The sequence below is a fragment of the Bathymodiolus japonicus methanotrophic gill symbiont genome, assembly GCF_019721995.1.
Taxonomy (GTDB): domain Bacteria; phylum Pseudomonadota; class Gammaproteobacteria; order Methylococcales; family Methylomonadaceae; genus Methyloprofundus.
The window spans coordinates 1-55,997 of the sequence record NZ_BLYC01000021.1; the positions used below are offsets into that span (position 1 = coordinate 1).

Consider the following 55,997-nt stretch of genomic DNA (forward strand, 5'->3'; position numbering starts at 1 on the left):
CTGTTTATCCTGCTCCAGGCGCGCGTTATTCCCTCAAATGATGTGCATTACAAAGCGATGATTACAATCATATTGATAGTAGGGCTTCCAATGATCATGACATAAATATCCCTTATGGAAATGGGGTAAAATAGCGCATGTCATTCATTGCCTCTGTGCGCACGTTTGGCATGAAAGAAGTGTGTCCACTTGAACATTGGTGAGGGACCCCATGTAGCCATGGCGCTACCATATAATATTATGCCTGTTTCATCTCCGTCATGAGATGCAGCTGGCTGATTCCGCTAAGTGTTCTTACTGATAGTTTCAAACCCCAAAGCAACTTCTCATCAGGCCGGTCATTGAATTATAGATAGCAGCCTCACTAATCGCCATACCTAATGATCAGCGAACTACTCCTGTATTCGTTGTAGGGCAATAACTGATTATTGCGAAAGATAAACACATGGGCTTTTATCCCATTACCATATTGCCAGCCTTAGTAACCTCATCTGGAAAAAAGGAGCGATCAGACCGGACCTTTTTCCTTTATCAACCGTTTGCGCCTGGTATTCTGTCACTACCCTTGGAGATTTGAATATCGAATACCTGGCCGTGTTTTCAAGCCATCTGCCGTGTATCGCCCTTTTTGGCAAGGTACGGCGATCAATGGTAATGATTCTCGATTTCAATCCGGGTCATCCGCTGAAAATCATGGAAACGGAGCTTAGCGAAGTGGTGATTTTTAGTCCCTGATAGGCGACAGGGCAATTCGCTGATTCGACGTGTGCTAGCAGCACGCGAGAGGAGCAAGAATTGCATTCCGAATAGCCGTCCCGCCAGTGAGGTATAATGACGAAGCGGCTTTTGTGCGTAGTCGTTGCGGACGCAGGGCGTTCAGGGCATCTCCCATCCGCTGCGTAGGTGAACGAATTATGGCGACAGGAGTCCCGGAATTTCGTGAGGTAGCATGGCGCGCCTGTATTTTTTTGAAGTGTTCCCGTGCCGACCTGCGATGTTTGTCCGCCAGAAGGCTTATCTGAATTTTTTTCGATTCCCTTTTTACGGGTTGGGATCACTTGCAGCTGGTGGTTTACTGCTATTTTTGTGGCTGATCTCAGTGTCACTCGTTGAGTAAATACCGTGACTAATAATAGAAATCACTTCCGTGCTGATTTGTAGCGCAGGCGATATATCACGCTCAGTTTCAAGTAACTGTTGGCATGACGATTGCGGAATCACATCGATGAAGTCTATTTCAAAGGGTAACCTGTGATGCTTTTAGGACAGGCTATTATCTCATGGTTTTCAAATCCCGATTTTCCTTGTTTTAGCGCTTTGTAAGCGCGAGTAAAAAGTCTCCGAGTCGTAGATGTTTAAGGGGACATTTTGTGATGACTATAGCGAAGAAGCAATAAAGCTGGATTATCGACCTTTGGGCAGTTTACTAAAATCACAAAACCAGACTAAAACCCTGTCAAGAACTTTTTAATTATTCAGGCGCGCCATGCTACCTCACAACATTCTGGGACTCCTGTCACCACATTCATTCGCCTACGCAGCGAATGGGAGATGCCCTGGTCGCCCTGACGTCCGTCTCAACTACGTCAACTACGCACAAAACCCTGCTCAGTTAAGTCTACCTCAAATGGCTGGACGGCTATTCGGAATGCAATTCTTGCCTCCCTCGCGCGCTACTAGCGCACTTCGGATCAGCGAATTGCCCTGTCGCCTACAGAGACTAAAAATCATCACTCCGCTTAGGCTCCGTTTCCCTGATTTTAAGCGTACGCTGAGTAGTTACAATACTTTTGTAGAACTTAGATCGTGCTCGGTCTGATTCATCAAAGGCCAACACACCTCAGTAATGCCATAACGTTTTAAAACTAAGACACACTCACCCGTAGCAAACAGTCCCAGGGTATACTTGCTTTACGAAATACCCAGGATAATGCGGCTACTTTGCCAATCTCCCGCTGAAAATCAGGGAAACGGAGCCTAAGCGAAGTGATGATTTTTAGTCCGCGATAGCCGTAGGGCCGTTATTTTGTCGGAGTCTGAGCGTTAGCGAAGGTGGAGACAAAATAAAAGGCCATCCGACACGGCGTCAAGTCATTTGGAGCCTATGTTCCGACCCCTTGTTGGGTCGGGACGAGGTGACGAGGACGAATCGGGGCCGCCGGAGGCATAAGTGGTCGCGTTAAGTTTTTGCTGCTTGCTTGGGCTGGGATGCCCAAAACAAGCTTTCGCAAAAATAGCGACTCCCCAAAAGACGTTGCTCGCTCAAACTTAGCCCAGCAAACAGAGTTCATTCAGGCAATAAAAATGTCGTCGTATGGAATCCCTGGATCAAAGGCGCTGCTGCAATTAAGGACCTGGATAATGATGATTACAAACGGTTTATATGTCTGGAATTGCAAATGCAGCGAGCATAGTGTGGAAGTTCAGCCCAATAGTGAATCCAGAATGACGGCTAATTATAGTCTAGGGTGATATGCGTAACCGGTAGGTAAGCGGTTAAACTTCAAATCTATCCATGTTCCTAAAAACCAATGAGGGGCGAAACGCCAAATATGTTCTGGAAGCAGTGGTTAAAATGTGCTGAATCAGTAAAACCAGCTTCCATTGCTGCCGCTGTCAGCCCCGGACGGGATGATAGTCTCCAGAAGGCGCAGGGAAATTTGCCAATCCGAAGTGCGCGATAGTGCGCGAGGGAGGCTAAAATTTTATCCCGAATAGCCGTAGAGCCATTTGTGGTAGCCATGACTGAGCTGCTTTGTGCTCAAGTCTGTGGCGGACGCAGGGCGTTCAGGGGATCTCCCATCCGCTGCGTAGGTGAACGAATTATGGCGACAGGAGTCCCGGAATTTCGTGAGGTAGCATGGCGAGCCTGGCCTGTCCGTTATTTTGGTTCGTGCTCTTTAAATTCTTTGTATGAATCCCAGGCTAAATACCCCATAACAGAGGCAAGAATAAGAACGCCTAAAATCATAATAATTTCATTCAACATCTTTCAACTCCTTACTGAAGAAGTGAGATATTCTCGCCGTGTAAACATGCGTGAAATTGAAAAAAACGATTTTAACCTGAATATTTCACGTTATGTTAGTACGGCAAAGCCAGAGCCTATCATCGACCTAAAAGAAGTTCACAATGATTTAACATCCTTAGAAGAGAAGGTTTTGACAGCAACCAAAACGCATAATACATTTCTCGAGGAACTAGGATTGCCATCTTTACCATAGATAAATACATAGTCTACAAGGTGCTAGATGGCCTTTTCTGGTTCTGTCGCAAAAGATACGTATTTGTGTAAACCTGGTTATGAACCTGTTTTTATTCTTCGCCCAGGGGGTAAGTAACTTTTTTTATCGTATCTGTAATCTTCTATCTTGGGCGCGCCTGATGTTTTTACAATTGAATCCGAGTACTCTAAAAAGGATAACTCAGAGTACACATGGCGAGCCAGCTCTTCGCTAAGGCTGTTTATATCGCTTTTAAGGCGTTTTAACAGCTAACCCCTGCTTATGCACACCAATTAAGGGTTTTGTGGGTCTTTAAGGGGCTTACATGCCCACCAATAAGCGATTGACTAATTGTGGGTATGTGGTTTGTTATAGCTGTTACAGAAAGCAAAGATTAAACGGTAAACCATTTCAAAATAAAGGGTTGGCTTATTGCAACAAGCAACAAGCAACAAGCAACAAGCAACAGTATTATGGGGACTCTTTGCCCTAGGGAGGGAGTAACTTTTTAAACTTCATTGGCAAGTTATCTACAAGTTCATGGACTGGGTTATTTGTCTTGGTGCGTGTAATGCCTGTAAGCCAATCTCTAACGGGATTAATAACATTACTTTCAATGATAGATTCTAACTGTTCATCAACAATCGTCCTGCTAAGCTTGTAGTTCCTGCAAATAACTCAGGCGCGGCATGCTACCTCACGAAATTCCGGGACTCCTGTCGCCATAATTCGTTCACCTACGCAGCGGATGGGAGATGCCCTGAACGCCCTGCGTCCGCAACGACTACGCACAAAAGCCGCTTCGTCATTACTACCTCACTGGCTGGACGGCTATTCGGAATGCAATTCTTGCTCCTCTCGCGTGCTGCTAGCACACGTCCGCTGCCAGCCATGGAGAGCGAAAGCGAGGGCTGGTAGTCCCCAGAAGGCGTAGGGCCGTTGTTTTGTCGGAATCGTAGCGCTAGCGTAGGTGTAGACAAAATAAAAGGCATTCCGAAACGCCGTCGCTGAAAATCAGGGAAACGTAGCCTAAGCGAAGTGATGATTTTTAGTCCCTGATAGGCGACAGGGCAATTCGCTGATTCGACGTGTGCTAGCAGCACGCGAGAAGAGCAAGAATTGCATTCCGAATAGCCGTCCAAGCCAGTGAGGTAGTAATGACGAAGCGGTTTTTGTGCGTAGTCGTTGCGGACGCAGGGCGTTCAGGGCATCTCCCATCCGCTGCGTAGGTGAACGAATTATGGCGACAGGAGTCCCGGAATTTCGTGAGGTAGCATGCCGCGCCTGTTCGTTCTGAATATTTTAACAATCATTTTTCTTAAAAAATAAAAACAACAACAAAGAAAATCTTAAATGTTGTTATTTGTTTATAGATGTTTATAGATGTTTAAGATACTGAAAGCCTTAAAAATAAGGAGGTGTAGACTAATATGGTGGAAGTTTACGGGGGGAAAGGTGGAAGTTTACGGGGGGAAAGGTGGAAGTTTACGGGGGGAAAGGTGGAAGTTTACGGGGGGAAAGGTGGAAGTTTACGGGGAAGGTGGAAGTTTACGGGGAAGTTTTGATTTTCTAGGAATTAAAAACTACCCTTACCTGGATGTTTCCAAATGAAATTTAGTTTAGTTGCCCGTAAACTTCCACCTTTATGATAATGATAATAAAAATAAAGTGGAAAAATATTTTTACAGCTTCCACCTTATAAATTTATAATACTTATAATTGTTCTTTTATATTGTGAGTCTGTGAATTAATGAAAAAGGAATTAAAAAAACAAGTTGGCGTAATCCGTGTATCTAACCCTGTTGGCTTACTTCCACGTAAAACTTGGAATGTTCTTCTAGTTAATGCATATGATGAACTTTTAAGCAAAGAAGAGCATACGATTTCTATTCAAACATTATCAGAGACAGTTGGTTTCAATAGTAAAGATGTTGCAACGTTAAAAAAATCCCTGCAAAAATTACAGACAACTATTGTTGAGTGGGATGTTGGAGGGCAATCTGAATCTAAAGGAGTATCTTTTAAAGAGTTTTCTAGTGTCCAAATGCTAGGCGGGTTTAAGGTTAAAAGTGGCACAATTACTTATAGGTATGATAAATGCTTAAAGGAAGTTTTATACAATCCAATAATGTATCAGAAAATTGGAATTGCACAGCAGAAAGTATTTAACACTTCGTACGGTCTTTACCTTTGGGAAAATTGTTTGAGGTATATTAATGTTGGGTCAACAGGGTTTTCAACGACAGAAGAGTGGAGAAAACTATTAGGTGCAACTGTAAAATCATACGCTGTTTATAAGGATTTTAAAAAGCATGTTCTCACCCCTGCCATTAATGAAATAAATAAATTAACTAATATTTTTATTACTTTAAAGACACGTAGAACAGGAAGAAAAATAACACATATTGGATTTGATGTTGAAGAAAACAAACAAGAGTTGTTACCTATTTCTGATGGTTTACTTGATATAAAAAATAGTGCTGAATATAAAAAACTTAAAAGTTATAAAATTGCAGATGTGAAAGCAATAACATTAATACAGGGGCATGGTTATAAATATATATCAGAAAAAATAGGCATTTTACTGGAACAAAAAAACATTAAAAATCCATCAGGGTTTTTAATAGAAGCAATTGAAAAAGATTGGAAAAGTTCTAGTTTAGAACAAAAAAGATTAGAAAAAAAGAAAAATGAGAATAATAGAAAGGAAGAAGCCAAGAAATTATTAATCGAAAAAGAAAAAAAAATAAAAGCTAAGGAAAAGAAAAAAGAAATTGAAAATTACATAGCTAGTTTATCAAAAGAAAAACTAGAAGAAGTTGATTTTGATTTCATAAAAAAATATAAATCAAACCCTATGATTAAAAGGTTTTTATCTGACGGTAAAATAGATTTTAGTAGTTGTAGTTATGTATTAAGGGCAACCTACAACACTTTTGTGTATGATAATTATATGAAATAATTTATAAAAATAGCGACTCCCCGATCCCTGATTTTCAGCGGTCGGTGACGGCTTTATCGTAGACATAGAGATGTTTCTGAGAGCTGTTATTTCCCTTGTTTTGCTTTTCAATATGATCTCGTAACACAGGTATTTCATGATGCCTCTGAGTTCCGTTTGTCACCAGACAAAGAAATCTGAGCAACCCACTTCTGAGATTCAACGCGTAAATCCCCCCGGCCGCATAAACTTTCCCCTTGCTGTTTTTTTCAGTATGGCAGGCATGATCAATAAAATGTCCATCCGCTGCTTCTATGGTGTATTCGTCAAGTTCCGGGAATGCTTTAAGATAATCAATGCCTTGTGATAGCAGTGTTTCAGAGTGAAGATGATAGCTCTGCTGTTCAAATGCCTCAAGCATACTTGTTCGTCTATGCGACTTCAGTGATTTAAAATACGTTGAGTGGGGAAGCAGCTGGCCATAAATCTGTTCATTGGTTTGGAGGAAATCGCGACCACTATCGACTACACTGATACAGCGTAATAACCCAAGGCGAATAAAGTCGATATCCTTCAACTCTGGGCATGAACGAGCCCACAAAGGATGACGCTCTGCTAACAGGGCACGTTCCATACTTTCATTGCAGTGTTGGTGAATATGTTCGTAAGCGTCAATTAAACCACACATTCTAAACCCCTTTAAAAAAGGGCAAGATAATACCTCCAATTAACTCCAGAGGTATTTATGAGTCCATCTCAAAATATGGCAGCTATGCAAGAGCACATACCGCAATGGCGAGCCAGCCGTTTAACGCAGTCCGAGTATTGCAAAGCGCATGATATCAAGCCGCATATCTTTAGTTATTACAAAAAGAAATTCAGTTCGTCCCGTTCATCAGATCAACAAACCAGCCAATTGGTTCCGGTAAAATTTGTTGCCGATGATATGTTAGGTGGCTCAAGGCTATCTTCTGGTCCATCGCTTATCAAAGTCATTCATACCAATGGCTTTAGCCTGGAAATACAGGCTGATACGGAACTCGGCACTTTAAAGCCCTTACTGGAATTAGTGCGGTCTATCTCATGATAAATGAGCTTGTGGTTAATCAGGTATATCTGGCGACAGGTGTTACAGATATGCGTAAGTCCATTAACGGTTTGTCTCTGATTGTCTCAGAGCAGTTGGGTCATAATCCCTTAGCCGGGAGTGCTTTTGTCTTTTGTAATCGCTCTCGCGATAAACTGAAAATACTCTATTGGGAATGTAACGGATTCTGGCTCTATTATCGCCGCCTAGATAAGGGAAAGTTTCAGTGGCCAAACGAGTCGAACGAACAGACTCTAACATTAAACTTACGGGAATTACACTGGTTACTGGATGGTTTGTCATACCAGCAAGTGCAGGCACACATCGCGGTTTCCGGTTTAAAAAATAATTGATAATCTAACTCGCATTATTGTGAAAAAAACTTACTAAAACAGTAAGATATACAATCTTGTTTAGTTCTTACATGGTATAATATATACCATGAAATTACTTCCTGAGACTCTGCCGGATGAGACGAATGCACTGCAAAAAATGGTGCTGGATTATCAGTCGACAGTGGATCAGTTACAGGAAAAACTGCAATGGTATGAGGAACAGTTTCGTCTGCTTCAACACCAGCGCTTTGGTGCATCCAGTGAAAAGTGCCCTGATCAAATGGAGTTATTTAATGAAGCGGAATCAATTCTTGATGCCTTAGAGAAAGAAGAGTCTGATCTTGAAGAAACGGTTAGCTATCAACGTAAAAGGCCAGGTCGCAAACCACTATCCAGACATATCCCGCGAGAAGTCGTTCGCTATGAATTACCTGAAGCAGAACGTGTTTGTGACTGTGGTCATGCATTACATGAGGCTGGCGAAGACAAGTCAGAGCAGTTAGAAATCATTCCGGCTCAAATCAAAGTGATTGAACATGTCCAGGTAAAATATGCCTGTCGCGCTTGTGAAAACGGCATTATCAGTGTACCTAAACCGGCACAGCCCATTCCACGCAGTTTTGCTTCACCCAGTTTATTAGCCTACATCATTGTGGCTAAGTTTATGGATAGCTTGCCACTCTATCGCCAGGAAACAATTTTCAAACGCTTAAGTATCGACCTTTCGCGTGCTACCTTGTCAAATTGGGTATTGAAGTCCGCTGAATTGCTTGCTCCCTTTTATGATCGACTGCATCAACTATTGATCCTGCAGAAAATTATCCAGGCCGATGAAACACCGCTGAATGTTATTCAGGATGGGCGAGAGACGAAATCAAAATCCTATATGTGGCTCTACCAGAGTGGTGGACATGAGTCCGGGCAGCCGATTGTTTTGTATGATTATCAGGCAACTCGAGCGGGAGCGCATGCGGCTAGCTTTTTACTGGGATTTTCTGGTCACTTACAAGTGGACGGCTATGCCGGTTATCACGCCCTTGCATCAGATAACTGTACCCTCGTCGGATGTATGGCGCATGCACGTCGCAAATTCGATGAAGCTCTCAACGCACTGCCCAAAACGAGCCGTAAAGATAAAATGGGCATGGCGCAAACTGCATTACGCAAGTTTACTCGTCTCTATGGGCTTGAAAAACAATTTAAAGACCTGACGATAGATCAGCGTTATTTGTTGCGTCAGGAAAAAAGCAAACCTTTGCTGGAAGACTTAAAGCAGTGGTGCGATGACAATGTTACCAGAACCGCAAAAGACAGCTCAATAGGTAAAGCCATACGCTATACCATTAACCAGTGGGATAGTCTGGTTCGTTATATTGAGGATGGAAATTTACAGCTTGATAATAATGCCGCTGAACGCCATATAAAACCGTTTGTGATTGGGCGTAAAAACTGGCTGTTTAATCAGACCCCACGTGGTGCTAATGCCAGTGCACTGCTATACAGCCTTGTGCAAACGGCGGTGGCCAACAATCTGGAGCCGTTTGATTACCTAAAGTATTTACTCACTGAGCTACCCAGGCTTGGTAGGCATTATGAACCAGATGCACTGGATCAATTTCTACCTTGGAACTTAATCGAAAAAATTAAGCCTTTAAAGTAAATTGTGTAGCCTGTCTAGTGGGAAGAATGACGCTTACGAAACTTATCCCTTATCCAAGCGGCGATAATAGAGCCAGAAATCCGTTCTTCCCCAATTAGAGTATTTTCAGTTTATCGCCGAGAGCGATTACAAAAGACAAAAGCACTCCCGGTAAAGGAACATGCCCAACTGCTCCTGACACAACAAGCAAGTCCGGTTAATGGCTTACGTCATGATCTGTAACCCTGTCGCCAGATAGACTCTGATTAACCGCAAGCTTCATTTATCATGGAATAGACGCAACCTACAATTCAGTAAGGACTTTTAAGTCACAGCGAGTGTCCGTTATCGCTCTGGTATTATCCAGACTAAATGCCATTGGTAATGGATGACTTTGATAAGCGGGGCCAGAATGATAGCCTGGAGCCACCTATACATTCTCATCGGAAATAAGTTTACACCGGAACCAACTTGGCTGTTTGTTGAGCTGACGAACAGGACGAACTGACTTTCTTTTTTAATAACTAAAGATATGCGGCTTGATATCATGCGCTTTGCAATACTCGGACTGAGTTAAACGGCTGGCTCGCCATTGCGGTATGTGCTCTTGCATAGGCTGCCATATTTTGAGACGACTCATAATACCTCTGGAGTTATTGAGGTATTATCTTGGCCCCTCCGCTTGAAAAATCAGAGGAAAAACTGCCTAAGCGAAGTGATGAATTTTTAGTCAGCGTATAGCCGTAGGCCGTTCTTTTGTCATAAGGTCCTGAGCGTTAGCAAGGTGAGACAAAATAAAAGGCATATCCGACCGGCGTCAAGTCATTTGGGAGCCTATGTTCCGACCCCTTGTTGGGTCTGAAAACAGAGGTGACGAGGACTAATCGTGGGCCGCCGGATGCATAAGTGGTCGTGTTAAAGTTTTGCCTGCTTGCTTGGTCTGGGAGATGCCCATAACAAGCTTTCGCACAAAATAGCGACTCCCCGTTGTCAAGCTATTACTTTCCTGAATACCATATGGTACTTGGCTTTAACACTAGATTATCGTAATCTTAATGGTGGGCTGAGAATATTCTTCTCCTGCATGGTGTTTTACCATTTATTTCCATAAAAACAGGTTACAGTTGATTTTTACACAAATATTTATTTTTTTTGCGACAGAACCCATAAACCCCCATTCTCCGCGTTATCTGCTCTCATAACTCTCATATTTCAATAAAAGGTGGATCACATGCTCAGCTTCAAAGGTACTCACTTTCCAAAAGATGTCATTCTTTATGCTGTTTTCTTTTATGTCAGGTATGGTGTTTCGTATCGCGACCTTGAAGAAATTATGGAAGAAAGAGGTGTTGAAGTGGATCATGCTACGCTCAACCGTTGGGTTATCCGTTATTCTCCTGCCATTGCTGTAAAAGCTAAATCTCAGAAACGAGAAACCAATAAATCGTGGCGAATGGATGAAACGTATATCAAAGTGAAGGGTCAGTGAACCTATTTATACCGTGCTGTTGATAGTCACGGTGATACGCTTGATTTCATGCTTTCTGAACGCCGTGATGAAGAGGCTGCAACCGCTTTTTTCAAACAAACGATTAATAATAATGGCTTTCCTGATAAGGTCGTTATGGATAAAAGTGGCGCTAACTATGCAGGATTAGCCAATATTAACCTCTTGTTAATCCTAGCAGGGTTTACCACCATGATCGACATATTACAGGTTAAATATTTGAATAACATCATCGAACAGGATCACCGCTTTATCAAAAAAATAACAAAACCGATGATGGGCTTTAAAGCGTTTCACTCCGCTCAAGCAACCATTGATGGAATTGAAACAGCACATATGATCCGAAAGGGACAATTGTCTGAGGAAAATATGCCTGCTTATAAGCAGTTTATGGCTTTAGCAGGATAGTTATGCCTGAAGACCAGGAGGGCTGCGCTTTTGATAATTATTGCGACAGAACCTATTATAGTTTAGAATCACTAAAAATATCGAATAGCAAGTACATCAAGCACTATACTCTTTAAGATGTGGCTTTTACTTCCTGGAGTGTGATCATTTGTAACGCCAAAATGTACTATCCACGATTCATTTTCATCATACTCCGAAGAACTCCAGTAGGAGTCTTCGCTGAACGTGCCATGTCCTTTAGCGACTAAATTCCGAAAAATTAAATCTAATTCTCCTAGTGATGGCACAAACCAGTCGCTGTATCCTCCTAAACTATAATTAGATGTATTTTTAGCTGCAGGGGAGCATTCCGATTTTAACATAGCTTCGGTGTTTGATTCGCCTGTATAGATCGACTTGTTATAAACGCCATTAACATTAATGCCATTGACAGTATCTCCAGAACATCCCCATTTAGCAGCTCCCGAAGCACCGTGTGTAGCGACCTCTAATCCATGCAATCCTCCTGCACTAACGTAAAAAACAAGACCTCCAGCTGGCCCGTGGTCACCCAATTTATAGATATCATCTGTAATTCTCGATAATTCAAGAAGAGCTTCGCTGTTAGCTTTTGTGCTAGCAGCATTTTTAGCGATGTCTAGCCTGTTTCTTTCAACTTGAACAGTTAAAGATGGCGTATCCGCTAATACACCGCAAGGTAATGATATTCCGATACCGAATAAAAACGTCCTTATAACTAATGTGTATTGTTTTATTTGTTTGAATTTATGCATAGTTATCTCCAGACTATTTACTTATTGTTTGTAATTTTTATTTTATCGCAAAAGTCCCTAGAAGAGTATGAGCGCTCCCTAAAAAGATCGAACTGCACGTACGTAATTGACTCGAACTTTAGGTGACTGAATCACAATCGGTATATCCTTATCATCCTTGTCTAGATAATCGCAAAAACAATGGCTCCAAGCGGCACTATTACTGTCTCCCTCAGATGAACTCCAGTAGTAGTGGTCAAGAGAAGCAAGAAAATTACCAGTGCCTCCACGGTATAAATATGCAAACATTAATTCTAACTCATATTTTGATGGTAAATACCAATCTCTAAATCCATTGAGTTCATAATTAGATGCTACTTTAGCCGCAGTATTCCCACCGCATGTTTGTTTTAAAATAGTTTTGGTATTTTCTTTTCCTGTATAAAGACCTGCTTTTTTAGTGCTATCGATTCCAGCACATCCCCATTTGCTCATATTCTGATCATTTGGTGCGGCTTCTAAGCCATGAAAACCGCTATTGGTAACATAAAAAACAAAACCTCCAGCAGGACCTGTGTCTCCCGGATCATAACGCTTAATAAGTTTAATATATTTTGCGATAAAATCTATGCCAGTGTAATTAAAAGCGATATCTGATTTATTTTTTTTAACTTGATTTTCTAAAGATGTATTGGATGCTAACACACTAAAAGACAGTAGCATTCCAATACTGAATGCAAATATACTTGTAACTAGCGTGTATTGTTTTATTTGTTTGAATATGCTCATAATTTTGGATATCTTCATTTTCCAGTGTATGGTTTCGTAAAAAGGTTCTTCTGAAGAACCTGTGAAAGGAGCAGGGGAGTCGCTATTTTTGCGAAAGCTTGTTTTGGGCATCCCAGCCCAAGCAAGCGGCAAAAACTTAACGCGACGGTTCTGTCGCAAAAAAAATAAATATTTGTGTAAAAATCAACTGTAACCTGTTTTTATGGAAATAAATGGTAAAACACCATGCAGGAGAAGAATATTCTCAGCCCACCATTAAGATTACGATAATCTAGTGTTAAAGCCAAGTACCATATGGTATTCAGGAAAGTAATAGCTTGAAAAATAGAGCCATTTTTAGTTGAGCATGCGAACCTTTTTTTGCCGAAATTAAATCTTATGGTCGTAGGTAATAGGGTGATTTTGTTTTTCTGCGACAGAAACTTAAAACGCGCGAACAGCACGTACTAAATGAGATTGATTTTTATATTGTATAAAGGGCGATGTAATAGGATGGTTATAAGAGGGAGTAGAAGCCCACGCTCTATTATTAGTTGCCTCTGTCGAACTCCAGTAGCTGAAAGTAGGGCTACTACTAAGGCCATTAGAAAAATGAGTATCCTTTAAAGTTTTGGACATTAACATTAACGTATCTCTTGATGGTAAGAACCAATCGCTGAAACCATTATATTCATAATTAGACGCAAGGCTAGCGGCGGTTCTTCCATGGGAGGAACGGCACTCTGGTTTATTACTTAAAATAGATTTGGTGTTTAATTCGCCTGAATAGACCGATATTCCATGAGCTCCATTAACACGTTCTGAAAAACAACCCCACTCTGCCGAACCCGCATCTGATGGAGCGGCTTCTAAGCCATGTAACCCACTTACGTTAACATAAAAGACAAAGCCTCCAGCTGGACCGGGATCACCCACCTCATAGTAGCCATTACGTAAAGAGCGGTGTAAATTTGTAACAGTGTTTGCGTTATTTTTTTTGTTAGCGCTGTTCTTAGCAATGTTCCGTTTGTTTCGGTCGATCCGGTCTTCTAAAGGGTAGATCGCTAATGCTTTGGAAGACAGCAATATTCCAATACCGAATATAAATATATTTGTAATTAACGTGTATTGTTTTGTTTTTTTGAATATCATAATAATCTCCTATTTTGTAACTACTCAGCGTAATTTAGACTCATAACAGATTGATTTAAAATAATAATTAATGTATCTCTATGGATTTTAGTCCAATTTTCACCCCTTTTTAAAGGTGAAAATGACTAAAATCAGGTTAAATTAAAATATATCCATTTGATTTAAAAGTTAAAAAACACGCTGAGTAGTTACCCTATTTTTTCAAATATTATCTCACATTTTCAACACCTATTTCTTCCATAATTTCTTCAAGATCGCGATACGAAACGCCATACCTGACATACAGCCCTGACGCATGAAATAAAACCCGCATAAAAAGCCATTTTATATTTGCTATATAATGCTTTCCTATCCTAAATACGGTTGCTGTCGCAAGAACTTATTATGATGGTAAAGATTGGTCATAACCGACCTTTATGCAGCTAATGAATAAAACTGTCCTGCAGGAGACAAACGATTCTGTCGCAAAAAATAGAATCACCCTATTACCTACAATCATAAGATTTAATTTCAGCCAAAGAAGATTCACATATTCAACTAAAAATGGTTCTATTTTTTTAAGTTATTACTTTCCTGAATACCATATGATACTTGGCTTTAACACTAGATTGTCGTGATTTTAATAATGAGATTAGAAGGTTTTTCTCCTGCATGATGTTTTATCCAGTTATCGTATAAAAATAGGTCACAGTTGATTTTTACACAAACATTTGTTTTTTTGCGACAGAACCCGATAAAACAGTGTCCTTTTTTATTGATCAATCGTTGTGCCTGATACTCAGTCACAACCCGTGAAATATCAATATCGAAGACCTGACGTGTTTCAAAGCCATCTTCCGTGTATTGCCCTTTAGGTAAGGTACGACGATCTATACTAATGACCTCGATTTCATCAGGGTCTTCTATTTTTTGTAGCGTTGTACCTACATGCGACTTTTGTCCACCTGAGGGTTTGTCAGATTTTTTACGACTGCCCTTTTTACGGTTGGGGTCGCTTGCTGGTGGTTTGCTGCTATTTTTACTGTTTAGCGTGACTCGATTTAATAATACTGTCACTAATAATAGAATCATTTCTAGTGCTGATTTTAGAGCAGGCGATATATCACGCTCAGCTTCAAGTAACTGCCTGGCATGTTTGACTGCAGAATCAACATCAACGTTATCTATTTTCGGTAGTGGGTTAAATCTGTTATTTCACTTAAATAATTAGGAGAAGTAAAAGGTTTACATCATAATTCCTCGAATGAAATGTTATCAAGAAGTAAGTTGCCACAATTGTCGCTGTAGCACTATCATGAAATCAGGAAAGAATGCTCAAAATATACAGCGGTATCGCTGCAAAAATAGTGCCTGCCCAACTCAAACATTTATGCTGGACTATCGCTATAATGCATGTGTGCCTGGAGTCCAAGAAAAAGTCGTCGAAATGGCTATTAATAGCAGTGGTATTAGAGACACCGCACGGGTTCTGAAAATCAATAAAAATACAGTCATCAGCATCCTGAAAAGCAAAGAAGATAGCCTTGTACAGGTAAATCCTGTTTTTCTATCTCAAAAATCAGAAACACCTTTAGACGTCCGGCTGGAGCTTGTTTGCGAAGAAGTTGAGATTGATGAACAATGGTCATTTGTAGGTAAAAAGTCGAATCAGCGATGGTTATGGCATGCTGTTGATCATGCGACTAATACAGTCATTGCTTATGTATTTGGCAAGCGTAAAGATGATGTTTTCAAAGAGCTAAAAGCCTTACTGACTCCTTTTGAAATAAGCAGATATTATACAGATGACTGGGGGGCTTATGAGCGAAACTTAGACGCTGAAAATCATGGAAACGTAGCTTAGCGAAGTGGTGATTTTTAGTCCCTGATAGGCGACAGGGCAATTCGCTGATTCGACGTGTGCTAGCAGCACGCGAGAGGAGCAAGAATTGCATTCCGAATAGCCGTCCAGCCAGTGAGGTAGTAATGACGAAGCGGCTTTTGTGCGTAGTCGTTGCGGACGCAGGGCGTTCAGGGCATCTCCCATCCGCTGCGTAGGTGAACGAATTATGGCGACAGGAGTCCCGGAATTTCGTGAGGTAGCATGGCGCGCCTGTGTAAATGAACATGAAATAGGCAAACAAAACACTCAAAAAATTGAACGAAAAAACCTAAATTTTAGAACATGGATTAAACGCTTAACGCGTCGAACAATCTGTTTTTCCAAAATAGAACAAATGCATGATATTGTCATTGGACTATTAATTAATAAAGTCGAATTTGGACGAGATATTCATGCCTAATAACAGATTTAACCCACCACCCTATTTTCAACGGAAAACCTGTATCGCTATAAGAACAGGTATATTATCTCATGGGTTTTTAATCCCGAATTTTCCTCGTCGTAAGCTGTTTTGAAGCGATTAAAAAAGTTGATCGGGATCGCCAGTATTTAAAAGAAACCTAGTAGCGGACTATAAAGATAGAGGCCATAAATAGCCTATTTAATGGCTACTCTGCAGGTGACTAAAAATCACAATTCAAGACTAAAATCCTGTCAAGAACTTTTTTAATTATTTACGCTGAGTAGTTACTTACATTGTAACTATTTTCAACTAAACAACCACCCGCTAAAAGCGGGTGGGTTAGAGAGACTGGCGACTGAAAGTCGGGATACAGGGCAAATAGCCCTGTTATTTCAGCTCTCCATACTCTGTTTTAAAATTGTCATTCGGGTTGGCGTCAAAATGGTGATCAAGATAATTCTTTATCATTTCCTCAGTCATTTGCCCTACCGTGACACAAAAGTAACCCCTAGCCCAAAAGTGCTTCCCCTAGTACCTATTGATTTCAAATGCTTCGCAAGTTTTCCTTACCAACTCTCTTACACCCAAGCTGATATGTAAGCGTCAATTCTCTCCACCTAGACAAGCTACCCTAATTACTTTAGAGGCTTAATTTTTTCAATCAAGTTCCAGGGCAAAAACTGATCCAGTGCTTCTGGTTCATAATGCCTACCCAGCTTGGGTAGTTCAGTTAATAGGTATTTCAGGTAATCAAAAGGTTCCAGGTTATTAGCAACGGCTGTTTGCACAAGACTGTAAAGTAGTGCGCTGGCATTTGCACCGCGTGGTGTCTGGTTAAACAGCCAGTTTTTACGTCCAATCACAAACGGTTTGATATGCCGTTCAGCTGCATTATTATCAATTTGTATATTACCGTCATCAATATAGCGGATCAAGCTACCCCACTGGTTAATAGTGTAACGAATGGCTTTACCTATTGCGCTGTCCTTTGCTGTCTTGGTAAGGTTGTTATCGCACCACTGCTTTAACTCTTCCAGTAAAGGTTTGCTTTTTTCCTGACGCTGTAAATAACGTTGCTCTATCGTCAGGTCTTTGATCTGTTTTTCAAGTGCATACAGTCGGGCAAACTTACGTAATGCGGTTTGAGCCAGCCCCATTTTATTCTTGCGACTCTCTTTAGGGAGGGCTTTTAGCGCTTCATCGAATTTACGCCGCGCATGTGCCATACACCCCACGAGGATACAATCATCTGATGCCAGTGCATGATAGCCTGCATAGCCATCTACCTGCAAGTGACCTGAAAAGGCCCGCAAGAAGCTTTCAGCATGCGCTCCTGCCCGCGTTGGCTGATAATCATACAAAACGATCGGGTGCTCGGATTCATGCTCACCACTCTGATAGAGCCACATATAGGATTTCGATTTCGTCTCTCGACCATCCCGAATCACATTTAAGGTTGTTTCATCGGCCTGGAGGATCTTCTGTAGAATCAGCAGAGCATGCAGTCGATCATAAAAGGGCTGGAGCAATTCAGCGGACTTTAATACCCAGTTAGATAGCGTGGCACGAGAAAGGTCAACACTTAAGCGCTTGAAAATGGTTTCCTGCCGGTAAAGTGGCAGGCTATCCATGAACTTGGCGACAATAATGTAAGCTAATAAACTTGCCGAGGCAAAACTACGAGGAATGGGCTGTGCGGGTTTTGGTGCACTGATAATGCCATTTTCACAGGTGCGGCAGCCATACTTGATCTGTATATGTTCAATGACTTTGATCTGGGCAGGAATGATTTCTAACTGCTCTGACTTGTCTTCGCCAGCCTCATGCAATGCATGACCGCAGGCACAAAAACGCTCTGCTTCAGGTAATTCATAACGGATAACTTCGCGCGGGATATCTCTGGATAATGGCTTGCGGCCTGGCTTTTTACGCTGATAGCTTAGGGTTTCTTCAGGGTCGGAATCATCCTGCTTTAAGCTATCAAGAATGGACTCCGCTTCATTAAACAACTCCATTTGACCCGGGCATTTCTCACTGGAGGTGCCAAAACGCTTATGTTGCAACAGACGAAACTGCTCCTCATACCATGTCAGTTTTTCCTGTAATTGATCCACTGTCGACTGATAGTCCAGCACCATTTTGTGCAGTACATTCGTCTCGTCTGGCAGTGTTTCAGGAAGTGATTTCATGGTGTTTATTATACCACCAAACAGGGTTAAATAATCATTTAACTGGCTGTTTTATTAGATATTTTCCACGTAAAATAACGGCAACAAATCAATTATTTATTAAGCCAGAAATAGCGGTATGAGCTTGCGCTTGCCGATAGGATAAACCTTCCAGTAACCAGTGTAATTCACGTAAGGTTAATGATAACGGATGTTCGTTTAACTCGGTTGGCCACTGAAACTTCCCCTTATCCAGGCGCCGATAATAAAGCCAGAACCCATTACACTCCCAATAGAGTATTTTCAGTTTATCGCGAGAGCGGTTACAAAAGACAAAAATACTTCCGGCAAAGGGATCATGGCCAAACTGTTCCGAAACAATCAGTGACAGACCATTGATAGATTTACGCATATCAGTAACGCCGGTCGCCAAAAAAACTTGATTAACAACAAGCCCGTTTATCATGAGATAGACCTAACCAGTTTCAGTAGCGGCTTTAATGATGCAAGTTCTGTACTGGCACAAATTTCCAGACTGAAGCCATTAGAATGAGTCACTTTGATAACTGATGAATCAGCAGGTACGCCTGATCCGTTCAACATGTCCTCTGCAACCAGTGTTACCGGAACCAATTGCTTGGCTTGTAACACTGGTGGAGCGAGCGAACTGAATTGCTTTTTGTAATAACTGAAGATATGCAGCTTGATATCATGGGCTTTGCAATACCCGACCTGAGTTAAACGACTGGCTTGCCATTGCGGTATATGATTTTGCATAGCCGCTTTATTTTGAGATGGACTCATAAATTACTCCTGAGTTAATTGGAGGTATTAGTCTGCCATTTTTTATATTGGTTTAGAATGTGTACTTTAATTGACGCTTACATTTCGGCTTCATCACAGCAGACCTGTTCTAGTCTGACTTCCAATGGTTTCCCTTGATCAAAGGTCTGAAAAATGAGTGTATCTCTTGAACAAGCTGTTTTGCTCCCTTAGCTCTTAGTTTAAAGCTAAACGATTACCACCGTGATTTCTTCATTGCAATTAGTTAAATACTAGCCTGTGATCTACCCGACGCTCGATCCACATACGTATTGTATGCCTTTTATTCTTTGGTACTACTCAGCGTGTTACTTAAAAAAATGGTTCTTTTTTTTAATTCACATGCTTTATACATTTTCACAACATGAGGTGTTGGTGACTACAAATCTGTGAGTCATTTGCAACGTATCGTGTTCAAATCACATCTTTTATAGCTACATACCTGAGTGTTACATCTGGTTGGAATTAGTACAGTGTATGGGCAGTGATTTCTTGATCAGTTTATTAGTCATGAGGATTTCTGAAATATATGCGGGAATAGTAAATGTAAGCGTCAATTAAAGTACACATTCTAAACCAATATAAAAAATGGCAGACTAATACCTCCAATTAACTCAGGAGTAATTTATGAGTCCATCTCAAAATAAAGCGGCTATGCAAAATCATATACCGCAATGGCAAGCCAGTCGTTTAACTCAGGTCGGGTATTGCAAAGCCCATGATATCAAGCTGCATATCTTCAGTTATTACAAAAAGCAATTCAGTTCGCTCGCTCCACCAGTGTTACAAGCCAAGCAATTGGTTCCGGTAACACTGGTTGCAGAGGACATGTTGAACGGATCAGGCGTACCTGCTGATTCATCAGTTATCAAAGTGACTCATTCTAATGGCTTCAGTCTGGAAATTTGTGCCAGTACAGAACTTGCATCATTAAAGCCGCTACTGAAACTGGTTAGGTCTATCTCATGATAAACGGGCTTGTTGTTAATCAAGTTTTTTTGGCGACCGGCGTTACTGATATGCGTAAATCTATCAATGGTCTGTCACTGATTGTTTCGGAACAGTTTGGCCATGATCCCTTTGCCGGAAGTATTTTTGTCTTTTGTAACCGCTCTCGCGATAAACTGAAAATACTCTATTGGGAGTGTAATGGGTTCTGGCTTTATTATCGGCGCCTGGATAAGGGGAAGTTTCAGTGGCCAACCGAGTTAAACGAACATCCGTTATCATTAACCTTACGTGAATTACACTGGTTACTGGAAGGTTTATCCTATCGGCAAGCGCAAGCTCATACCGCTATTTCTGGCTTAATAAATAATTGATTTGTTGCCGTTATTTTACGTGGAAAATATCTAATAAAACAGCCAGTTAAATGATTATTTAACCCTGTTTGGTGGTATAATAAACACCATGAAATCACTTCCTGAAACACTGCCAGACGAGACGAATGTACTGCACAAAATGGTGCTGGACTATCAGTCGACAGTGGATCAATTACAGGAAAAACTGACATGGTATGAGGAGCAGTTTCGTCTGTTGCAACATAAGCGTTTTGGCACCTCCAGTGAGAAATGCCCGGGTCAAATGGAGTTGTTTAATGAAGCGGAGTCCATTCTTGATAGCTTAAAGCAGGATGATTCCGACCCTGAAGAAACCCTAAGCTATCAGCGTAAAAAGCCAGGCCGCAAGCCATTATCCAGAGATATCCCGCGCGAAGTTATCCGTTATGAATTACCTGAAGCAGAGCGTTTTTGTGCCTGCGGTCATGCATTGCATGAGGCTGGCGAAGACAAGTCAGAGCAGTTAGAAATCATTCCTGCCCAGATCAAAGTCATTGAACATATACAGATCAAGTATGGCTGCCGCACCTGTGAAAATGGCATTATCAGTGCACCAAAACCCGCACAGCCCATTCCTCGTAGTTTTGCCTCGGCAAGTTTATTAGCTTACATTATTGTCGCCAAGTTCATGGATAGCCTGCCACTTTACCGGCAGGAAACCATTTTCAAGCGCTTAAGTGTTGACCTTTCTCGTGCCACGCTATCTAACTGGGTATTAAAGTCCGCTGAATTGCTCCAGCCCTTTTATGATCGACTGCATGCTCTGCTGATTCTACAGAAGATCCTCCAGGCCGATGAAACAACCTTAAATGTGATTCGGGATGGTCGAGAGACGAAATCGAAATCCTATATGTGGCTCTATCAGAGTGGTGAGCATGAATCCGAGCACCCGATCGTTTTGTATGATTATCAGCCAACGCGGGCAGGAGCGCATGCTGAAAGCTTCTTGCGGGCCTTTTCAGGTCACTTGCAGGTAGATGGCTATGCAGGCTATCATGCACTGGCATCAGATGATTGTATCCTCGTGGGGTGTATGGCACATGCGCGGCGTAAATTCGATGAAGCGCTAAAAGCCCTCCCTAAAGAGAGTCGCAAGAATAAAATGGGGCTGGCTCAAACCGCATTACGTAAGTTTGCCCGACTGTATGCACTTGAAAAACAGATCAAAGACCTGACGATAGAGCAACGTTATTTACAGCGTCAGGAAAAAAGCAAACCTTTACTGGAAGAGTTAAAGCAGTGGTGCGATAACAACCTTACCAAGACAGCAAAGGACAGCGCAATAGGTAAAGCCATTCGTTACACTATTAACCAGTGGGGTAGCTTGATCCGCTATATTGATGACGGTAATATACAAATTGATAATAATGCAGCTGAACGGCATATCAAACCGTTTGTGATTGGACGTAAAAACTGGCTGTTTAACCAGACACCACGCGGTGCAAATGCCAGCGCACTACTTTACAGTCTTGTGCAAACAGCCGTTGCTAATAACCTGGAACCTTTTGATTACCTGAAATACCTATTAACTGAACTACCCAAGCTGGGTAGGCATTATGAACCAGAAGCACTGGATCAGTTTTTGCCCTGGAACTTGATTGAAAAAATTAAGCCTCTAAAGTAATTAGGGTAGCTTGTCTAGGTGGAGAGAATTGACGCTTACTATTTATTAATCTAAGTTATGTCGCTTTTCATACCTCCACATTTATTAGGATGGAATAGATAGGTGGTTTAACATCTACCTATTCCATTTTTAGAGTTTACTACGCAGGCTGTAGTTCACCTCCTGCCCAAATCTTCTTAAAGGCATAACTCGAAAGCTGCTCTTCAGTCAAGCCAACCTCGGGTTGTGTTGTTGGCTTCTCATGTGTTGGCTCCTCTGGGTAGTGATACCCCGTGTTTGCGGGGGAAGGGGACAGATAAATAGGTTGTGTTGTATAAACAGTTTATCTGTCCCCTTTTTCAATGAATACGGGGGCTGTATCCCCTTGCCCTGTAATAAACTCATAACTGAATAAAATATTATCATTTGGCTAGTGGCATAAGTCCGGTCTTTAGGGGCTATCCTCGTTGCGTTCTCAAATTCATCTAGTGATTGCGTATTGCCTAGACTCTCGTTTACTATCTCAAATCTCTTGAAGACAGGTCCTAGCGTTCCACCATCCCACAATTGAATATCCTTCTCTGAAACCTCTTCTCCGAGTGCTAGTTGCTCTCTACATTCAAACCTCTCTATTGCGTTGTGATCGGATTCTGTAACTTTCGATGACTTTTTTAAATTACCGTACTCAATAGCGGAAATAGGGTTCTGTCGCATAAATCCCCCTTCCCGACGTTATCTGCTATCATCATTATCAATTTCAATAAAAGGTGGATCACATGCTCAGCTTCAAAGGCACTCACTTTCAAAAAGATGTCATTCTTTATGCTGTTTTCTTTTATGTCAGGTATGGCGTTTCGTATCGCGACCTTGAAGAAATTATGGAAGAAAGAGGTGTTGAAGTGGATCATGCTACGCTCAATCGTTGGGTTATCCGTTATTCTCCTGCCATTGCTGTAAACGCTAAATCTCAGAAACGAGAAACCAATAAATCGTGGCGCATGGATGAAACGTATATCAAAGTTAAGGGTCAGTGGACCTATTTATACCGAGCTGTTGATAGTCGCGGGGATACGCTTGATTTCATGCTTTCTGAGCGCCGTGATGAAGAGGCTGCAACCGCATTTTTCAAACAAACGATTAACAATAATGGCTTTCCTGATAAGGTCGTTATGGATAAAAGTGGCGCTAACTATGCAGGATTATCCAATATTAACCTCTTGTTAATCCTCGCTGGGTTTGCCAATATGATCGACATATTACAGGTTAAATATTTGAATAACATCATCGAACAGGATCACCGCTTTATCAAAAAAATAACAGAACCGATGATGGGCTTTAAAGCGTTTCACTCCTCCCAAGCAACAATTGATGGAATTGAAACGGCACATATGATCCGAAAGGGGCAATTGTCTGAGGAAAATATTCCTGCTTATAAGCAGTTTATGGCTTTAGCAGGATAGTTATGCCTGAAGACCAGGAGGACTACGCTTTTTGATAATTATTGCGACAAAACCAACTTACAGCATCACCTTATCTCTTAGATCAGTGTAGGTTTTAATAACATCATATTTTATATCTGCATGACCCAAAGCTTCAAAATGCTTTTTAGCGTAATCAAATCTTTTCTCTTCAATTGCCCTTAATTGCATACTCTCCATGCTACCTTTTGTTTCTGCAATAAAATAAACATATTTGAATTTATCGGTATCAAAAACAATTGCCCAATCAGGGTTATAGTTACCAACAGGGGTAGAGATTTTAAAGTCATTGGGAAGTTTGGCATAAACTAAAACCTCACCGCTCTCTAGCTCTTTTGCAAACTCTTGTTCTATTTTAGAATCTGTTTTTAAGTAATCATAAATATGCTTTTTAACCTCTAAAATATTACTGTTTAAAGAGCCTTTAAACTTATTAACTGTAAATATTTTATCTTCGTAAGTGTTGTCGGTTTTAGAGTAGACAATATTATTGATTAAGGTGGCTGCTTTTTCATCGTTGATGATTTTAGATATTTCTTTGATGAAACTTTCAGGGTTCACCTGAAAATTATAAAAGGTATTTGCCTTTATTTCTTGCAAAATGGAAACAACAGTTTTTCTATTTAGTCGGGTTTCTTTAGCAATTTCCCCAATTAAATCATATTTAACCGCCCCTAATAATGAATCATATTTCTCAGTAATATCTTTGGTTTTAACCATACTATCGCCAGACTTTAAGCTGCTTTCATTAATCGTATTGGCCTGTTCACCAACAGTGATATGCACAATGACTTTTTTAACAGACAATTTGTTATCTATCGTGGAAACGCTGTTTTTTATCAGTTCTTCATCCGAAAAATCAACTTCATAAACCGTTTTTATTTTGATTTTATTCCATAGGTCTTGAAATTCTTTTTTAGAAAAATTAGCATTTGGCTTAAAATCAGAAATATCAATGTTATCTGCTTTACCGTCTTCACTGGCTTTAAAATTAGCCGTAGTGTGTATTTTCTGCATTAACTCACAGACATTGGTTTTAAAGGGAATAAGCTCAGCTGGTAACTCAACTTGATCTTCTTCTATCGCTTTAACCAGCTTATCTGTAATTTTTAGATTCTCGTCAATATACGCTTTTGCACTAAATTTCATAATGAGTTTTGTGGCAGATGCGTTATTAAACGTAAACTGATCGCCTTCGTCATTGGTCAGTACACGGCCTACTAAAACGTCTGATGATAAAATAATAGGTCTATCAGATAGTGACGCAACAGTTTCTTTTTGTAGTTTTTTAGAAAAACTATCGTATGACTCACTGGCAATAACCGTTAAGGTATTTATATCGAAGAATTCATCCTCTAGTGCGTCAGCATCCATGCGAGTACCTTTATTTTCACCACGGCATTTCACACTAATTCTTAGCCCCCGCCCAATTTCTTGACGTTTGTTATCTTCGGCTTGGCTATGTTTTAAGGTACAAATCTGAAAGACATTTGGATTATCCCAGCCTTCACGCAAAGCAGAATGCGAAAAAATAAAGCGTGTTGGCTCATCAAAACTAAGCAAACGCTCCTTATTTTTCATGATTAGATCATATGCACTAATATCGGTACTATCCTGCTTTTCTGATTTGGTTTTACTGATGGAATCCACCAGCTTGCCTTTCTTATCTACCGAGAAATAGCCTTTATGGATTTCTTCCGTTTTATGTTCTTCTAAATACTGATTGTATTTATCATCAAAAAAATCACGCTCGGCAATGGCAAGCTTATATTCTTCTTCAAAAACACGCGCATATTCGCCTTTTTCATCGGCTTGTTCATAGTCTCGATATTTCACCACTTCATCAATAAAAAATAGGGACAACACTTTGATACCTTCATCAAATAAAGCCCGTTCTTTTTCAATATGAGATTTTATTGTTTCTCGAATTTGAATACGTCTTATATGTTTCTCGTCTACCTCCCCCATACTTTGACCCACGCCTATTGTGATGCCATTGGCAAAGGAAACTGTATTATGCAGACCGTTAATTTCTTTAACGATAAAATCTTGATACTGCTTCAACTCATTGGATAAGTTAAACAAGTTATCTTTTTCTGTTATTTTTCTCAGTACCTTTTTTATGCCTGTTTTTTGCTTTATTTCAAATTCAAGGCTGGCAGTAGGGTAGAGTTTAGGGTGGATATTAATCGCATCTAAAAAAATATAACTGTTCGTGCCGCTGTTTCCCAGTACTTCAATGCCTTTTACCTTGATTTTTTTAACTAGCTTTTGGTTATAAGCATCTATCGCATCTAGTCTGTAAACTTCATTATATTTTTTGTCTTTTTTATGGGTTGCTGAATAGCGCAACACACACAAGGGGTTAAATTCTTTAAATAAACTTTCGGACTTACCAAAGCGTTGCGGCTCATCAATAATTAGAATAGGTCTGGCTCTGCTGATAATATCAATCGGGCGTTCTGATTGAAGAGCATCAAGTTTTTGATAAATTTTTCTTGCGGATTCCCCTCTAATTTCTTTATCTTTTTTCTTTGCATTAAAAGCCTGATAATTCATAATCAACACTTCAATATTTGCAGTATTGGCAAAACTTTTAATATTAACAATATTGGATTTATTTTGTGTATTGTAGATAGAAAAGCGGATTTTTTTGCCATACAAATCCTGAAAATGATCTGCTGTTATTTCTAGGGAAATATGCACACCTTCACGGATTGCAATCGATGGCACCATAATAATAAACTTGCTCCAGCCATATTTTTTATTCAGCTCGAACATGGTTTTAGTGTAAACATAGGTTTTACCCGTCCCTGTTTCCATTTCAATACTGAAATTCGGTGCGCCATCTAAGCATGCTAATTGCTTGCTAGTATTAAGACCTTGTTCTTTCTGTAGTGCTTGAACATTTTTCGTCAGTTCGGTTTCACTCAAATCAAACTTTTTATTGGCAAATATTTCATGGACTAAAATATCTGTTCGCTCTGTTATTTCTTTTCTATGCCCTTTTGTTTGTCCTGCAAAACAATCTACCACGGCTTGCGTGGCATCACTTTGGTAGCCTTGCTGCTTAAACTGTAATTTAATCCCGTTAGCCATGTTATATCACCGTAATTAGGGTTTCAGGTGAAAGACGTTTAAAGCGTTCTTCCAGATTAATACGGTCTTTACTGGCGGCAAAACTGGCATCTTTAAACACGACTTTAAACGGCTGTAACTGGGCTATTTCATCAATGATTTTTGTATTGATATTGTCATCAAAACAGGCAACTAAAGCGTTAGTTTGCACAATAAATACGTTGTTACCGTGCATTTCTTTTTGCTCAATTGGTAGATTAAGCTCTAGCCCTAAATCTAAAATAACTTGGGTGAGTAAATCATCAGGCTTTCTGCTTTTCTTGATATTGCTTTCTAAAGAAAAAATGTCATCTTGGGTTAGCTGTTCAGGGTGATAATAGACTTCTTTCATATTGCTTGAGTCAGTTTTATAGACGCGAAATCCAATATCCAGTTTATCAATTCCTGTTTTATCTTGATTGTCTTCCACTATTTTAGTACCTGCTCGTCGGATACGCTCTTTACCTATTTCTGCAATGTTTTTGTAGCCCGCTTTATAGGCTTCAGATTTTTCATCAGTTGCTTCAGGGAGCTGTACCATAATGAATTTTCGGTTTCCGTTGTCTTCCGCATTGAGTTGCATGACTGCGTGAGCTGTGGTGGCGGATCCTGAGAAGAAGTCTAGGATTATGTCATCACTTCTATAAATCATTTTGCATAAGTACTGAACCAGTTCAACTGGCTTTGGATAATCATCAAAAACAACTTCAAGAGATTTTATTTCAGCCCCTGCTTTTTGCGGACCTCCTAAATTTTCCAACGATGAAATTACGTGACTTTGTATAGTTGATCGTTCTTTTATCACCTCTATTGCACCAGTCGGAGAAATAACAAACCTTGATGATTGTCCCTTAATATCTGTGACTGCTTTGTACTTATTTTTAATAAAATCTATCAATAAACTTTTTGAACTCCATCCACTTTTTATTTCAACTTCTTCAAATAATTTTCCATTTTTTATAACGGCATCTTGTGAATAGTGAGGCCATTGTGTGACCCTTTTTTCTATAATTGTTTCATCTATATTCGCAGGAAAACCTTTAGGTAAGACAACTGAACTAACAGGATTTTTGGGTCCATTTTTAACAATCGTATTTATTATTTCATTTTTATACAATTTACTGTCATTTGGTACACTTGGATCAATAACAGGGGGGGCTAAAAAATACTGCTCATCTTTTGCATAACTAAGAATGTATTCGTGACATTTTTTGAACTTTGCTTGATTATCAAAATTACCATCTGTCCGCCAAGAAAAATGAATTAGGAAATTTTCTTCTCCAAACACTTCATCACAAACGCCCCTTAAATTATGAACTTCATTATCATCAATACTAATAAAGATAACGCCATCTTCTGTCAATAAATCTCTAGCTACCACTAAGCGTTCATACATCATACTTAACCAATCAGAATGAAAACGGCCATTGGTATCGGTATTTCTAAATAGCTTGTTCTCTTCCTCATCCGTTGTGCCTAGCTCTTCTTCATAATCTGCTTTTTTAGCTGCGAAATTATCTTTATAAATAAAATCCTTGCCTGTGTTGTAAGGCGGGTCAATATAAATCATTTTGATTTTACCTAGATATGACTCTTGTAAAATCTTCAATACCTCAAAGTTATCGCCTTCGATATACACGTTTTCTGTGCTATCAAAGTTCACGCTGTCATCTCGGCACGGACGTAGAGTTTTAGTAACCGGGGTATTGGCTTTTAATAATGCGGCTTTCTTTCCAGGCCAATCTAAACGATAACGCTCATCGGCATCATCAACTAAGACACTGGATAAACTTTGTTTCAATAGGTCAAAATCAAGGGCTTTTTTAACATTGCCATTTTTATCTTGGGTCTCTGTCATTACATTAGGAAATAGCTTGGCAATCTGTTCCATGTTCTGCTCAGTAATATTCGGGGTTTGCATTTTTAATTTTTCGATCACGATACGTCCTTTATAAGCTGTAATTGCTGCTGTTTATCTAATAATGTCTTGTTCAACTCGACTTTTCTATTCATTTGCTTTTCTTTACTGATTTTCTTAGTCAGTAAGGCAATGTCTTTTTCTAGCTGTTTGGTTTTATGGTCAGTTTCGATAACCACCTTAAAATCCTTTTGTTTTGTTGTTTGATTTTTAATAAAAGCTTTAATCAGCTTTTGGTAGACTTGCTCTAAGTCTGTGCCTGTAAAATCAAACTGAACAGGCTCATTCCATTCTGAAAAGTAATAATCTGTTGGCATTGGTTTTTCAATATCACTTAAACCTTTTAAAGTAATAGCATAAGCAATATGTTCATTAAATCTGAATTGATAAAGAATTTGATAAGGAATGACTTTATCAATCAGCGCAAGAATGTTTTTAGGAATAAGCTGCTCTTTTAATTCAATCTCAAAGACTTGTATTTCTGTCACGGCGGCTGTTTTATTGATACCTAACGTATTTTCTGAGAGCTTATATTGCCAAGTGATTTTTTGTATTTTATTAACAAAATCATCTTTTAATTTAGAGCTTATAGCTGCTTTCTCATAGAACTTGGTTTTGGCTATAAATCGATTAACTAATGCGCTATCAGGTAGGTGTAAGCTCATTATTTTATGACCGTAAAGGTGAGTAATTCAAAGTCTTCTAGCCCTTTAATACTATTGACTAATGCGCTAGTTCCACCTTCTGAAAAAAGGCTGTCTACATCACTCTCTTCTTTGGTATTTAATATAGAGTTTATGGAATCACCGAGCATGTCTGAGTAAGCATCCATATTATTACCATCGTCTGTTTCTAAGTTAAAGTATTCGTAAGCGTCTCTAATTGGCTCATCTTTGCCTTTTGAGAGCAGTCTTAATATATCAAGGGTATGCTTTACATTGAGGTGATTAGAAAGTATTTCCCCATTTTCTTTAATATAGACAAGATAGAACGGGTGTAGCTGGTTGATACTATCAATATTAACGTCACTATTAATATTTTTTAGAACAAAAATAACCCCTTCATGGATGCCTTTTTCAATGACTTTATTACACACAGTATGTATGCCACTTGGGACGCTCTCTAAACTGCCATTTTCATTAATGTAATTCACTAAGTCCATGCGGAAATCATTAAGCCCTAAGTCCGTAATAGACACGCCTGTATCTACATCTTCTATATCAACAACTTCATCTTGTAGCTGTTGCAGTTGTTTTTTCCTGAATAATAAATCAGAAGATTGATTAGTTAATACGTTGTCTTCACCTGTGGCAGTCATATCCACCATGAACATTTTACTTTCAACTCTATTTTTTAAATTAATGTAATCATCTAAGGAAAGTTGCGGCCAGAAGTTAATAAGCTGGATAACTTCGTTTTGTGACCCGATCCTATCCACTCGCCCAAAGCGTTGAATTATTCTTACAGGATTCCAGTGAATATCGTAGTTGATTAAGGTGTCACAATCTTGCAGGTTTTGCCCTTCTGAAATACAGTCGGTGGCAATTAATATATCTATTTCTGGGGCGGTTGTGTTGCCCCTATTTTTAGAACGTGGTGAGAAGTTGATAAGGATATTATTAAATTCATTGGCAATGTCTAATGTGGTTTTATTTTTATCTGATCCCGTTATTTTCGCACTCTCAAGGTTATGCTGTTCTTTGCTATAGAGTGCTGTGTTTTTATATAGGTAATCTACGGTGTCCGAAAAGGCACTAAAGATGATGATTTTTTTATTGCCGTCATTAATGGGGTTGTTGGTCTTATTGGTTATAAATTGTTTTAGGTCTTGTAGTTTTTTATCATGCTCAGGTGTGACTTGTTTTATTTCATTGAGCAGAGCATTAGCTATTTCATAATCTTCTTGTAAGTCTATCTTCCAGCCTGATGTATTCATATCCGCGAGGTTGATTTTTACTTTATCGCCAATACTAAATTCGGTGTCTAGCCAATCATCGCTTTCAACATCTAAATTAATATCATTAACCTGTGGCTCATCGGTATAGCTTTTGGTGCCATTTTGTTCAAAGTCTTCAATGTTATTGATATTGCTTTCTATTCTATTAACCAGTTTTTCTAGGGTAATTCTAAAGGAATCTACTGAACTCTCTAGGCGTTTAAGTAGGTTGACTCGCATAAGCGTTTGTAGGCTTTTTTCCCTATGCGATTGTTTAAAACTTGAGCCTTGATTGGTTTCGGTATCATATAAGTCACTATAAAACTGCGCCTTACTGGCTAAGATATAGTTCATAGGTGAGTAGGTACATAAATTCAGTTTTGATAGTTCTTGGTATAAGTAGGCTATGCCAATAAAGCCTTTGAGTTCTGTAATATCCGAGCGGTGTGTTATAGGTTTTAATCGCGTGGGGAATTTACCAATTTTCTCCATATCGTAATATTTTTCGATATGTTTTCGGCTTCGGGCAATGGTGACGCTATCGAGTAATTTAAAAAAGTCAAAATTTGTATTTAAACGACTTAGAAGTTGTTGGCTAGTACGTTCTTTATCCTCTAATTTAGACCAGTCATTAAATATTTTTTGTGAGTTTCTAAGAATGCTATCAACTGATTGGCTAACATCCATGTGGTTATCTATGACTTGGGTTTGTCCTTCATAAGCTAGCGCAATCTGGTTTTTAAGATCAGTAAACTTATTATTTACAGGGGTTGCTGAAAGCATCAAAACCTTTGTTTTAACGCCTGCTTGCATGACTTGGTGAAGTAATTTCTGGTAGCGGGTGATTTTATCTTTTTTCGGGTCATTGTTCCTGAAATTATGGGACTCATCAATTACCACGAGGTCATAATTTCCCCAGTTAATTCTTGATAAATCAATGCCATTTGAAAATCCTCTGTTTCTTGATAAATCGGTGTGATACAAAACATCGTAATTAAAGCGGTCTTTAATTAATGGGTTGTCATCATAATTATTTAAGAATGTTTTCCAGTTATCGCCTAGTTTTTTAGGGCAGAGTACCAATACAGTGCGGTTGCGTTCTTGATAATACTTAATAACCCCTAACGCTGAAAATGTTTTACCTAAACCAACACTATCAGCCAAAATGCAGCCATTGTGACGTTCTAATTTGTTAATAATGCCTAAAACAGCGTCACGCTGAAAATCATAGAGCTTATTCCATATAACAGATTCTTTAAAGCCTGTTTTTTCATTGGCAAGTTCATCTTCAGAGACATCTTCTAAAAATTCATTGAAAATATTATGTAGGGTTACATAGTAAACAAATTCGGGTGAGTTTTCTTTGTATAGCTCCGCTATGTAGTCAATGACTTCTGTTGTAACATCCTTTAATACTTTTTCATCATTCCATACATCTTCAAAATTTTGGGAATATTGCTGGGTTGTATCTAAATCATCCGTTTTGATGATTTGATTTAAAATAGTATTGTCTTTTTGATAACCTAGTCCTGTACTGGTGAATTCATTGATCCCCATATAAACAAAGTTACTTTTATCATTTTTTAATCTTAAATGCGGTTGTATGTATTGATTTACAGCATTTGTTTTGAAGGAAGCCTTTTGTTCAATCCATTTTTTACATTCTTGTGCAATAGCTTTCCCTGTAAGTTCATTTTTTAAATTTATCTCAAAATCAGAACCACTGATTGCTTTTTTTCGATGATTAGAATTGATTTGAAACTGTCTTTGCTCTCTTTTGTTTTTATCCAGTTCTATAAAGGTAGGGTCGGTGAATATAAACCTGAGTTGCTTAATTTTATCGAGTTCTTTTTTTAATGCTGCATACCCATAAATAGAAAATATACCTGCTGCAATATCAACTTTACTACCCGTAGTAATGGTTTTCTTAAAATCATCGCCAACTTTATCGGTCTTGTTATTAAAACTTTCTATCACAATGATAATGCCCTATTTTCTTTTTAATTCCCGATCAATAGTATTAGCTGAAACACCTAACAACTCTCCTACTTCGGCTTGTGTTTTTCCACTGTTCAATAATTGGCAATGGGATGGAAAAACTTGAACATCGAGTATAAGACTATCTATCCATATCCTTACTTACTTCATTAGCGATAACCTTGGACTCCTTCCGGTTCTGTCGCAATAATTATCAAAAGCACAGACCTCCTGGTCTTCAGGCATACGCTGAAAATCATGGAAACGGAGCTTAGCGAAGTGGTGATTTTTAGTCCCTGATAGGCGATAGGGCAATTCGCTGATTCGACGTGTGCTAGCAGCACGCGAGAGGAGCAAGAATTGCATTCCGAATAGCCGTCCAGCCAGTGAGGTAGTAATGACGAAGCGGCTTTTGTGCGTAGTCGTTGCGGACGCAGGGCGTTCAGGGCATCTCCCATCCGCTGCGTAGGTGAACGAATTATGGCGACAGGAGTCCCGGAATTTCGTGAGGTAGCATGGCGCGCCTGACTATCCTGCTAAAGCGATGATCCTGTTTGATGAGGTTATTCAAATATTTAACTTGTAATATGTCAATCATAGTGGCAAACCCAGCGAGGATTAACAAGAGGTTAATATTGGCTAATCCTGCATAGTTAGCGCCACTTTTATCCATAACGACCTTATCAGCTGAAGTTTCCCAATTATTGAGTAGCTGAAATACACAATGCTGGTGTATCGAGGTTTATTTTAGGTGGTTTTGCCATGTTTATCATCAGTGTTCCCCTATCAATTGAGGCCGTGAAACTAACCTCGCCACAAGAGAGCTCATAAAGCACTGTAAAGACATTCCTGTTATTATTGCGTTTTGAACTGCCCGAATGGTATACGAGCTGATACGAGATATTCTTGCCTGGAAAAATAATGGATTCACAAAACGATCTCGTTTTTGAGCCTGTTGCTGCCTTATCTCCAGAGCCTCGCTATATTTTTTATCCGATGGATGAATCAATTCTGGCTGTTGTGTTTTTGAAATCTCTTCAAACACGCGCATTAAATTATAGCTCATTGCAGTCAGGCGCATTTGATTTTCAAGTGAGCGGGTATTGGAAGACCAAGCTTCGGGGAGTCGCTATTTTTGCGAAAGCTTGTTTTGGGCATCCCAGCCCAAGCAAGCAGCAAAAACTTAACGCGACCACTTATGCCTCCGGCGGCCCCGATTCGTCCTCGTCACCTCGTCCCGACCCAACAAGGGGTCGGAACATAGGCTCCAAATGACTTGACGCCGTGTCGGATGGCCTTTTATTTTGTCTCCACCTTCGCTAACGCTCAGACTCCGACAAAACAACGGCCCTACGGCTATCGCGGACTAAAAATAATCACTTCGCTTAGGCTACGTTTCCCTGATTTTCAGCGAGTGTTATTGAATGTCTTTTCAATCGTCCATCGCTTGAAATACAGCATGGCAATGGTTCCAGGGTTAATAGTCATTGGCAAGGTTGTCACAAACCGGTGAAGTTTTCCGGTTTCTGGATCACGGTAATCCACCACGTTAAATTTGATGCCCTTGTTTTCGTACACACTGCATGCTTCAACTCCTGTATTGATCTCATGGCGGGAGTCAAAAGGGATAGACTCAACCAGAGTCGCAATTGAATTTTCTTTTAGCATTGAAATCATGTAATTAGCATGTCGTTTCTGCCGATCCCACCAGACAAAGTCGGTGACGGCTTTATCGTAGACATAGAGATGTTTCTGAGAGCTGTTATTTCCCTTGTTTTGCTTTTCAATATGATCTCGTAACACAGGTATTTCTTGATGTCTCTGAGTTCCGTTTGTCACCAGACAAAGAAATCTGAGCAACCCACTTCTGAGATTCAACGCGTAAATCCCCCCGGCCGCATAAACTTTCCCCTTGCTGTTTTTTTCAGTATGGCAGGCATGATCAATAAAATGTCCATCCGCTGCTTCTATGGTGTATTCGTCAAGTTCCGGGAATGCTTTAAGATAATCAATGCCTTGCGATAGCAGTGTTTCAGAGTGAAGATGATAGCTCTGCTGTTCAAATGCCTCAAGCATACTGGTTCTGTCGCATAAATCCCCCTTCCCGACGTTATCTGCTATCATAATTCTCAATTTCAATAAAAGGTAGATCATATGCTCAGCTTCAAAGGCACTCACTTCCCAAAAGATGTCATTCTTTATGCTGTTTTCTTTTATGTCAGGTATGGCGTTTCGTATCGCGACCTTGAAGAAACTATGGAAGAAAGAGGTGTTGAAGTGGATCATGCTACGCTCAATCGTTGGGTTATCCGTTATTCTCCTGCCATTGCTGTAACAGCTAAATCTGAGAAACGAGAAACCAACAAATCGTGGCGCATGGATGAAACGTATATCCAAGTGAAGGGTCAGTGGACCTATTTATACCGAGCTGTTGATAGTCACGGGGATACGCTTGATTTCATGCTTTCTGAGCGCCGTGATGAAGAGGCTGCAACCGCATTTTTTAAACAAACGATTAACAATAATGGCTTTCCTGATAAGGTCGTTATGGATAAAAGTGGCGCTAACTATGCAGGATTAGCCAATATTAACCTCTTGTTAATCCTCGCTGGGTGTGCCACTATGATCGACATATTACAGGTTAAATATTTGAATAACATCATCGAACAGGATCACCGCTTTATCAAAAAAATAACAAAACCGATGATGGGCTTTAAAGCGTTTCACTCCGCTCAAGCAACCATTGATGGAATTGAAACGGCACATATGATCCGAAAGGGACAGTTGTCGGAGGAAAAAATTCCTGCTTATAAGCAGTTTATGGCTTTAGCAGGATAGTTATGCCTGAAGACCAGGAGGTCTGCGCTTTTGATAATTATTGCGACAGAACCCTTCTGGTTCATAATGCCTACCCAGCTTGGGTAGTTCAGTTAATAGGTATTTCAGGTAATCAAAAGGTTCCAGGTTATTAGCAACGGCTGTTTGCACAAGACTGTAAAGTAGTGCGCTGGCATTTGCACCGCGTGGTGTCTGGTTAAACAGCCAGTTTTTACGTCCAATCACAAACGGTTTGATATGCCGTTCAGCTGCATTATTATCAATTTGTATATTACCGTCATCAATATAGCGGATCAAGCTACCCCACTGGTTAATAGTGTAACGAATGGCTTTACCTAACAACGCAAATGATAAGTAATTTATATTCATTGATTTATTAAGAAAAAAAACCAAAAAAAATCAAAACCCAAAACCTCTAAAACTTTATTAAAAACAATATCTTAAGTGGAATATTCTCAACTATAAATGCATTATATATAAATATAAAAAAAACAAAAAGCAAAACAACGTAAATGATAATTGGTTTATATCTAATATATATATATCTATTGATTTCTTAAGAAAAAAACAAAAAAAATCAAAATCCTAAACCCTTAAAACCTTATTGAAAACAATATCTTAAGTGGAATATTCTCAACTATAAATGCATTATATATAAACATAAAAACAAAAACCAAGAAAAAGCAAAACAACGTAAATGACAAAGGGTTTATATCTCATTGTATATATATATTTATTGATTTCTTAAAAGAAAAAACCAAGAAAAAGCAAAACAAATTAATAAGGAGAAGGCTTTAGAAGAAAGCTTAATCTATACCCTTTATAGCTGTATAAAATACATTTATAGTTAAAGACGCCCCCCCCCTTAAGGGGGGGCGTCTTTAACAGGTTTTTAAGGGTTTAGGGTTTTTGTTTTTAAGAAATCAATAAATATATATATACAATGAGATATAAACCCTTTGTCATTTACGTTGTTTTTATTTTTCTTGGTTTTTATGTTTATATATAATGCATTTATAGTTAAATACAATCCCTTTAATGGGTTGTTTTTAATAATGTTTTAGGGTTTATGGTTTTGATTTTTTTTTGGTTTTTTTTCTTAAGAAATCAATAAATATATATACAATGAGATATAAACGAATTATCACTTAGGTTGTTTTGGTTTTTTTTGCGTAGTTGAGGCGTCTACTCTTTAAAAGAAACTTACCCATCATTGCTTATATCAAAAATGTAGTTTAGCTTCCTATGATGAAGCTAGTACTTGAACAGGTTCTGTCGCATAAAGTTCACTTCTCCGTGTTACCTGCTATCATGAGTCTCAATTCGAATAAAATAAGGTTCATATGCTTAGTTTTAAATGGCGTCATTTTGAAAAAGAAATCATTCTCCTAAATGTCAGATGGTACTTGGCTTATCCACTCAGTTATCGCAATCTTGAGGAAATAGCTGAAGAACGAGGCTATCATGTTGACCACAGCACCCTTAATCGGTGGTTGATAAATTATGCACCTGAATTAGAGAAAGAATTTCATAAAAAGAAGCGTCCTGTTAATGGACGGTGGCGGATGGATGAAACCTATATTAAAGTCAAAGTAGAGTGGAAATATTTTTATCGTGCCGTTGATAAAGAAGGCAATACCATTGACTTCTTACTCACCGCAAAGCGTGATATGAAAGCAGCCAAGCGCTTTTTTAAGAAAGCCATTAAGAGAAATGGCCGCCCTGAATTAGTCAATATTGATAAGAGTGGTTCCAATAAAGCAGCGCTTAATAGCATCAATAAGGAAGACTCAGATACCCCTAAAGTGGAACCCATTGTAATCCGTCAATGTAAATATTTGAATAATATTATCGAACAAGATCATAGGAACATTAAACGAATAACTCGCCCTATGTTGGGTTTTAAAAACTTCCATAGGGCCCAAAAAACATTAGCAGGTATTGAGATAATGAAAATGATCAAAAAAGGACAAATGTTCGGAGGGGATGGTTTGTCTCCTGCAGGACAGTTTTATTCATTAGCTGCATAAAGGTCAGTTATAACCAAGTTTTGCCGTCACGATAAGTTCTTGCCACAGAACCCCAGGTTAGAAAGTAGCCCTGTTTATGAAGGGATTAAGACTGACCTTTTCAGGATTTCGTATTTATAATCCCCCAGCAAATCCAGACAAGAAATCAAAGCAATCTTATTCCAAATTAGTTACTATTTGTAAAAAATTGGTAACTACTCAGCGTAATTTAAACTCATAACAGATTGATTTAAAATAATAATTAATGTATCTCTCTGAATTTTAGTCCAATTTTCACCCCTTTTTAAAGGTGAAAATGACTAAAGTAAGGTTAAATTAAAATATATCCATTTGATTTTAAAGTTAAAAAACACGCTGAGTAGTTACAAAAATTGGAGTATTAAAATGAGCAGAAAAAGAACGGTCTACAGTGCTGAATTTAAAAGCAAGTTGGTATTAGAAGTTTTAAAGAATGAAAAAACACTGCAAGAAATTGCCAGTGCAAATAACATCACACCTAAGAACCTACAAAACTGGAAAAAAATATTCTTAGACAATGCAGAAATAGCAATGGAGCCCTCCAAAGCCGTTAAAGATTACAAAGAGGATCTATTAGCAGCTCAAGAACAAAATGAGATGCTCACAAAAATCGTAGGAAAAATGACGGTTGAAAAGGAGTGGCTCGAAAAAAAGCTAAAAAGCTTGGACTCATCTGATAGAAAACAGTTGATTGAGCCCAAGCTTAACACTCTACCTCTAACACAGCAGTGTGCATTATTAGGATTAAATAGAAGCAATCTCTATTACAAAAAAAGAGAGAATAAAAAGAAAGAAGAGATCAAAACTCAGATTAATCACATTTTTAAAGACATCCCTATTTATGGTGCGGCTAAAGTACACCAGCAGTTGCTTGAGGATGGTTTTAAAGTCAGTTTAAACACGGTGGCGAGTTATCCGGTAGCAGATGGGCTTGAAAGCCGTATTAGCGGTTAAACAAGTCAATACAACGATCCCCATAAAAGAACATAAAAAATATACTTATAAGCTTAGAGATCTTGATATATCACACGCTAACCAAGTTTGGAGCACAGATATAACCTATATTAAAACCAAAGAAGGGATGGTTTATTTAGCGGCGATTATTGATTGGCACTCAAAAGCAGTGCTCGCCCATAAAATATCAAACACAATGGATTCTTTTTTAGTTATGGATGTATTACTCGATGTTCAAGTTTTCAGCTATAACTGGGCTAAGAAAAGTAAATTTTTCCGGCTTTGTTTTATAAGTGATTGATTTACAATGATGTTGATGCTTTCTTTGTCAGTAAAATTATCAATAAAATCAATCAGTTAAAAAACTTTAACATCGAGTATTAGATGAAGCGCTTTCTCTCTACGGAACACCTGAAATTTTTAATACGGATCAAGGCAGTCAATACACCAGTGAAATTCATACCCAACGACTAAAAAACAAAGGCATTACTATTTCTATGGATGGAAAAGGACGAGCAACGGATAATATTTGTATTGAACGGTTTTGGCGAAGTGCAAAATGTGAGCGTATTTATTTAAATGAATATGGTTCAATTAGAGCGTTAATAGAAGATGTTGATGACTATATTGAGTTTTATAATCATCAACGGTTTCATGAAACCCTGGACTATAAAAAACCAATGAATGTATATAGAGAAAGTATTTTAGCTAATGAACAGCAGAATGAAGCGGCTTAGGAATATGGAATAAGGATTGTTGAAAAATCTGTCTTGACTCTTTGGGGTGCTATAATTCTCCGTAATGCTGGTTGGTCAATAATTTGTGATATTTCGAAATCAGAAGCAACCGCCATCCCCCGCTCTATTTTTTCAATAATAGGCTGTTGGTTACTATTTATTTCTAAAGCTTCGGGGAGTCGCTATTTTTGCGAAAGCTTGTTTTGGGCATCCCAGCCCAAGCAAGCAGAAAAAACTTAACGCGACCACTTATGCCTCCGGCGGCCCCGATTCGTCCTCGTCACCTCGTCCCGACCCAACAAGGGGTCGGAACATAGGCTCCAAATGACTTGACGCCGTGTCGGATGGCCTTTTATTTTGTCTCCACCTTCGCTAACGCTCAGACTCCGACAAAACAACGGCCCTACGGCTATCGCGGACTAAAAATCTTCACTTCGCTAAAGCTCCGTTTCCAGGATTTTCAGCGAGAGTCTTTTTTTAGGTAACCTTTTATTAAAGATTGAAAGAACTCAATTGATTCAGGGTGACGGTGTTGTTCGCCAATAATTGTAATGGAGTGAGGTTTTATAGAATTAAAAATAGGTTCGCTATTCCCAGCAGTAACGAGGTTAGGGAATAGCAATAATATGATATAGTATGATATGAGACTATATCGAATCATACTACTTTGTTAGCTCTTTGATTTTATTATCAATTTCTTTCTCTATTAAATCAATACAAAACTTCTGCATGCTATCTGGTGTGTTTTCAGCAATAAATTTAAGCTTCAATAAATAAGGCTCTGATAGCCTTAAATTATAAGTTTTCTTAACATCATCACGAACACCTTTATCTTCCCAAGAGTAAGAGTATTTTCTCTTCACGGCTTCTTTTTTAGGTGCTGTTTTTTCCTCTGCACCTGATAAAAAGTCATCTAAATCAGCTGCAGATTTAGATTTACCAGGTAATTTACTTTTTAACTCACTCATCGCCAAATACCTCTTCGTACAATAATTCCATTTCGGCTGCTGCCTTTTGATCTTTAGGCTTCAACTCTGCTATTGATAAACCATCTTTCGCTGCCTTTCTGTATGCAATACGATCACGAATGATTGATTCAGATAAATCTAGGTTATCGAAGTCATTTAATAATTTAGCCGTATCATTAGATTCATGAACAGATGGGTTTGTAGATGCCCTACTGATAATTACTTTAGCAACTAAATCAGGATTAAATGCCTTTGCTGTATCAACCAGTTCTTCCATTTGGTTTAGTGTCCAAATATCAAATTGAGAAGGTTGAATAGGTACAAATAATCTTTCAGTAACAACTAATGCTGAACGTAACTCAATTGAATCACGACCACCAGCATCAATAATAATATCTTCGTAGCGGCTTGCTAAATCTTGAACTTCTTTAGGTAGGCCTTTTCCGAATTTTTGAACACAAGCAACACGAGGCGTAATGCCTTCCTCATCTCTACTTTGTGCCCAATAATTTGCACTACCTTGAGGATCAGTATCGATTAACAATACATCACGACCTGTTAAAGCTCTCATTGCAGCCATGTTGGTTGCAATGGTTGTTTTACCAGTACCACCTTTTTCTCCACCGATTAAAATAATCATCTCATCTCATATTGAATTATGTCATCCCATATCATTTCAAATCGTATGAAATAATATGAAGTCATATCATATCATATTGTCTATTTATGATGCTCAGAATGAATTTAGTTTTGTTTTCCAATTAGATACCTCTTCTCATTTAATCTATAGCCGACGACACCCAAACACTAAAAGCCCCTTATAGTTGAAAACCAATAATAGGGGATGCTAAATCTTGTAAGTGTTTATTGCCATCAATAAACACAATGGCGACTTTTGGTGGGAGGGGGCGGTATAAATTAATAAATGCCTTTGGCATACAACTCTTCTTAAAATACTAAAAGATAGAGAATTTTAGTGCAGCGTTTTATTTTTCTTTACGTACAAACTCTCAATTAAGTTTAGCGTTGCCAGCATCATATTTTGAGTCATTTCTATATAAGGAATACGAGCAGGGTGCTCATTAGCATAATCAACAATAGAGTCTTTTAACACATCATAAAATTTACGCTGCACAATAGTAAATTGGGGTAGGGTGATTTGATTATTTTTAATAGCCGTTAAACCAGCCTGAATCTCTCCCATTTTTTCAATGATCCATTCTTCTGTTTGTGAATTAGCTTTACCAAAAGCATAGCTATAAACACACAAATAATCGAAACATAAATCCATAAAGTAAGCACCCATATCTCGATTATTATTATCAATAACTCCAGAAAAAATATTAAATATTGTTCCTGATAGGGCAGGTTGTTCAATATGGAAGTCAGTAAGGATTTGCTGGCCTTCAATTTCATTAAGGTTTCGGGCGTAAGTGATGGCTGAATAGAGGTCTTTGTCTGATAAGGGAGTCATGGCTTGTTAAGTAGTAATTAATTTTATATTTAGGATAACAGCTGAACTGTACGACATTTCAGATACTCACTACAACCCCAAAATTTCTTTCCTTGATTATCTCCACGATTAGCAGTTCCTAGTATCATTTCTTTGCCACATTTAGGGCAAGAATTAATTAAGTGGACTTCCCCAACGCATCCCTCAACCCCTTAATCCTACTCTCAGCCTGATCATAATTTTCCCCAGGCTTAGCCAGCTTCTCAACCTCTTTTTTACTAACATGCTTGGGTAGTTGATTAGGTGCTTTGTTTTCTTTAGGAGGTTCTTTTCTTGTAAACATAACCACATCATTTTTCATTGATATGTTGTATTCAGGCAGGTTATTTTTTTCAACTAATTTAGTTATATTAAACCGTAATTTATTTAGTGGCGAATTCGAGCCTATCTTTTCTTTAAGTTTATTTAATCCAATCTTCCAAGCTACTTGATTACCGCAATGCTTTCGAGCTAACTCATACAACCTACGATCTGTTGGCTTCCTAATGCTGAAATACTTCCGATCTATACTAAGTACCGCATTACCTAAAACAGAACTATAAAACCACTCAGACAAAACTACCTCTACGGCAACCATCCTTCCATCTTTTCCTTCTTTGACGATACTCCAGCTATCAATCAATCCAAATTCAGAAAGAACTTCTTTTCCATTTGTTTGTATATCAGTTTCAATCCGGGTTCCACTTAATCTCTCTAACCCATCTTTTAACTGAATATAAGATTTACCGTTAATCTTTTTATCTGTAGAAAGTAAATAATCGTACGCTGTAAACCTCACTCTATTAGATATACGCTCACCATTATTTTTTGCATTCATCAAACAAGATGTAAGATAAAGCAATATATCCTTATCATGGATCGTAGCTAATCCTGTATAGCTGGGTTTAATTTTGATCGTATTCCCGTTGTGCTCATACACCAACATTCGATGGTCAGGCTTAGTTGAGAGACTAAATACAGGATGTTCCATAGAAGCGGTGTCATCCTTATAAGTATCAAAGACATCACAGATAAAGAAATCCGTTTGTTTATGCTTATCAGGAGAAAGAAAGTCAGCCATAACTATTGAGGTATCAGGAATAAAACATTATGATGCACTATACAATACTATTGAGGTATCAGGAATTATTTATTTATTTTTCTATGTTTAATGCAAAAATAGAACTTAAAAATCAGACTGTGACTTTGGGAACAGCATTGTGACTTTGGGAACGGTTTACTGTGACTTTAGGAACAGGTATGTTTCTATATCCTTTCTATAATCAAGCCTACAGATCTTTTTTTTACCCTGTAACATATATTAACTATCTTTTAACTTATCTAACTTAGTTTTTATTTTAAATAATTATTAAAAACCAAAAAGAAAATGCCTTCATTTTCTTTCTTCTGCTAACTTCTTATGCTGCAAACAAACCCGAATCATTAGCCCATTTTGAATAGAATCTACCTTAGCTGGTTTACTGCACCGCTCACCAGTACCTGTAATCGCCATGCAATCATATTCTCGGTGTAATAATTCATCATAAGTGTGCTTTAAATACCGGCAACTCGACTTTAAGCTTTCTACTTTACTGTCCGCATGCACAGCCTTTAAATGCTCTTTATCGCGCTCCTGAACAAGCTTTAAGCCAATATTTTCTCTTTCTATTAACTTAGCTTCAATAATCAGCTTCTCAGCTTCTAAAAAGGGATATTGACTATATCAATGCTCAAGCCGTGATAATGGCGCAAGAGGTTGGGAAAGTTGTTAGCGCAAGCGAAGCCCTAAGATATATCATTCAAAGAGACAGGAGCGCGAAAGTATGAAAGGTATAGTAATAGTTGGAACTAAGGGCGGAGTAGGGAAAACTTCTATAGCCCATCTTTTAGCGTTAGGCGCAGCATGGAAGAATACCCCTGCTTATTTAATGCACACAGACGACAGAGAGCCTATAGAGGTTAATGGGCGGCCTTATATGTATTATGATGCAAGAGAACCAGAAACCCTATCTACTCTAATGGGTGCAGCCATTAATAGTGATGGTTTTTGCATTGTTGATAGCGGTGGTAATCGCCCCAAGTTTGATAAATGGATAGCGGAAAGCGTTGATCTTGTTTTAATGCCTGTTATCCCAGACCCCGAAGGCGTGGACATGGCAATAAAACATATGCAACAACTAGAAGAGTACGGGGCTAAAAATGTAAGGTTCATTATGAATATGGTATCAAGTAATGAAAATGAACATTTACGCGACTTTAGGGAATATTTTTCTAAGCTTCCAGAGGGGAAGATTATCGGAAAAATTAAGAAAGTGGCAGCCGTTAAACGATTACGAGAAAGTGATATAGAGCCTTTTAAAACGCCGCCTAGTAATGTTAATAACCTATCAAGAGCATTATATTTTACCGTTAAAGCAGCCCTTGAGAAAATCGAAGAAAAAGAAATAGAAGCGGAATAGTATGATTGAATTATCAAAGGCATGTGTTATCAACTGTAACCTGCAAACTCTTTGCCATTCGTTGCGATCTAGCCACATAAAGAGCCATGTGGGGCGACACACACCTCAAGGGTTATAAGGGTGTATTTTTGTGATAAAACGCCTGTATACGCCACTAGGTTTGCTTTTCCTAACCACGCCCTTTTTATGGTTCTGTCGCAAAAACCAAAAATAGCCTATTACCTACGATCATAAGATTTAAGTTCACCCAAAGTAGGTTTGCATGCTCAACTAAAAATGGCGCCATTTTTTAAGTAATTATTTTCCTGAACACCAGATCATACCTGGATTATCCATTCAATTATCCCGATAAGTTGATAATATTGTCTCCTGCATGATACTTTGTCATGAGAGGCATAAAAACAGGTTTATAGCCGAGTTTACACAAATACTTATCTTTTGCGACAGAACCGAAAAAAGAGGGGGGGGCAATGGAAACAAATGTTTACACGGAAAGACAAGCTTTAAGTGATTTAGTTAAGTGGTCGTTAGATAGACCATCATGGCAACGCGATGCTTTGAAAAGAATTGTGCTGCAAGAGGGTGATTTGTCCTCAATAGATATTGAGGAACTTACAAAAATTTGTCTTGATTCATCCTCTTCATTCGATCCTCTTACAAGTGATGATGTTAAGGCAGGGATAGTTACAGGTGAGCCAGTATCAATAGTGAGCGTTGAAAATCCAATTGGCATTAATGCCCTTGCAGAGAAACAACGTCTTGAGTTTTCAAAAACGGGATTAAGTATAGTCTATGGAGATAATGGATCGGGCAAATCAGGCTATGCTAGGATTCTTAAACATGCTTGCCATACGCGTGATGGTAAGCTTGATATTCGTGGTGATATTCAAGATATTGAACCAAAGGCGCAATCTGCGAATATTATTTTTTCAACAGGTGATAAGGAGACAACGCTTAATTGGAATCCTAAAAAATCAAGCCTTCCGAACTTATCATCTGTGAGTGTCTTTGACTCTAAGAGTGCGAATATTCATGTAGATGAAACAAATCCTATTGCTTATACCCCGGAACCGATGCGGATTTTAGGTAAACTTTCAGATATATGCGACACGATAAAAAATAATTTAGATAATCAAATTGCCCTGCTTATCAAGCAAACACCAGAAGCGATCAAAACTCCATCTTTAAATGAGAAAACCAAAGCGGGTATATTCCTTTATGGGCTGTCTGACAAATCAAGCCTAGAGACGCTCAAAGAGTTATCTACATTAAGCGAAGAAGAAAAAACACGCCTATATCAGTTAGAAATTGATTTTGCACAAAACCCTAAAATATCGGCAGAAAAAATTGAGCGACAAAATAAATCTCTCGTTTTATATAAACAGCAGTTTCAAAAGCTACATAATGCGATTACAGAAGAATCCTTTAATCGCCGTGATAGTTTGAGACAAGAACGAGATAATAAAATGAAGCTCGCTAAATTAGCGTCTGAAAAGATTTTTGCAGCTTCTCCATTGCCTGATGTTGGTAAGGAAGTCTGGCAGCAGCTTTGGGAGGCTGCTAGGCAGTATTCAGATCAAGTAGCGTACCCAAATAAGAAGTTCCCAGAAGCCAATGCAGACGGAGATTTCTGTGTGTTGTGCCAACAAGAGCTTGATGAAGAGGCTGTTTTAAGGCGTTTAACTTTTGAGGAATTTATTCAAGGCACGACTAAATCTGATGAAACAACGGCCATAACTGCATATAAAGAAAATATTATTCAATCTAAAACGGCAGATATTTCTCTTTCTACTATTAGGGATGCAATTGCTTTTCTTGAAAAAGATTTAGGCGAAAGCAAACTGGCTAAAAATGTCCGTGTTGCATTGATTACAGCCAAATGGCATTTACGGATATATATGCGTGGGTTATCACCTCAAGCAAAGGCTATTGAAATCCCTGAAAGTCGGCTAAATGAAATAAACCAATCCCTGTCTAAGCGCGCTTCTCAACTCTTAGCAGATGATAAAACACCAGAGCGCATAGCGTTAATAAGGGAATTAAATGAGCTTAAAGATCGTAAACATTTAAGCTCAATATTTGAAGATGTAAAAAAAGAAATATCTCGTCAACAAGAAATTGCAAAGATCAAAAAAAAATAGGACAACGGCAAAGAGAGGAGTAACGAATAAAAATAAGGAGTTATCAGATAAGTTGGTTACAGATGCTTTAAAAGAGCGTTTTTATCGTGAGGTAGAAAAAATTAATCTTTTGGGTAGCCTGCCTGTAGAGCTACGCAAAGTTAAAGACCGAAATGCGGTTTCTTTTTTTCAGGTTTGTTTTGCTGAAAAACCCAATGAGCCTGTTGGTGACGTTTTTAGTGAGGGAGAATATCGCTGTATTGCCCTGGCTACTTTTCTAGCAGAGCTTGTAACCTCAAGTTTGCATTCAGGTATTATATTTGATGATCCTATGTCCTCGCTTGACCATATTAATAGAAAATATGTTGCTGCTAGGTTAGTCGAAGAATCTCAACACCGTCAGGTAATTGTATTTACGCATGATCTTACGTTTCTTTATGAGCTGAAATGCGCAGCAGCAGCAGAAGAAAATAGCTCTGCCAATGTGCATTATCAAACCATCAAACGCAAGGAAAATCGCCCCGGATATGTTGGGGGTGATCTTCCTGTAAAAGCAACATCAGCTATAGGTGTTGCCCATACTCTTCGTTCAGAGATAAAGACTGCGCGGCCTAATTTTAATAATTGGTCTGATATGCAGCGCACTATATTTTCAAAAGGTATTATTGAGCAATTGCGTGAGGCCTGGGATCAAGGAATTGCTGACTTTATTTCCCCTGTTCTTGGGAGGTTCGATAATCGTATTAAGGGCAATAGCCTATTTAAGCTGGAAATTCTAAATAAAAATGATATTGATACTATCAAAATAGCCCGCTCACACCTATCAGAATGGTTGCATTCTGCATCCGAAGCTATCAATCAAACAGAAATTACCTGTGATACTCTGATTACTCAAATTAGTACTCTTGAAAAATGGCTACACGATATAAAGAAACGTCAGAAGGCGGGGAGTCGCTATTTTTGCGAAAGCTTGTTTTGGGCATCCCAGCCCAAGCAAGCGGCAAAAACTTAACGCGACCACTAATGCCTCCGGCGGCCCCGATTCGTCCTCGTCACCTCGTTCCGACCCAACAAGGGGTCGGAACATAGGCTCCAAATGACTTGACGCCGTGTCGGATGGCCTTTTATTTTGTCTCCACCTTCGCTAACGCTCAGACTCCGACAAAACAACGGCCCTACGGCTATCGCGGACTAAAAATCATCACTTCGCTTAGGCTCCGTTTCCCTGATTTTCAGCGGAAGCTATACGACCAAAGTAAATATCCACTTATACTCAATGTTCCAGTTTTTTTATCTTGATTTAACCTGAGTTCGGGATAAGGAATTATAGCAAAGGCAATAAATATTCTCTTCTTAGGTTCAATACCTTCGCCAAAATAAAGCCTTGGTGTGCCAACACCAAGGCCTAGAAAACCACTATAACCACTTAAAAGGATGGAAAAAGGTTAATTAAACACCTTTTTCCATCCTTCCTTTGTTTTTACGGGCCTATCAACCAGTTGTACAAATAACTTAAGCTCATCCAATACTTCAATAACCTGGTCTCCTGAAAGCAACAGTGACAAAGAACAAATAAAATGAACAGGTTGGTCTAACATATTTAAAACATGCAAAGACTGAATGCAGTCATCCAACCTTTTAGCATCGACTTTTTTAACGTAAGCGTCAATTAAAGTACACATTCTAAACCAATATAAAAAATGGCAGACTAATACCTCCAATTAACTCAGGAGTAATTTATGAGTCCATCTCAAAATAAAGCGGCTATGCAAAATCATATACCGCAATGGCAAGCCAGTCGTTTAACTCAGGTCGGGTATTGCAAAGCCCATGATATCAAGCCGCATATCTTCAGTTATTACAAAAAGCAATTCAGTTCGCTCGCTCCACCAGTGTTACAAGTCAAGCAATTGGTTCCGGTAACACTGGTTGCAGAGGACATGTTGAACGGATCAGGTGTACCTGCTGATTCATCAGTTATCAAAGTGACTCATTCTAATGGCTTCAGTCTGGAAATTTGTGCCAGTACAGAACTTGCATCATTAAAGCCGCTACTGAAACTGGTTAGGTCTATCTCATGATAAACGGGCTTGTTGTTAATCAAGTTTTTTTGGCGACCGGCGTTACTGATATGCGTAAATCTATCAATGGTCTGTCACTGATTGTTTCGGAACAGTTTGGCCATGATCCCTTTGCCGGAAGTATTTTTGTCTTTTGTAACCGCTCTCGCGATAAACTGAAAATACTCTATTGGGAGTGTAATGGGTTCTGGCTTTATTATCGGCGCCTGGATAAGAGGAAGTTTCAGTGGCCAACCGAGTTAAACGAACATCCGTTATCATTAACCTTACGTGAATTACACTGGTTACTGGAAGGTTTATCCTATCGGCAAGCGCAAGCTCATACCGCTATTTCTGGCTTAATAAATAATTGATTTGTTGCCGTTATTTTACGTGGAAAATATCTAATAAAACAGCCAGTTAAATGATTATTTAACCCTGTTTGGTGGTATAATAAACACCATGAAATCACTTCCTGAAACACTGCCAGACGAGACGAATGTACTGCACAAAATGGTGCTGGACTATCAGTCGACAGTGGATCAATTACAGGAAAAACTGACATGGTATGAGGAGCAGTTTCGTCTGTTGCAACATAAGCGTTTTGGCACCTCCAGTGAGAAATGTACGGGTCAAATGGAGTTGTTTAATGAAGCGGAGTCCATTCTTGATAGCTTAAAGCAGGATGATTCCGACCCTGAAGAAACCCTAAGCTATCAGCGTAAAAAGCCAGGCCGCAAGCCATTATCCAGAGATATCCCGCGCGAAGTTATCCGTTATGAATTACCTGAAGCAGAGCGTTTTTGTGCCTGCGGTCATGCATTGCATGAGGCTGGCGAAGACAAGTCAGAGCAGCTAGAAATCATTCCTGCCCAGATCAAAGTCATTGAACATATACAGATCAAGTATGGCTGCCGCACCTGTGAAAATGGCATTATCAGTGCACCAAAACCCGCACAGCCCATTCCTCGTAGTTTTGCCTCGGCACGTTTATTAGCTTACATTATTGTCGCCAAGTTCATGGATAGCCTGCCACTTTACCGGCAGGAAACCATTTTCAAGCGCTTAAGTGTTGACCTTTCTCGTGCCACGCTATCTAACTGGGTATTAAAGTCCGCTGAATTGCTCCTGCCCTTTTATGATCGACTGCATGCTCTGCTGATTCTACAGAAGATCCTCCAGGCCGATGAAACAACCTTAAATGTGATTCGGGATGGTCGAGAGACGAAATCCTATATGTGGCTCTATCAGAGTGGTGGGCATGAATCCGAGCACCCGATCGTTTTGTATGATTATCAGCCAACGCGGGCAGGAGCGCATGCTGAAAGCTTCTTGCGGGCCTTTTCAGGTCACTTGCAGGTAGATGGCTATGCAGGCTATCATGCACTGGCATCAGATGATTGTATCCTCGTGGGGTGTATGGCACATGCGCGGCGTAAATTCGATGAAGCGCTAAAAGCCCTCCCTAAAGAGAGTCGCAAGAATAAAATGGGGCTGGCTCAAACCGCATTACGTAAGTTTGCCCGACTGTATGCACTTGAAAAACAGATCAAAGACCTGACGATAGAGCAACGTTATTTACAGCGTCAGGAAAAAAGCAAACCTTTACTGGAAGAGTTAAAGCAGTGGTGCGATAACAACCTTACCAAGACAGCAAAGGACAGCGCAATAGGTAAAGCCATTCGTTACACTATTAACCAGTGGGGTAGCTTGATCCGCTATATTGATGACGGTAATATACAAATTGATAATAATGCAGCTGAACGGCATATCAAACCGTTTCTGATTGGACGTAAAAACTGGCTGTTTAACCAGACACCACGCGGTGCAAATGCCAGCGCACTACTTTACAGTCTTGTGCAAACAGCCGTTGCTAACGCTGAAAATCAGGGAAACGGAGCCTAAGCGAAGTGATGATTTTTAGTCCGCGATAGCCGTAGGGCCGTTATTTTGTCGGAGTCTGAGCGTTAGCGAAGGTGGAGACAAAATAAAAGGCCATCCGACACGGCGTCAAGTCATTTGGAGCCTATGTTCCGACCCCTTGTTGGGTCGGGACGAGGTGACGAGGACGAATCGGGGCCGCCGGAGGCATAAGTGGTCGCGTTAAGTTTTTGCTGCTTGCTTGGGCTGGGATGCCCAAAACAAGCTTTCGCAAAAATAGCGACTCCCCGATCAAGCAACAATTGATGGAATTGAAACGGCACATATGATCCGAAAGGGACAGTTGTCTGAGGAAAGTATTCCTGCTTATAAGCAGTTTATGGCTTTAGCAGGATAGTTATGCCTGAAGACCAGGAGGTCTGCGCTTTTGATAGTTATTGCGACAGAACCGACGGGAAGACGACATTCGCTGAAAATCATGGAAACGTAGCTTAGCGAAGTGGTGATTTTTAGTCCCTGATAGGCGACAGGGCAATTCGCTGATTCGACGTGTGCTAGCAGCACGCGAGAGGAGCAAGAATTGCATTCCGAATAGCCGTCCAGCCAGTGAGGTAGTAATGACGAAGCGGCTTTTGTGCGTAGTCGTTGCGGACGCAGGGCGTTCAGGGCATCTCCCATCCGCTGCGTAGGTGAACGAATTATGGCGACAGGAGTCCCGGAATTTCGTGAGGTAGCATGGCGCGCCTGTTCAGGGAGATTGGTAAATGGGTAAACATATTGAACAATTAGAATCATGGTTTAAGAGTCGCTCCAACTGGCTTCAAGATGCAACACGTAGATTATTAGAAAAAGGTGACTTAGATCAGTTTGATTTAGATGAACTGTATAAAATATGTGGTATTGAAGCAGGGATTAATTTTGAAGATGACATTATTCCAGAGTTTGTTCCCATGCAAACAGGTTCTTTTACAATGGATGAGGAAGGTTCAAAGGTTGAGCTAAGGTCTATAGGAAATATTAAGGGAATAAATGCTCTTCATCCAAACGAGCCAGTATTGTTTAATGAAGGTTTAACCGTGATTTATGGTCAAAATGGGTCGGGTAAATCTGGGTATACGAGATTATTAAAAAAAATCTGTGGTGCGAAGAAAATTGGTTCTATATATCCAGATGTCTTTAGTACTAAACCTGATTGCCAAGTTTGTGATATTGGATATACGATTGAGGATGAGTCATATAATGTGAGTTATGATATTTCTTTAGGTATTAATGACCAACTTTCTTCAATAGAAATATACGATAGTGATTGTGGTTCTGTATATGTTAATGAAGAAAATGAATTAGCTTATGAACCAGAGTTATTAAGGGTTTTTAGCCGCCTTATTGAAATAAGTGATGAACTATCTGAAAAATTTAATTTTGCTTCAGAGAGGCTTGTTTCAACAATGCCCACTATACCTCAAAGCTATTTGGAAACACCATCAGGCAAATGGCTAGGAACAATTAAGCATGATACAGCCTCTACAATCACCGATAAAGCATGCCATCGGGGAGTCGCTATTTTTGCGAAAGCTTGTTTTGGGCATCCCAGCCCAAGCAAGCAGCAAAAACTTAACGCGACCACTTATGCCTCCGGCGGCCCCGATTCGTCCTCGTCACCTCGTCCCGACAAGGGGTCGGAACATAGGCTCCAAATGACTTGACGCCGTGTCGGATGGCCTTTTATTTTGTCTCCACCTTCGCTAACGCTCAGACTCCGACAAAACAACGGCCCTACGGCTATCGCGGACTAAAAATCATCACTTCGCTTAGGCTACGTTTCCCTGATTTTCAGCGATGGCAAAAGACTAGTTCCGGGCAAAGATCAACAGCAAAACCGACAGTTATTGATTTCAATGCTAACAGCATTACATACAGTTACACCAGCGCATATAGGTCTTCAGAAGTCTCTCATCGTGACGTAAAAGACCTTTTTGAATACAAAATTGAAAAACTTGAAATATCACTAGATAATTCAACAAAGAATGTAACTACTCAGCGTAATTTAAACTCATAAAAGATTGATTTAAAATAATAATTAATGTATCTCTCTGAATTTTAGTCCAATTTTCACCCATTTTTAAAGGTGAAAATGACTAAAGTCAGGTTAAATTAAAATATATCCATTTTATTTTAAAGTTAAAAAACACGCTGAGTAGTTACCAAAGAATAAACAATACAAACGTATTGCTGATTACGAGGGTCGGTAAAAAACATTAAGATCACAAGAAAAAGAATTTAATCTAATTGAAGAAGAAATCATTGGTTGAGTAAAATCTGGTTTTGCTTTAAACCTAAGAGCTAAGGGAGCGAAAAACTTCAGAATCAAAAACATACAATCATATTCTCAAAAAACCCATCAGAAGCCTCTATGGAGCCAGCAAACAAACACAACAGACCCAACCTTTATGGAGAGTGCTTGCTTGAAATAAAAGAGTTAAATATTGAAATATACAAAAGATAAACTATCTTACAGGGAGATGTTTTTTTGTTTTGATGATTTAAAAACTATCAATTCCCCTCCTGCCTTTTTTTACTATGGTTTTAAATAAATCAGCTGTCTTGAAGCGGAAAGCAAAAGACTCTTTACAAGTATTTCTAGATACTACAAGTTACTTGTAGGTACTAGTAGTAGAGAAAAAACAAAAAAACCTACACGCCATATATAACAGTATATACAGCGATTTTTTAAAAACATAAAGTACACGCCATTTACGTATAAGCACCAACCCAACAAAGTCATTTAATATTTTTTGGCCTCGAAATGTGATACTTATTTTTTACATCATCATCCTTCACACAACTCCAACCACCAAGCGAACCTACTTCCTTAGCTCCGTTTCCATGATTTTCAGCGATAGAAAATTAATTTATTCTATCTTTTTCGTGGATATTAGCAAAAAACATCATCCTGGTTAGTTTTTTACCGTTTCCAGGGGTCAACACAGAATTCGGACCATAAACCCCGTTAAGCATTTTTCTCGCAGCGATTTATCAGGATCAACATAACGATAAAAAGACATATTGACTAAAACCAGCCTTTGGTTCGTTTACAAAAACCGACTAATGCCAGCATTAAGGGGACTTCAATCAATACACCAACAACCGTTGCCAAAGCAGCCCCCGACGATAAACCAAACAACATCACCGACGTAGCAATCGCTACTTCAAAATGGTTTGATGCACCAATCAACGCTGAAGGGACAGCATTTTCATAAGAAAACCCCCACCATTTTGCAGCAATATAAGTAACTGAAAAGATCAGAAGAGTTTGTAAGGCTAGAGGAATAGCAATCCATAAAATAGTTAAAGGGTTTTCAGTAATGACATCACCTTTAAATGAGAAGAGTAAAACCAGCGTTAGCAATAAAGCGATAATGGTAATGGGCGTTAGGATATGCAGAAACTTTTTCTCGAACCAATCCAGACCTTTATGCGCTACAATCCACTTACGCGAAAAATAACCCGCAAATAAAGGTAATGCGACATAAATACTAATTGATAATAGTAAGGCTTCCCAAGGTACAGGCAGTTGGCCAACTCCTAATAGAAACCCACCAATCACACCAAATAAAACCAGCATCACCAATGAATTGATGGCGACCATCACCAGTGTATGTCCAGGATTACCTTTTGCTAAATACCCCCAGACCAAAACCATTGCGGTACAAGGTGCAACGCCAAGTAAAATACAGCCTGCCAGATAACTGCGCCATAAAGGTACAGTCATCATTTTAACTCCATCATGCATCACCACCGTGCCCGAACCATAATAACTGCCCACAGGCAAATCCAGCCCAAATGGTAGCTTTACCAAATCAACAGCATCCGTGCCAATAAACTGTTGAAACAACACCCCCAAAAACAGATAGGCAATGCCATACATCGTAAATGGTTTAATTGCCCAGTTAACAATCAGTGTCAATGATACGGGCTTGATACTTTTCCCCGCTTTAACCACTTCAGTGAAATCAATTTTTACCATAATCGGATACATCATAAAAAACAGGCAGATGGCGATAGGAATGGAGGCTACGGGAGCACCATTCACATCAATACTCATGCTATCCAGTGTTTTGGCAAATTCTGGGGCATAGACACCCAATAGAATACCAGCACCGATACAAAGTCCTACCCATAGGGTGAGATAGCGCTCAAAGAAGCCCATATTATGTTGTTTTTCAGTCACTTTATTTTCCTATTAAGTCGTTAATTGACCAATTTTGTTAAGTTTGGCTGCCAATTCATCTTTAGGCAGAGTTTCTAAAGGAGTTACAGCATTTTATTGACGCGTAGCTTTTAAAGCTGAAGTTTCCCAATTATTGAGTAGCTGAAATACACAATCGCTGGAAATCCTGGAAACGGAGCTTTAGCGAAGTGAAGATTTTTAGTCCGCGATAGCCGTAGGGCCGTTGTTTTGTCGGAGTCTGAGCGTTAGCGAAGGTGGAGACAAAATAAAAGGCCCTACGGCTATCGCGGACTAAAAATCATCACTTCGCTTTGGCTCCGTTTCCCTGATTTTCAGCGAATGTGAGTCATTAGTTTAGTTTTCATCTTTTATCCTGTAGGGTTTCTAAAAGTTCTGTATTTCTTTTGTTTGTAGCCTTAATTGGCAAGAGTAATCGGATCCCAAGTACTGCGCCAAACATGTACCCATGCGTAACCGTCGTTGTCAAAATCCTCCATGTAGACTTGGATTGTGTAGGTCTTACCGACCTCAAACGTCTTGACTTGTAATTCCTCATTATCGACCCCCCTATCTCCATCACTCTCTCCCGAGGCGACCATAGAGTATCCATCAGGGTGATATATCTCCATCACGGTATCTTCATCAGCACTGTAAGTTTCTATGTTATACCGACCTGTAGTCTCAGGAGTAAACGTAGTTGTAAAGTGAGTCTGGTCATAGTCGTCTGTAGATAGCCAAAATTTCTTAGCAAGTCCTACGGTTAGATGGGACTCGTATTCTCTAAAAGGTTCTTCAGCCCTAACATTCAAGATGGCTTTACCTGACCAAGATCTACTTTGTAGATATACTTGGATTACATATCTCTCACCCGCTTCAAGATACTTATGTTGAAGCTCGTTATTATCATGCCCATCATCCCCATCGCTCTTGCCCGTATTTACAATTGACTGTTCATTATGATAAATCTCCATAACCGTGTCTGAAGGTCCATATGTCTGGAAGATATGCCAGCCCGATACTTCAGGATAGAAAGAAAACGTACGGTGAGAGTTCTCAGGGTCATCTCTAAGTAAATAAAGCACTTTGGCCATTGTCAAAGAAAGCTCAGGATAATCGTTAGCGCGTGCTTCTGCGGCTTTCCGTTTTTCCTCCTCTTCTGCCTGACGCTGTGCTTCTTCCTCCGCGATTCGTTTCATTTCTGCCTCTAATAGTTTCGCTGCTTCTGCGGCTTCTGCGGCTTCTGCGGCTTCTGCGGCTTTCCGTTCTTTCTCCTCTTCTGCCTGACGCTGTGCTTCTTCCTCCGCGATTCGTTTCGTTTCTTCCTCTAAGCGTTTCGCGGCTTCTTCAAACCGTTTTCTATCTTCCTCATTCTTAGCCTTCTCCACTTCCTCTGCGGTTAAATTGGGAATTTCACCGGCTGGTTTAGGCACTGGGGTTTCCGCCTCTTCTCTGGGGCGGAATGAATTCCATTCCGCTTGAACCATGTTGTTGAATAAAATCATCAACACGACGACTGTCATTAGTTTAGTTTTCATCTTTTATCCTGTAGGGTTTCTAAAAGTTCTGTATTTCTTTTTTTTGTAGCCTTAATTGGCAATGCCTTTTTCTTAAATTGGTTCTATCGCAAGAATTTATTATAACGTTAAAGCTTGCTCATACGCTGAAAATCATGGAAACGGAGCTTAGCGAAGTGGTGATTTTTAGTCCCTGATAGGCGACAGGGCAATTCGCTGATTCGACGTGTGCTAGCAGCAC

64 protein-coding genes and 8 pseudogenes are annotated in these 55,997 nt (G+C 39.4%); 36 read left to right on the forward strand and 36 right to left on the reverse strand.

Annotated features, from left to right (window positions below):
- Positions 1 to 769: 769 nt before the first annotated feature.
- Entirely contained in the window at positions 770 to 892 is a 123-nt protein-coding gene (locus tag K6984_RS34340) for a hypothetical protein (protein ID WP_263458817.1), read from the reverse strand.
- On the opposite strand from K6984_RS34340, the gene K6984_RS20390 reads away from it, so the two are divergent.
- Positions 849 to 1,022 (forward strand): hypothetical protein, encoded by a 174-nt coding sequence (locus K6984_RS20390; RefSeq protein WP_221897183.1) that lies wholly within the window; start codon positions 849 to 851, stop codon positions 1,020 to 1,022. The genes K6984_RS34340 and K6984_RS20390 overlap by 44 nt on opposite strands.
- 1,080 nt (positions 1,023 to 2,102) lie before the next feature.
- On the opposite strand, the gene K6984_RS34345 is transcribed toward K6984_RS20390, so the two are convergent.
- Both K6984_RS34345 and K6984_RS20395 read right to left on the reverse strand, forming a co-directional pair.
- On the reverse strand, positions 2,103 to 2,231 hold the full coding sequence (locus K6984_RS34345; RefSeq protein ID WP_263458596.1) for a hypothetical protein: 129 nt from the start codon (positions 2,229 to 2,231) through the stop codon (positions 2,103 to 2,105).
- 290 nt (positions 2,232 to 2,521) lie between these two features.
- Positions 2,522 to 2,743 carry an AraC family transcriptional regulator gene (locus tag K6984_RS20395; protein WP_221897184.1) on the reverse strand — a complete coding sequence of 74 codons (222 nt, stop codon included), beginning with the start codon at positions 2,741 to 2,743 and terminating at the stop codon, positions 2,522 to 2,524.
- Between K6984_RS20395 and K6984_RS36415 the strand changes: the two genes are divergently transcribed.
- The gene (locus tag K6984_RS36415) at positions 2,742 to 3,224 is read left to right on the forward strand and encodes an N-6 DNA methylase (protein WP_221897230.1); all 483 of its coding nucleotides are present in this window, start codon (positions 2,742 to 2,744) and stop codon (positions 3,222 to 3,224) included. The two genes, K6984_RS20395 and K6984_RS36415, sit on opposite strands and share 2 nt — an antisense overlap.
- Positions 3,225 to 3,972: 748 nt before the next feature.
- A complete protein-coding gene (locus K6984_RS20405) occupies positions 3,973 to 4,158 on the forward strand; it encodes a hypothetical protein (RefSeq protein ID WP_221897185.1) in 186 nt (61 codons plus the stop codon).
- 95 nt (positions 4,159 to 4,253) lie between these two features.
- Here the strand turns inward: K6984_RS20405 and K6984_RS20410 are convergent, their stop codons facing one another.
- Positions 4,254 to 4,442, reverse strand: a complete 189-nt coding sequence (locus K6984_RS20410; RefSeq protein WP_221897186.1) for a hypothetical protein — start codon at positions 4,440 to 4,442, stop codon at positions 4,254 to 4,256.
- Here K6984_RS20410 and K6984_RS34350 point away from each other — a divergent pair.
- Positions 4,399 to 4,521 carry a hypothetical protein gene (locus K6984_RS34350; protein WP_263458818.1) on the forward strand — a complete coding sequence of 41 codons (123 nt, stop codon included), beginning with the start codon at positions 4,399 to 4,401 and terminating at the stop codon, positions 4,519 to 4,521. The genes K6984_RS20410 and K6984_RS34350 overlap by 44 nt on opposite strands.
- Before the next feature lie 453 nt (positions 4,522 to 4,974).
- Positions 4,975 to 6,186 (forward strand): replication initiation protein, encoded by a 1,212-nt coding sequence (locus K6984_RS20415; protein ID WP_221897187.1) that lies wholly within the window; start codon positions 4,975 to 4,977, stop codon positions 6,184 to 6,186.
- A gap of 34 nt (positions 6,187 to 6,220) precedes the next feature.
- Here K6984_RS20415 and K6984_RS20420 read toward each other — a convergent pair whose 3' ends face one another.
- Positions 6,221 to 6,853, reverse strand: coding sequence for a hypothetical protein (locus tag K6984_RS20420; RefSeq protein ID WP_221897188.1), 633 nt, complete (start codon positions 6,851 to 6,853; stop codon positions 6,221 to 6,223).
- 57 nt (positions 6,854 to 6,910) lie between these two features.
- Between K6984_RS20420 and tnpA (K6984_RS20425) the strand changes: the two genes are divergently transcribed.
- The 3 genes from tnpA (K6984_RS20425) to tnpC (K6984_RS20435) all read left to right on the forward strand — a co-directional run bounded on the left by tnpA (K6984_RS20425) (position 6,911) and on the right by tnpC (K6984_RS20435) (position 9,247).
- Entirely contained in the window at positions 6,911 to 7,252 is a 342-nt protein-coding gene (gene tnpA, locus K6984_RS20425; RefSeq protein ID WP_221897189.1) for an IS66 family insertion sequence element accessory protein TnpA, read from the forward strand.
- A complete protein-coding gene (tnpB, locus tag K6984_RS36420) occupies positions 7,249 to 7,605 on the forward strand; it encodes an IS66 family insertion sequence element accessory protein TnpB (protein ID WP_221897190.1) in 357 nt (118 codons plus the stop codon). Before tnpA (K6984_RS20425) ends, tnpB (K6984_RS36420) begins: the two co-directional genes overlap by 4 nt.
- A gap of 88 nt (positions 7,606 to 7,693) precedes the next feature.
- Positions 7,694 to 9,247 (forward strand): IS66 family transposase, encoded by a 1,554-nt coding sequence (tnpC, locus tag K6984_RS20435; protein ID WP_230988215.1) that lies wholly within the window; start codon positions 7,694 to 7,696, stop codon positions 9,245 to 9,247.
- A gap of 496 nt (positions 9,248 to 9,743) precedes the next feature.
- Here the strand turns inward: tnpC (K6984_RS20435) and tnpA (K6984_RS36425) are convergent, their stop codons facing one another.
- Positions 9,744 to 9,866: an IS66 family insertion sequence element accessory protein TnpA gene (gene tnpA, locus K6984_RS36425; RefSeq protein WP_420831695.1), complete on the reverse strand. Its 123-nt coding sequence runs from the start codon at positions 9,864 to 9,866 to the stop codon at positions 9,744 to 9,746.
- A gap of 591 nt (positions 9,867 to 10,457) precedes the next feature.
- Here tnpA (K6984_RS36425) and K6984_RS20440 point away from each other — a divergent pair.
- Positions 10,458 to 11,141: pseudogene (locus K6984_RS20440) on the forward strand (IS6 family transposase).
- A gap of 71 nt (positions 11,142 to 11,212) precedes the next feature.
- Here K6984_RS20440 and K6984_RS20445 read toward each other — a convergent pair.
- From K6984_RS20445 to K6984_RS20465, 4 genes are all read right to left on the reverse strand, one after another.
- Positions 11,213 to 11,914 (reverse strand): Lcl C-terminal domain-containing protein, encoded by a 702-nt coding sequence (locus tag K6984_RS20445; protein ID WP_221897191.1) that lies wholly within the window; start codon positions 11,912 to 11,914, stop codon positions 11,213 to 11,215.
- Between the two features lie 78 nt (positions 11,915 to 11,992).
- Entirely contained in the window at positions 11,993 to 12,793 is an 801-nt protein-coding gene (locus K6984_RS20450; protein ID WP_221897192.1) for a DUF1566 domain-containing protein, read from the reverse strand.
- A 312-nt stretch (positions 12,794 to 13,105) separates the two neighbouring features.
- Positions 13,106 to 13,813: a DUF1566 domain-containing protein gene (locus K6984_RS20455; protein ID WP_221897193.1), complete on the reverse strand. Its 708-nt coding sequence runs from the start codon at positions 13,811 to 13,813 to the stop codon at positions 13,106 to 13,108.
- 603 nt (positions 13,814 to 14,416) lie between these two features.
- A complete protein-coding gene (locus K6984_RS20465) occupies positions 14,417 to 14,980 on the reverse strand; it encodes a DUF6444 domain-containing protein (RefSeq protein ID WP_420831696.1) in 564 nt (187 codons plus the stop codon).
- 76 nt (positions 14,981 to 15,056) lie between these two features.
- On the opposite strand from K6984_RS20465, the pseudogene K6984_RS20470 reads away from it, so the two are divergent.
- A pseudogene (locus K6984_RS20470) lies at positions 15,057 to 15,641 on the forward strand (IS1 family transposase); the annotation flags it as partial.
- Here K6984_RS20470 and K6984_RS20475 read toward each other — a convergent pair.
- Entirely contained in the window at positions 15,624 to 15,839 is a 216-nt protein-coding gene (locus K6984_RS20475; protein ID WP_221894768.1) for a hypothetical protein, read from the reverse strand. The pseudogene K6984_RS20470 and the gene K6984_RS20475 sit on opposite strands and share 18 nt — an antisense overlap.
- A 70-nt stretch (positions 15,840 to 15,909) precedes the next feature.
- Between K6984_RS20475 and K6984_RS20480 the strand changes: the two are divergent.
- Positions 15,910 to 16,095, forward strand: a pseudogene (locus K6984_RS20480) (IS1 family transposase); the annotation flags it as partial.
- A 390-nt stretch (positions 16,096 to 16,485) separates the two neighbouring features.
- Here the strand turns inward: K6984_RS20480 and K6984_RS20485 are convergent.
- The 4 genes and pseudogenes from K6984_RS20485 to tnpA (K6984_RS20500) all read right to left on the reverse strand — a co-directional run.
- Positions 16,486 to 16,626: pseudogene (locus tag K6984_RS20485) on the reverse strand (transposase); the annotation flags it as partial.
- Positions 16,627 to 16,733: 107 nt separating this feature from the next.
- Complete coding sequence (gene tnpC / locus K6984_RS20490; RefSeq protein ID WP_230988216.1) at positions 16,734 to 18,287, reverse strand: IS66 family transposase; 1,554 nt, start codon at positions 18,285 to 18,287, stop codon at positions 16,734 to 16,736.
- A gap of 88 nt (positions 18,288 to 18,375) precedes the next feature.
- Positions 18,376 to 18,699, reverse strand: coding sequence for an IS66 family insertion sequence element accessory protein TnpB (gene tnpB / locus K6984_RS20495; RefSeq protein ID WP_221897196.1), 324 nt, complete (start codon positions 18,697 to 18,699; stop codon positions 18,376 to 18,378).
- Positions 18,700 to 18,728: 29 nt separating this feature from the next.
- Positions 18,729 to 19,070: an IS66 family insertion sequence element accessory protein TnpA gene (tnpA, locus tag K6984_RS20500; protein ID WP_221897197.1), complete on the reverse strand. Its 342-nt coding sequence runs from the start codon at positions 19,068 to 19,070 to the stop codon at positions 18,729 to 18,731.
- 645 nt (positions 19,071 to 19,715) lie between these two features.
- On the opposite strand from tnpA (K6984_RS20500), the gene tnpA (K6984_RS20505) reads away from it, so the two are divergent.
- The 3 genes from tnpA (K6984_RS20505) to tnpC (K6984_RS20515) all read left to right on the forward strand — a co-directional run bounded on the left by tnpA (K6984_RS20505) (position 19,716) and on the right by tnpC (K6984_RS20515) (position 22,052).
- Positions 19,716 to 20,057, forward strand: a complete 342-nt coding sequence (tnpA, locus tag K6984_RS20505) for an IS66 family insertion sequence element accessory protein TnpA (protein WP_221897197.1) — start codon at positions 19,716 to 19,718, stop codon at positions 20,055 to 20,057.
- Between the two features lie 29 nt (positions 20,058 to 20,086).
- Positions 20,087 to 20,410 (forward strand): IS66 family insertion sequence element accessory protein TnpB, encoded by a 324-nt coding sequence (gene tnpB, locus K6984_RS20510; RefSeq protein ID WP_221897196.1) that lies wholly within the window; start codon positions 20,087 to 20,089, stop codon positions 20,408 to 20,410.
- A gap of 88 nt (positions 20,411 to 20,498) precedes the next feature.
- Positions 20,499 to 22,052, forward strand: a complete 1,554-nt coding sequence (gene tnpC, locus K6984_RS20515) for an IS66 family transposase (RefSeq protein WP_230988216.1) — start codon at positions 20,499 to 20,501, stop codon at positions 22,050 to 22,052.
- A gap of 207 nt (positions 22,053 to 22,259) precedes the next feature.
- Here tnpC (K6984_RS20515) and K6984_RS20520 read toward each other — a convergent pair whose 3' ends face one another.
- Positions 22,260 to 22,745 carry a hypothetical protein gene (locus K6984_RS20520; protein WP_221897198.1) on the reverse strand — a complete coding sequence of 162 codons (486 nt, stop codon included), beginning with the start codon at positions 22,743 to 22,745 and terminating at the stop codon, positions 22,260 to 22,262.
- 62 nt (positions 22,746 to 22,807) lie between these two features.
- On the opposite strand from K6984_RS20520, the gene K6984_RS20525 reads away from it, so the two are divergent.
- Positions 22,808 to 23,491 carry an IS6 family transposase gene (locus tag K6984_RS20525; RefSeq protein ID WP_221897199.1) on the forward strand — a complete coding sequence of 228 codons (684 nt, stop codon included), beginning with the start codon at positions 22,808 to 22,810 and terminating at the stop codon, positions 23,489 to 23,491.
- A gap of 57 nt (positions 23,492 to 23,548) precedes the next feature.
- Here the strand turns inward: K6984_RS20525 and K6984_RS20530 are convergent, their stop codons facing one another.
- The 8 genes and pseudogenes from K6984_RS20530 to K6984_RS20560 form a co-directional block, all read right to left on the reverse strand.
- Positions 23,549 to 26,596, reverse strand: coding sequence for a restriction endonuclease (locus K6984_RS20530; RefSeq protein WP_221897233.1), 3,048 nt, complete (start codon positions 26,594 to 26,596; stop codon positions 23,549 to 23,551).
- A 13-nt stretch (positions 26,597 to 26,609) separates the two neighbouring features.
- On the reverse strand, positions 26,610 to 28,517 hold the full coding sequence (locus tag K6984_RS20535) for a site-specific DNA-methyltransferase (RefSeq protein ID WP_230988218.1): 1,908 nt from the start codon (positions 28,515 to 28,517) through the stop codon (positions 26,610 to 26,612).
- Positions 28,518 to 28,561: 44 nt separating this feature from the next.
- Positions 28,562 to 29,209, reverse strand: a complete 648-nt coding sequence (locus K6984_RS20540) for a DUF4391 domain-containing protein (protein WP_221897200.1) — start codon at positions 29,207 to 29,209, stop codon at positions 28,562 to 28,564.
- Positions 29,209 to 32,457, reverse strand: a complete 3,249-nt coding sequence (locus tag K6984_RS20545; protein WP_221897201.1) for a helicase-related protein — start codon at positions 32,455 to 32,457, stop codon at positions 29,209 to 29,211. The genes K6984_RS20540 and K6984_RS20545 overlap by 1 nt, the downstream gene beginning before the upstream one ends.
- Positions 32,458 to 32,469: 12 nt before the next feature.
- Positions 32,470 to 32,556, reverse strand: coding sequence for a helix-turn-helix domain-containing protein (locus K6984_RS36430; protein ID WP_420831697.1), 87 nt, complete (start codon positions 32,554 to 32,556; stop codon positions 32,470 to 32,472).
- Between the two features lie 71 nt (positions 32,557 to 32,627).
- A complete protein-coding gene (locus K6984_RS20555) occupies positions 32,628 to 32,915 on the reverse strand; it encodes a hypothetical protein (protein ID WP_221897202.1) in 288 nt (95 codons plus the stop codon).
- Positions 32,916 to 32,971: 56 nt separating this feature from the next.
- A pseudogene (locus K6984_RS36435) lies at positions 32,972 to 33,163 on the reverse strand (IS6 family transposase); the annotation flags it as partial.
- Positions 33,164 to 33,229: 66 nt separating this feature from the next.
- Entirely contained in the window at positions 33,230 to 33,538 is a 309-nt protein-coding gene (locus K6984_RS20560; protein WP_221894087.1) for a hypothetical protein, read from the reverse strand.
- Positions 33,539 to 33,592: 54 nt separating this feature from the next.
- On the opposite strand from K6984_RS20560, the gene K6984_RS34355 reads away from it, so the two are divergent.
- Positions 33,593 to 33,721, forward strand: a complete 129-nt coding sequence (locus tag K6984_RS34355; protein ID WP_263458596.1) for a hypothetical protein — start codon at positions 33,593 to 33,595, stop codon at positions 33,719 to 33,721.
- A gap of 27 nt (positions 33,722 to 33,748) precedes the next feature.
- Complete coding sequence (locus K6984_RS20565) at positions 33,749 to 33,970, forward strand: hypothetical protein (RefSeq protein WP_221897203.1); 222 nt, start codon at positions 33,749 to 33,751, stop codon at positions 33,968 to 33,970.
- On the opposite strand, the gene K6984_RS20570 is transcribed toward K6984_RS20565, so the two are convergent.
- A complete protein-coding gene (locus tag K6984_RS20570) occupies positions 33,865 to 34,533 on the reverse strand; it encodes a hypothetical protein (protein WP_221897204.1) in 669 nt (222 codons plus the stop codon). The genes K6984_RS20565 and K6984_RS20570 overlap by 106 nt on opposite strands.
- Positions 34,534 to 34,611: 78 nt before the next feature.
- Between K6984_RS20570 and K6984_RS20575 the strand changes: the two genes are divergently transcribed.
- Positions 34,612 to 35,295 (forward strand): IS6 family transposase, encoded by a 684-nt coding sequence (locus K6984_RS20575; protein WP_221897205.1) that lies wholly within the window; start codon positions 34,612 to 34,614, stop codon positions 35,293 to 35,295.
- On the opposite strand, the pseudogene K6984_RS20580 reads toward K6984_RS20575, so the two are convergent.
- A pseudogene (locus K6984_RS20580) lies at positions 35,296 to 35,634 on the reverse strand (IS66 family transposase); the annotation flags it as partial.
- A gap of 1,004 nt (positions 35,635 to 36,638) precedes the next feature.
- Here K6984_RS20580 and K6984_RS20585 point away from each other — a divergent pair.
- The 6 genes and pseudogenes from K6984_RS20585 (at position 36,639) to K6984_RS20605 (ending at position 39,519) form a co-directional block, all read left to right on the forward strand.
- Positions 36,639 to 37,325 carry an IS6 family transposase gene (locus K6984_RS20585; RefSeq protein WP_221897206.1) on the forward strand — a complete coding sequence of 229 codons (687 nt, stop codon included), beginning with the start codon at positions 36,639 to 36,641 and terminating at the stop codon, positions 37,323 to 37,325.
- A gap of 384 nt (positions 37,326 to 37,709) precedes the next feature.
- On the forward strand, positions 37,710 to 38,297 hold the full coding sequence (locus tag K6984_RS20590) for a transposase (protein WP_221897207.1): 588 nt from the start codon (positions 37,710 to 37,712) through the stop codon (positions 38,295 to 38,297).
- Positions 38,269 to 38,598, forward strand: coding sequence for a DDE-type integrase/transposase/recombinase (locus K6984_RS20595; RefSeq protein ID WP_221897208.1), 330 nt, complete (start codon positions 38,269 to 38,271; stop codon positions 38,596 to 38,598). The genes K6984_RS20590 and K6984_RS20595 overlap by 29 nt, the downstream gene beginning before the upstream one ends.
- An 85-nt stretch (positions 38,599 to 38,683) precedes the next feature.
- Positions 38,684 to 39,034: pseudogene (locus K6984_RS20600) on the forward strand (transposase); the annotation flags it as partial.
- A 188-nt stretch (positions 39,035 to 39,222) separates the two neighbouring features.
- A complete protein-coding gene (locus K6984_RS34360; protein WP_263458819.1) occupies positions 39,223 to 39,351 on the forward strand; it encodes a hypothetical protein in 129 nt (42 codons plus the stop codon).
- Positions 39,352 to 39,378: 27 nt separating this feature from the next.
- Positions 39,379 to 39,519, forward strand: coding sequence for a hypothetical protein (locus tag K6984_RS20605; RefSeq protein ID WP_221897210.1), 141 nt, complete (start codon positions 39,379 to 39,381; stop codon positions 39,517 to 39,519).
- A 177-nt stretch (positions 39,520 to 39,696) separates the two neighbouring features.
- Here the strand turns inward: K6984_RS20605 and K6984_RS20610 are convergent, their stop codons facing one another.
- The 5 genes from K6984_RS20610 to K6984_RS20630 form a co-directional block, all read right to left on the reverse strand.
- Positions 39,697 to 40,002 carry a hypothetical protein gene (locus K6984_RS20610; RefSeq protein WP_221897236.1) on the reverse strand — a complete coding sequence of 102 codons (306 nt, stop codon included), beginning with the start codon at positions 40,000 to 40,002 and terminating at the stop codon, positions 39,697 to 39,699.
- Positions 39,995 to 40,642 carry a nucleotide-binding protein gene (locus tag K6984_RS20615; RefSeq protein WP_221897211.1) on the reverse strand — a complete coding sequence of 216 codons (648 nt, stop codon included), beginning with the start codon at positions 40,640 to 40,642 and terminating at the stop codon, positions 39,995 to 39,997. The genes K6984_RS20610 and K6984_RS20615 overlap by 8 nt, the downstream gene beginning before the upstream one ends.
- 333 nt (positions 40,643 to 40,975) lie before the next feature.
- Positions 40,976 to 41,476 (reverse strand): hypothetical protein, encoded by a 501-nt coding sequence (locus K6984_RS20620; protein WP_221897212.1) that lies wholly within the window; start codon positions 41,474 to 41,476, stop codon positions 40,976 to 40,978.
- A 157-nt stretch (positions 41,477 to 41,633) separates the two neighbouring features.
- A complete protein-coding gene (gene trfA / locus K6984_RS20625) occupies positions 41,634 to 42,575 on the reverse strand; it encodes a plasmid replication initiator TrfA (RefSeq protein ID WP_221897213.1) in 942 nt (313 codons plus the stop codon).
- 312 nt (positions 42,576 to 42,887) lie between these two features.
- Positions 42,888 to 43,100 carry a hypothetical protein gene (locus tag K6984_RS20630; protein WP_221897214.1) on the reverse strand — a complete coding sequence of 71 codons (213 nt, stop codon included), beginning with the start codon at positions 43,098 to 43,100 and terminating at the stop codon, positions 42,888 to 42,890.
- A 217-nt stretch (positions 43,101 to 43,317) separates the two neighbouring features.
- On the opposite strand from K6984_RS20630, the gene K6984_RS20635 reads away from it, so the two are divergent.
- The 5 genes from K6984_RS20635 (at position 43,318) to K6984_RS20650 (ending at position 47,372) form a co-directional block, all read left to right on the forward strand.
- The gene (locus tag K6984_RS20635; RefSeq protein WP_221897215.1) at positions 43,318 to 43,953 is read left to right on the forward strand and encodes a P-loop NTPase family protein; all 636 of its coding nucleotides are present in this window, start codon (positions 43,318 to 43,320) and stop codon (positions 43,951 to 43,953) included.
- Positions 43,954 to 44,423: 470 nt separating this feature from the next.
- A complete protein-coding gene (locus K6984_RS20640; RefSeq protein WP_221897216.1) occupies positions 44,424 to 46,094 on the forward strand; it encodes a hypothetical protein in 1,671 nt (556 codons plus the stop codon).
- A gap of 52 nt (positions 46,095 to 46,146) precedes the next feature.
- Complete coding sequence (locus K6984_RS20645; protein WP_221897217.1) at positions 46,147 to 47,085, forward strand: AAA family ATPase; 939 nt, start codon at positions 46,147 to 46,149, stop codon at positions 47,083 to 47,085.
- On the forward strand, positions 47,034 to 47,162 hold the full coding sequence (locus K6984_RS34365; protein WP_263458600.1) for a hypothetical protein: 129 nt from the start codon (positions 47,034 to 47,036) through the stop codon (positions 47,160 to 47,162). The genes K6984_RS20645 and K6984_RS34365 overlap by 52 nt, the downstream gene beginning before the upstream one ends.
- Positions 47,163 to 47,189: 27 nt before the next feature.
- Complete coding sequence (locus K6984_RS20650; protein ID WP_221897218.1) at positions 47,190 to 47,372, forward strand: hypothetical protein; 183 nt, start codon at positions 47,190 to 47,192, stop codon at positions 47,370 to 47,372.
- A 146-nt stretch (positions 47,373 to 47,518) separates the two neighbouring features.
- On the opposite strand, the gene K6984_RS20655 is transcribed toward K6984_RS20650, so the two are convergent.
- Complete coding sequence (locus K6984_RS20655; protein ID WP_221897219.1) at positions 47,519 to 47,794, reverse strand: hypothetical protein; 276 nt, start codon at positions 47,792 to 47,794, stop codon at positions 47,519 to 47,521.
- Between the two features lie 18 nt (positions 47,795 to 47,812).
- Between K6984_RS20655 and tnpA (K6984_RS20660) the strand changes: the two genes are divergently transcribed.
- The 3 genes from tnpA (K6984_RS20660) (at position 47,813) to tnpC (K6984_RS20670) (ending at position 50,038) form a co-directional block, all read left to right on the forward strand.
- On the forward strand, positions 47,813 to 48,154 hold the full coding sequence (gene tnpA / locus K6984_RS20660; RefSeq protein WP_221897220.1) for an IS66 family insertion sequence element accessory protein TnpA: 342 nt from the start codon (positions 47,813 to 47,815) through the stop codon (positions 48,152 to 48,154).
- A 29-nt stretch (positions 48,155 to 48,183) separates the two neighbouring features.
- Positions 48,184 to 48,507: an IS66 family insertion sequence element accessory protein TnpB gene (gene tnpB, locus K6984_RS20665; RefSeq protein WP_221897221.1), complete on the forward strand. Its 324-nt coding sequence runs from the start codon at positions 48,184 to 48,186 to the stop codon at positions 48,505 to 48,507.
- Between the two features lie 88 nt (positions 48,508 to 48,595).
- On the forward strand, positions 48,596 to 50,038 hold the full coding sequence (tnpC, locus tag K6984_RS20670) for an IS66 family transposase (protein ID WP_221897222.1): 1,443 nt from the start codon (positions 48,596 to 48,598) through the stop codon (positions 50,036 to 50,038).
- Positions 50,039 to 50,159: 121 nt separating this feature from the next.
- On the opposite strand, the gene K6984_RS34370 is transcribed toward tnpC (K6984_RS20670), so the two are convergent.
- A complete protein-coding gene (locus tag K6984_RS34370) occupies positions 50,160 to 50,288 on the reverse strand; it encodes a hypothetical protein (protein ID WP_263458596.1) in 129 nt (42 codons plus the stop codon).
- Between the two features lie 21 nt (positions 50,289 to 50,309).
- Here K6984_RS34370 and K6984_RS31480 point away from each other — a divergent pair.
- Positions 50,310 to 50,411: pseudogene (locus K6984_RS31480) on the forward strand (IS6 family transposase); the annotation flags it as partial.
- Here K6984_RS31480 and K6984_RS20675 read toward each other — a convergent pair.
- Positions 50,381 to 50,692, reverse strand: a complete 312-nt coding sequence (locus tag K6984_RS20675; RefSeq protein ID WP_221897223.1) for a hypothetical protein — start codon at positions 50,690 to 50,692, stop codon at positions 50,381 to 50,383. The pseudogene K6984_RS31480 and the gene K6984_RS20675 overlap by 31 nt on opposite strands.
- Here K6984_RS20675 and K6984_RS20680 point away from each other — a divergent pair.
- From K6984_RS20680 to K6984_RS20685, 3 genes are all read left to right on the forward strand, one after another.
- A complete protein-coding gene (locus K6984_RS20680) occupies positions 50,649 to 50,786 on the forward strand; it encodes a hypothetical protein (protein WP_221897224.1) in 138 nt (45 codons plus the stop codon). The genes K6984_RS20675 and K6984_RS20680 overlap by 44 nt on opposite strands.
- A 791-nt stretch (positions 50,787 to 51,577) precedes the next feature.
- A complete protein-coding gene (locus tag K6984_RS34375) occupies positions 51,578 to 51,712 on the forward strand; it encodes a hypothetical protein (RefSeq protein ID WP_263458674.1) in 135 nt (44 codons plus the stop codon).
- 16 nt (positions 51,713 to 51,728) lie between these two features.
- Complete coding sequence (locus K6984_RS20685) at positions 51,729 to 52,070, forward strand: hypothetical protein (RefSeq protein WP_221897225.1); 342 nt, start codon at positions 51,729 to 51,731, stop codon at positions 52,068 to 52,070.
- A gap of 1,011 nt (positions 52,071 to 53,081) precedes the next feature.
- Here K6984_RS20685 and arsB read toward each other — a convergent pair.
- Together arsB and K6984_RS20695 are read right to left on the reverse strand one after the other, a co-directional pair.
- The gene (gene arsB, locus K6984_RS20690; RefSeq protein ID WP_221897237.1) at positions 53,082 to 54,221 is read right to left on the reverse strand and encodes an ACR3 family arsenite efflux transporter; all 1,140 of its coding nucleotides are present in this window, start codon (positions 54,219 to 54,221) and stop codon (positions 53,082 to 53,084) included.
- A gap of 437 nt (positions 54,222 to 54,658) precedes the next feature.
- The gene (locus K6984_RS20695) at positions 54,659 to 55,777 is read right to left on the reverse strand and encodes a hypothetical protein (RefSeq protein ID WP_221897226.1); all 1,119 of its coding nucleotides are present in this window, start codon (positions 55,775 to 55,777) and stop codon (positions 54,659 to 54,661) included.
- Positions 55,778 to 55,997: the final 220 nt, after the last annotated feature.

Bases quoted from the DNA above. Each gene is read 5' to 3' on its own strand.
- tnpC (WP_230988216.1), bottom strand. From the start codon at position 18,287: ATGAAATCACTTCCTGAAACACTGCCAGACGAGACGAATGTACTGCAC.
- K6984_RS20535 (WP_230988218.1), bottom strand. From the start codon at position 28,517: ATGGAACAGATTGCCAAGCTATTTCCTAATGTAATGACAGAGACCCAA.
- K6984_RS20685 (WP_221897225.1), top strand. From the start codon at position 51,729: ATGGCCTTTTATTTTGTCTCCACCTTCGCTAACGCTCAGACTCCGACA.
- K6984_RS20405 (WP_221897185.1), top strand. From the start codon at position 3,973: ATGGGAGATGCCCTGAACGCCCTGCGTCCGCAACGACTACGCACAAAA.
- K6984_RS20650 (WP_221897218.1), top strand. From the start codon at position 47,190: ATGGCCTTTTATTTTGTCTCCACCTTCGCTAACGCTCAGACTCCGACA.
- K6984_RS20615 (WP_221897211.1), bottom strand. From the start codon at position 40,642: ATGATTATTTTAATCGGTGGAGAAAAAGGTGGTACTGGTAAAACAACC.
- tnpA (WP_420831695.1), bottom strand. From the start codon at position 9,866: ATGAGTCGTCTCAAAATATGGCAGCCTATGCAAGAGCACATACCGCAA.
- tnpA (WP_221897189.1), top strand. From the start codon at position 6,911: ATGAGTCCATCTCAAAATATGGCAGCTATGCAAGAGCACATACCGCAA.
- tnpC (WP_221897222.1), top strand. From the start codon at position 48,596: ATGAAATCACTTCCTGAAACACTGCCAGACGAGACGAATGTACTGCAC.
- K6984_RS20395 (WP_221897184.1), bottom strand. From the start codon at position 2,743: ATGGCTACCACAAATGGCTCTACGGCTATTCGGGATAAAATTTTAGCC.
- tnpA (WP_221897197.1), top strand. From the start codon at position 19,716: ATGAGTCCATCTCAAAATAAAGCGGCTATGCAAAATCATATACCGCAA.
- K6984_RS20695 (WP_221897226.1), bottom strand. From the start codon at position 55,777: ATGAAAACTAAACTAATGACAGTCGTCGTGTTGATGATTTTATTCAAC.
- arsB (WP_221897237.1), bottom strand. From the start codon at position 54,221: ATGGGCTTCTTTGAGCGCTATCTCACCCTATGGGTAGGACTTTGTATC.
- K6984_RS20585 (WP_221897206.1), top strand. From the start codon at position 36,639: ATGCTTAGTTTTAAATGGCGTCATTTTGAAAAAGAAATCATTCTCCTA.
- tnpA (WP_221897197.1), bottom strand. From the start codon at position 19,070: ATGAGTCCATCTCAAAATAAAGCGGCTATGCAAAATCATATACCGCAA.
- K6984_RS20595 (WP_221897208.1), top strand. From the start codon at position 38,269: ATGGGCTTGAAAGCCGTATTAGCGGTTAAACAAGTCAATACAACGATC.
- K6984_RS20560 (WP_221894087.1), bottom strand. From the start codon at position 33,538: ATGCGCCTGACTGCAATGAGCTATAATTTAATGCGCGTGTTTGAAGAG.
- K6984_RS20455 (WP_221897193.1), bottom strand. From the start codon at position 13,813: ATGATATTCAAAAAAACAAAACAATACACGTTAATTACAAATATATTT.
- tnpB (WP_221897190.1), top strand. From the start codon at position 7,249: ATGATAAATGAGCTTGTGGTTAATCAGGTATATCTGGCGACAGGTGTT.
- K6984_RS20605 (WP_221897210.1), top strand. From the start codon at position 39,379: ATGGCCTTTTATTTTGTCTCCACCTTCGCTAACGCTCAGACTCCGACA.
- trfA (WP_221897213.1), bottom strand. From the start codon at position 42,575: ATGGCTGACTTTCTTTCTCCTGATAAGCATAAACAAACGGATTTCTTT.
- K6984_RS20525 (WP_221897199.1), top strand. From the start codon at position 22,808: ATGCTCAGCTTCAAAGGCACTCACTTTCAAAAAGATGTCATTCTTTAT.
- tnpA (WP_221897220.1), top strand. From the start codon at position 47,813: ATGAGTCCATCTCAAAATAAAGCGGCTATGCAAAATCATATACCGCAA.
- K6984_RS20410 (WP_221897186.1), bottom strand. From the start codon at position 4,442: ATGGGAGATGCCCTGAACGCCCTGCGTCCGCAACGACTACGCACAAAA.
- K6984_RS20540 (WP_221897200.1), bottom strand. From the start codon at position 29,209: ATGAGCTTACACCTACCTGATAGCGCATTAGTTAATCGATTTATAGCC.
- K6984_RS20635 (WP_221897215.1), top strand. From the start codon at position 43,318: ATGAAAGGTATAGTAATAGTTGGAACTAAGGGCGGAGTAGGGAAAACT.
- K6984_RS20445 (WP_221897191.1), bottom strand. From the start codon at position 11,914: ATGCATAAATTCAAACAAATAAAACAATACACATTAGTTATAAGGACG.
- K6984_RS20420 (WP_221897188.1), bottom strand. From the start codon at position 6,853: ATGTGTGGTTTAATTGACGCTTACGAACATATTCACCAACACTGCAAT.
- K6984_RS20575 (WP_221897205.1), top strand. From the start codon at position 34,612: ATGCTCAGCTTCAAAGGCACTCACTTCCCAAAAGATGTCATTCTTTAT.
- K6984_RS20620 (WP_221897212.1), bottom strand. From the start codon at position 41,476: ATGACTCCCTTATCAGACAAAGACCTCTATTCAGCCATCACTTACGCC.
- K6984_RS20610 (WP_221897236.1), bottom strand. From the start codon at position 40,002: ATGAGTGAGTTAAAAAGTAAATTACCTGGTAAATCTAAATCTGCAGCT.
- K6984_RS34340 (WP_263458817.1), bottom strand. From the start codon at position 892: ATGGGAGATGCCCTGAACGCCCTGCGTCCGCAACGACTACGCACAAAA.
- K6984_RS20475 (WP_221894768.1), bottom strand. From the start codon at position 15,839: ATGGGAGATGCCCTGAACGCCCTGCGTCCGCAACGACTACGCACAAAA.
- K6984_RS20555 (WP_221897202.1), bottom strand. From the start codon at position 32,915: ATGGGAGATGCCCTGAACGCCCTGCGTCCGCAACGACTACGCACAAAA.
- tnpC (WP_230988215.1), top strand. From the start codon at position 7,694: ATGAAATTACTTCCTGAGACTCTGCCGGATGAGACGAATGCACTGCAA.
- K6984_RS20415 (WP_221897187.1), top strand. From the start codon at position 4,975: ATGAAAAAGGAATTAAAAAAACAAGTTGGCGTAATCCGTGTATCTAAC.
- tnpC (WP_230988216.1), top strand. From the start codon at position 20,499: ATGAAATCACTTCCTGAAACACTGCCAGACGAGACGAATGTACTGCAC.
- K6984_RS20675 (WP_221897223.1), bottom strand. From the start codon at position 50,692: ATGGGAGATGCCCTGAACGCCCTGCGTCCGCAACGACTACGCACAAAA.
- K6984_RS20640 (WP_221897216.1), top strand. From the start codon at position 44,424: ATGGAAACAAATGTTTACACGGAAAGACAAGCTTTAAGTGATTTAGTT.
- K6984_RS20570 (WP_221897204.1), bottom strand. From the start codon at position 34,533: ATGCTTGAGGCATTTGAACAGCAGAGCTATCATCTTCACTCTGAAACA.
- K6984_RS20565 (WP_221897203.1), top strand. From the start codon at position 33,749: ATGGCCTTTTATTTTGTCTCCACCTTCGCTAACGCTCAGACTCCGACA.
- K6984_RS20520 (WP_221897198.1), bottom strand. From the start codon at position 22,745: ATGCGACAGAACCCTATTTCCGCTATTGAGTACGGTAATTTAAAAAAG.
- K6984_RS20590 (WP_221897207.1), top strand. From the start codon at position 37,710: ATGAGCAGAAAAAGAACGGTCTACAGTGCTGAATTTAAAAGCAAGTTG.
- K6984_RS20450 (WP_221897192.1), bottom strand. From the start codon at position 12,793: ATGCCCAAAACAAGCTTTCGCAAAAATAGCGACTCCCCTGCTCCTTTC.
- K6984_RS36415 (WP_221897230.1), top strand. From the start codon at position 2,742: ATGACTGAGCTGCTTTGTGCTCAAGTCTGTGGCGGACGCAGGGCGTTC.